A 56,071-nucleotide genomic window follows, 5' to 3' on the forward strand; every position below is an offset into this window, starting at 1 on the left:
CACCATTGGCATTACCAAGGGTCGCTGGAATACCTTGCTGACGGCCTTGCAACAGTTCAAGGATGATTACGACCGCAACCAGCCCATGTGGCGTATTTTGCCGGACTTTTGCAAAACCCAGCCCACCTACGAGCGGATGGGCTTGCGTGACCTGTGTCAGCAGATTCACCAGGCTTACCGCAAGTACGATCTGGCCCGCCTGACCACCGAGGTCTACCTGAGCGACATGATTCCCGCTCTGAAACCCTCGGACGCCTATGCCAAGATGGCGCATGGCGACATTGAGCGTGTTGGTATTGACGAGCTGGAAGGTCGTGTGACGGGTGTTTTATTGACGCCTTACCCACCCGGCATTCCTTTGCTGATTCCTGGCGAACGCTTTAACTCGCGTATTGTGGAATATCTGCAATTTGCGCGCGAGTTCAATGCCCGCTTCCCTGGCTTTGAAACCTATGTGCATGGACTGGCGCAGGATATTGGCCCCGATGGACTGCCGCGCTACTACGTAGATTGCGTGCTTGAGTCTGAAACCAACGAGTAAACCCGCGTGATTCCTTTTTTTGATGTTGCCGTCATCGGCGCAGGTGCGGCCGGTATGATGGCTGCCAGTATCGCAGGCCAGCGTGGTCTGCGAGTGGTATTGATTGATCACGCTGAGAAGCTGGCCGAGAAAATCCGTATTTCAGGTGGAGGGCGTTGCAACTTTACTAATACGGGGACTTCGCCAGAGAACTTCCTGTCCAAGAATCCGCATTTTTGCCGTTCCGCCTTGGCGGGCTATACCCCCCAGGATTTTCTGCAACTGGTGCGAGAGTACCGCATCGGTTTTCATGAAAAGCATAAAGGCCAGTTGTTCTGTGATGATTCCAGCGAGTCCATCATCCAGATGCTGCGTCAGGAGTGTTTGAAAGGGCAGGTATCCTGGCGCATGCCCTGTTCGGTGCAGTCCATTGGCCGCACGCAAGAAGGTTTTGTGCTGCGCACCAGCCAGGGCGATTTGAATGCCTTGCAGGTGGTGATTGCCACAGGCGGCATGGCGATTCCGCAGCTCGGTTCCACGGATTACGCTTTGCGTATGGCACGTCACTTTGGTTTGAAAGTGATTGAACCGCATCCGGCCTTGGTTCCCTTGACCTTTGATGGCCGGGATTGGAAACCCTTTTCGGCCTTGAGCGGTATGGCTTTGGAAGTGGAAGTCAGCACAGGGCAGGGCAAGCAGCGTCAAGCCTTTTTGGAAGATTTGCTGTTCACGCACCGTGGCCTGTCCGGGCCGGGTATCTTGCAGATTTCTAGCTACTGGCAATCGGGTGAAAGTATTAGTGTAGATCTGGCCCCCGGTCAGGATATTGCTCAGCAGTTATTGGATTTGAAGGCGGGTAACCGCCAGCAACTGGTCACGGTCTTGTCCACCTTGTGGCCACGCCGTCTGGTCGAGCAATGGTTGGATACCTCGGACTTGTTGCCTAAAGGCGTGGGGCAACAACGTCTGGCGGATCTGCCCGATCGCGTATTGCGTGCAGTAGGGCAGGTTATTAACGCTTGGCAGTTGAAACCCAGTGGCACCGCAGGCTATAAAAAGGCGGAAGTGATGAGCGGTGGCGTGGATACACGCGAGCTCAATCAGAAAAGCATGGAAGCACGTAAAGTACCTGGCCTGTTCTTTATTGGTGAAGCGGTGGATGTCACCGGTTGGCTGGGTGGGTATAACTTCCAATGGGCCTGGGCGTCTGCAGCAGCGTGTGCACGCGCACTGAAGGTGCAGGCAGGTCAGAGCTAGGAAAGCGAGTGGAAGCGGCAAGACGCAGTCTTTGCGGTCGCTTCTGACATTAACAGGATTGTGGGCTGGTGAGTCTGGGAGGCGATATGCAGTTGCCAGGAGATAGAAAGTACGTAGTAAGCCATGAGTGGGCCAAGGATGAGGACGGTATTGTGCTGGTTGGCATTACCGATTTTGCTCAGGATCAGTTGGGCGATTTGGTATTTGTGGGTGACTTCACTCCAGGTACGCGTTTGGCTGCGGGTGCAACGGCGGGTGTGGTGGAGTCGGTGAAAGCGGCCTCGGATATTTACGCGCCTGTGGCGGGCGAGCTGGTGGAGTTCAACCAAGCCTTATCCGATGCCCCGCATCTGATCAACGAAGCTCCGTTTGATACCTGGATTTTCAAGCTCAAGGCTGACAATCCAGCCGATCTGCAAGGCTTGCTGGATGGCCCCGCCTATGCGGCTGTGGCCGAATAAGTTCAGATATTGATCTGACAGGAAGGCGTGTTGGCCCTGCTTGTTCCAGTCGGGCTGATCGTACAAAAAGGCCTGAATCCGATTTCACGGATTCAGGCCTTTTGTGTGGTTCTAGCCTGCGAGTCTGAGCTTGGGACGGGGCAGATGGCTGCTTGAAACACGTGCCTGGCTTCTGTCAGAGAACCTGAAATTTAGCCACGGGTGGGCTTGAGTTCCCGTGTCCATTGATCTCCAGATTGGTGGGGTTTCGGCGTCGCTCTTGCTCCTAACGACGGCGGCGATAGGTCACATAGTCGTAAGTGAAGCCATTTTCCTCGGGCTGGGGCAGACGTTCTACTTCCTGCCATTGGCCAACGGGTAGCTCTGGAAAGAAGGTGTCGCCGTCCACATCAGCCTTGATCTCGGTTGCGATCAGCTCTTGCGCCATAGGCAGGGCCAGACGGAAGAGCTGCTCGCCACCAATCACGCAAGCGGCGTCGAAGCCAGGGCAGGCGGCCAGCGCGTCGTCTAGATTGCTGAATACCTGTGCGCCTTCTGCCTGGTAATCCGCATTGCGGCTGATCACCAGGTTCGGGCGGCCGGGCAGGGGACGGCCCAGCGACTCCCAGGTCTTGCGACCCATGATGATGGGCAAACCCATAGTCACGCGCTTGAAGTGCTGCAAGTCTGAAGGCAGACGCCAGGGCAGGTCGTTATCCTTGCCTATGCAGCGATTAGCGGCATAGGCAACGACCAGACGAATAATAGGGCTGGAACTCATACGGCAACAGGCGCCTTGATATGGGGATGTGGGTCGTAGTCGGTGATTTCGAAGTCTTCGTACTCGTAATCAAACAGACTGGCAGGTTTGCGTTTGATCGTCAGCTTGGGGTAGGGACGCGGTTCACGTGACAACTGCAGTTCGGCCTGCTCGAAGTGGTTGGAGTACAGGTGGCAGTCGCCGCCTGTCCAGATGAAGTCGCCTACCTCCAGATCGCATTGCTGGGCCATCATGTGGGTCAGCAAGGCGTAGCTGGCAATATTGAAGGGCACACCCAGGAAAATATCTGCACTGCGCTGGTAGAGCTGGCAGGAGAGTTTGCCGTCGGCGACATAGAACTGGAACAGGGCGTGGCAAGGAGGCAGGGCCATCTGGCCGACATCGGCCACGTTCCAGGCCGAGACGATCAGCCGACGCGAATCGGGATTTTTGCGGATCTGTTCCACCAACTGGCTGATCTGGTCGATGTGACGACCATCGGGCGTAGGCCAGGAGCGCCATTGCACGCCATAGACCGGGCCCAGATTGCCGTTCTCGTCGGCCCATTCGTCCCAGATGGATACGCCGCGTTCCTGGAGCCAGCGTACATTGGACTCACCGCGTAAAAACCACAGTAATTCAATAAAGATACTGCGGGTATGCAGCTTCTTGGTGGTGATCAGCGGAAAACCCTGCGACAGATCGAAGCGCATTTGGTGACCAAATACCGAGTTTGTGCCGGTGCCGGTGCGATCCCCTTTTGGGGTACCTTGGGTGTAGACCAGGCGCAGCAGGTCTTCGTAGGGATAAAGGGACATGTGTGTGGCCTCAGGCTTGCTGAATGTCGACGGAGTAGGTGATTTCGGCAGTTTTGCCCAGCATGGCCGAAGCCGAGCAGTATTTGTCGTGCGACAGTTGTACGGCACGTTCCACGGCCGCCTGGGGCAAGTCTTTGCCAGTGACCACAAAGGTGAAATGAATCTTGGTAAAGACTTTGGGATCGGTGTCGGCGCGTTCGGCGGTCAGCTTGACTTGGCAGCCGGTAATGGCGTGACGGCCGCGTTTGAGAATCAGCACCACGTCGTAGGCCGCGCAGCCACCCGCGCCGGTCAGCAACATTTCCATGGGTCGGGGAGCCAGGTTATTGCCGCCGCCTTCGGGTGCACCGTCCATGGCCGTCACATGACCGCTGCCGGTACGGGCAAGGAACAGCATGCCGTCTTTGCCGCCCCAGTCGATTGTGCATTCCATAAGAATTCCTTTGTTTGCAGTGCGAGCCAAGACTCGTCAGTAGATAGATAGCGCTGATTGTACTTTTTGACGCGCTTGCGTGCAGCGTCTGTAGATAGTCTGTGGGGCGATGCCTACGGGCTGGCTCTGTTACAGCTGCTTGCGATTTTGTGGCGTGTGTTCCGTGCCCGTATAAGAAATTCCATATAGACAAATCAGAACAGAACGGTGCTCTTTGTAAGATTTGGACTGGTTTTGTTATTTGTCCTAGGATAAACTGCTGTTCGGTACACGGCATTTTGAAACAGATATGTCACAGGGGTTTACCCTCGCCTATAATGACTGTCGCCCGTATACCAAAAAATGTCGTGCTCGTATTTGTTCTGCCTCAATAAACCCTGCTTTCAATGGGGGCTTTATTCAGACGTAACAGACGGGTGTTTTAACATGACGGCTCTCGCGACCTAGGCAGTCGCAGATTTTTTGCGTCCATGCTCTTTCGATCTGCGACGCGTCAAGTGCCGCCGAGCTGCTTGGCAGCTTCACATTAACCAGGCCTGGATCATTGTGAATACCGTTTCAATACTGCTACTAGCTTTCATATTGTCCGTTACAGGACTCTTTGTTTTCATCTGGTCGTTACGACGTAACTTCTTTGACCACAGTCCCGCTGCCTCGCGTGAGATCTTCTCCAAAGGCGAAATCGGGCAGGTAGATGACCCTTCCGCCACCCCTGAACAACGTCAGGCACTTCAAGAAGAAATGGGTCGCAAGACGATTTCTGCTGAAGACCGTCAGGCGCTCAGTCTTGAGTTGGCAGAACGCGTTGAAGCTGACCGCTCCACCGCTTCGGTCACGTTCATCTTGCTGGCCTGTTCGGTCTTTTGGCTGCTGTTTGCCTCGACGGCAGGTTTGATCAGCTCGATCAAGTTGCACGATCCCGAATTTCTGACGCAGCACGCCTGGATGACTTTCGGGCGCATGCGTACGCTGCACCTGAACGGTGTGGCGTATGGCTGGGCGCCAATGGCCGCTTTTGGCGTTGCCATGTGGATGCTGCCGCGTTTGCTCAAGACTCCTTTGATCGGTGCGCGTTATGCCATCACGGGCGGGATCTTGTGGAATATCGGCCTGGCTATCGGTCTGACATGTATCGCAATGGGTATCACCGACGGTATGGAATGGCTGGAGATGCCCTGGCAGGTTGATATCCTGATGGTTATCGGTGGTGCTCTGGCTGCCTTGCCTTTGGTCTTCACCTTGCAAAACCGTCGTGCTCATCACCTGTATGTGTCGGTGTGGTACATGGGCGCAGCCCTGTTCTGGTTCCCCATCCTGTTCCTGGTCGGTAACCTGCCTGCCGTGCACGTGGGTGTTGAGCAAGCAACCATGAACTGGTGGTTTGGTCACAACGTGCTGGGTCTGTTCTACACGCCGATGGCCCTGGCTACGGTGTATTACTTCCTGCCCAAGATCATTGGCCAGCCTATCAGCTCTTACAACCTGTCTCTGGTGGGTTTCTGGGGCCTGGCATTTTTCTACGGTCAGGTCGGTGGTCACCACCTGGTTGGTGGTCCCGTACCGCAGTGGATGGTTACCCTGTCCATCGTGCAAAGCATGATGATGATCATCCCTGTGCTGGCGTTCTCGATTAACCAGCACTACACCATGAAAGGGCACTTCCGTACCCTGATTCACTCGCCTACTCTGCGCTTTATCGTGCTGGGTGGCATGATGTACACCGTCAGCTCCATTCAAGGTTCTTTTGAAGCGCTGCGCAGCATCAACACGATTACCCACTTCACGCACTTCACGGTTGCCCACGCCCATATCGGCTTGTATGGCTTCTTTACCATCGTGATGTTCGGCGCCATCTACTATGTGATGCCACGTGTGATGTCCTGGGAATGGCCTTACCCCAAACTGATCTCCCTGCACTTCTGGCTGGTCGTGATTGGTTTCTCCATTTACGCCATCGGTTTGAGCATTGGCGGCTGGTTGCAAGGTGTGGCCATGCTTGATCCGGCTAAGTCCTTCATGGAGTCGGTGTTTGTCACGATGCCTTACCTGAAGTCGCGCTCGATTGGTGGCGGTTTGATGACTTTGGGTCACCTTGTGTTTGCCTTCCACTTTGTGGCAATGGCTTTGCGCTATGGCAGCCGTCGTATTGGTCCAGCCCTGTTTCACCAGCGCTCGGCAACTCGCAATGTAGTGGAGGCATGATTTAGTCATGGAAAGCGAATACAAACTATTGGGCGGCGCCATGGTGACGCTGGCCCTGGCCACATCGGCTCTGGTCGTTGTCCCTTATCTGCAGGTGAAAAGGGTGGAGCCCTCTCCAGGGCTCAAGCCTTACACCGAGGTAGAACTGCGCGGCCGTCAGGAATATATCGATATGGGCTGTGTCTACTGTCACTCGCAGCAGCCACGCAGCCAAAACCAGGCTCCCGACTTCCAGCGTGGCTGGGGTCGTGCCTCGGTGGCAGGCGACTACTACTACGACACACCTCACTTGCTCGGCACCATGCGTACCGGTCCTGACCTGCTCAATATTGGTGCTCGTCAGCCTAGCGTGGACTGGCACCTGGGTCACTTGTATCAGCCTCGCGCCTACACCCCTGGCAGCAATATGCCTTCTTACCCCTTCATGTTCGAGCTCAAGGACAAGGCAGAGGAAGGCGATAAAGTTGTCAATCTACCCGGTGAATTTGCGCCTGAGGGTAAGGTGGTTGTGGCCAAGCAAGAGGCCCTGGACCTGGTTCAATACCTGTTGGCGCTGGATCGTACGTATCCCGTATCGCCAGCCAGCGTTATCAAATAAACAGGCATTGCTGAGCTAGCGCGCCCCGCAAGGCGGGGCGCCTCGGAGAATTAGAATGAGCGACAAACGTAAATATGACGCGCAGCTGCGTGAGAATGCTGATCCGGAAGAAAATGCAGCGCCGATTCCTTGGGTAGTTCTGCTGATCATTGCGGGTCTGTTCCTGTGGGGCATCTACTATATTTTCAGCAGCGACTTGAGCCATGACTCAACCGTAGGTGACAACCGTATCGTTGCCGACTTCGAATTGCCTGAAGGCGCGGTTGATGGTCAGCAGTTGTTCGTAGCCCAATGTGCCGCCTGTCACCAGGCAACGGGCGCAGGTGTTCCAGGCGTGTTCCCTCCACTAGTTGGTTCCGAGTGGGTGCTGCGCAAGCCAGAAGTTTTGGTCCAGATCATGCTGCATGGTATTACCGGTGAGCTTACCGTCAAGGGTAATAAGTACAATGGTGCAATGCCTGAGTTCCGCGAGAAGTTCAACGACGAGGAAATGACGGCTGTTGTTAATTACCTGCGTACAGAGTTGGGTGGCAATAGCGCCGATCCTGTAGACGTGGCCTTTGTCAAAGCCGAACGTGAAAAAACAGCTGATAAAACCGATCCTTGGAATGGGGACGCCGACCTGGCTCCCATGGAACAGTAGGACTGAAATGATGGGCCAGCGATGAGACTATTTATAAGTATTCTCCTGGTTTTTGCCCTGGGTATTGGGGCTTTGGCTCATCTGACACAAGGGTTCACTGCCCTGACCGCCGAGACGGCCCGTCGCAATGATGTCGCCGCTTCGCCGCGTCTGATATCCGATGTCGAAGTACTGCTCCCAGCCGGGGGCAGTACCCAGCTAAGTTCTCTGCTGCAAAATGATGGCCGCATCACCATCGTCAATTTCATCTATACCCGCTGCGTCACGCTATGTCTGGCGATGGGCTCGGAGTATCAGCAACTGCAAAAAGCCATTGTGGACGAAGGTTTGCAGGATCGCATACGTCTGCTGAGCATCAGCTTCGATCCCACCGACTCGCCCGATCACTTGCGCCGTTACAGCAAAACCATGAAGGCCAATCCCGACGTCTGGCAGTTTGTCACCATGATGCCGGGGGACCAGCGCCAGCGTGTACTGGATGATTTTGGCATCATCGTGATTCCTGCCCCCTTTGACGAGTACGAGCATAACGCGGCCTACCACGTCGTCAGCCCCGAGCCGCGCCTGGGGCGTATCGTGGATTATGGCGAGCCTATGCTGGCCCTGGCCTACGCCAAACGGGCCTTAGAGAACCTGAACAAGACGGAGGGGCTGTAATGTCGTTGAAACGTGTTGTTGCGCCCTCCACGGTACGTCCCTATTTAGGTAGCGCGCTGGCCTTGCTGGCTGCCGTGCTGTTTGCGTGTGCTGCTTTTTGGGATCGTCCCCTGACGGTATCCATGAGTCTGCACATGCTGGTGCATATTCCGCTGCTGGTGCTCTCGGGCGTTGCCTTGCAACTGGCATTGCGCTATCAGGGGGTAGGCCGTTCGCCTGCCATGCAGGCCTTGCTGCGCCCTTATTACGCCATGAATGAATATGGTTTGCCCGGCCTGATCCTGGTCAGTTTTGCTGCGGCTTACTGGATGGTTCCCAAGGCGCTGGATGATGTTCTGGTATCGCCTTCGATGGCCACTGCCAAATATATTGGTCTAGTGCTGATGGGCATGTTGTTTATGGAGTCCTGGCGACGTGCCCACTTGGTGTTTCGCCTGTTTTTCTTTGGCAACTTCAGTTGGATGATGGCCATTGTGGGTTTGCTGTATTACGACAATCCGGTTCGGCTCTGTAATTTCTACCTACAGTCCGACCAAGAGATTGCCGGCATAGGGCTGGTTATCATGGCTTGTGTGCTGCCATTGCTTTGGCTCTTGTCCGAGAGCAAGGCCGTGATCGCCTTTTTGCGGCAATAATACCCATCCATTTTGTTTTGCAGGTGTCCTCATGAGCCATACCGTTTCCAATAGCGATAATCGCCTGTACCGGCGCAACAGCTTTTTTGACCAGATTCTGAGCGAGACGAATCGGGCTTTGGAAGTATTGGGACGTTCCGCACGTGCTTCGCGCCCGAATCCCGCGGGTAAGGAAGTGTCCGAGATCACGGCGGACGAAGCCCGTCATGCGGCAGGTTTGATGCGTGTGAACCATGTGGGCGAGATTTGTGCCCAAGCCTTGTACCGTAGCCAGGCCATGCTGTGTAAAGATCCGCAGGCGACGGAAGTGCTGTTGCAAGCCGCGCAGGAAGAGGTTGATCATCTGGCCTGGTGCGATGACCGGCTGCGTGAACTGGACAGCCGTCCCAGCGTATTCAACCCTTTGTGGTATGCCGGATCCTTTGCGCTGGGCTTGCTCGCCAGCCGGGCAGGGGTGCCGTATAACCTGGGTTTTATGGCCGAGACCGAACGTCAGGTTGAAGAGCATCTGGAAAGTCATCTGCAGTCCTTGCCTGCCACCGATAATCGTTCACGCCGCATTGTAGAAAAAATGCGCGATGACGAAATTGAACATCGTCGTACCGCCGAGAATCATGGTGCAGCCGGTTTGCCGCCTCCGGTAAAAACCTTGATGCGCATGATGTCCAAGGTGATGACGACCACGGCTTATCGCCTGTAAAAGAAGTTTCCTGGCTAAGTCGCTCATCGTTGAGTACTGGGTTTTCAGAGCGGTAGCGGGTAAAACGGGCCAATAGTTGGCCCGTTTTGATTTATAGCCTCAAGGCTTGATAGACGGCCTAGGGTTAACGACTAGATACCTGACAGGGGATTTGCGCTAGCAAATTGATGTATTAAAGCGACAAGATGGCGATCTAAGGGTTTTCCTCAGCATTTATCTTGCATTGCAGCATTTTTGTAGGTAGACTGCAGTTATTGGATGTTGAAAAGAAAGCGGGAATAAGCAAAAGCACAAGCGTAATAACCCTTAGCTTTCTGGCTCGATATTTTATCTAGTAGCCCAACTTGCCACGATTGTCTCCTCCACCCTCCTCCTTTGGTGGATTTGCCCGAGATCTTTAGATCTCGGGTTTTTTTTGCCTGTGTTTGTCGGAGCGCTTGGTATAGCGTGAAAGCCTGTGCCAGGGCCTCCTTAGGCGGGTGTCGCAGTAAGTGTGGATGTGCAAGCTTGATCTGGGGGCTGAGCCCGGTTATGAAGCGGGAGCCTGAATGTAGAAAACCTTGTCCAACATGTTGATGGACAAGGTTTTTTTTACCTGCTTTGGGTGAGCTTACTTTTGTGGAACGGTAGCCACATGTAGCAAGTTTGTGCGACCACTGGTGCCAAAGGGAACACCGGCAATCATTACGATGGTGTCGCCAGCCTGAGCGAACTCATGCTGCGCTGCCATATCGGTCGCGTGATCAATCATTTCGCCCAGATCGCTGACGTCTTCGCAAGGCACGGCATGTACACCCCAGGCCAAGGTCAGACGGCGTGCGGTTTCCACACGGGGTGTCAGTGCCAGGATAGGAGCGATGGGCCGTTCACGGCTGGCGCGCAAGGCGCTAAAGCCGGTCGTGGTGTAGGCCACGTTTGTTGCTGGTTCCAGAATGCTGGCCACACGACGCAGGGCGCAGCAGATCGCGTCTGCGGTGCTGGCTTCGGCGGTGCTGTGGTTGGCTTCCAGAATGGTGCGCCAGCTAGGATCGTTTTCGATCTCTTTGATGATGCTGTCCATGATGGACACAGCCTCCAGTGGAAACTGGCCTGCGGCCGACTCGGCAGACAGCATGACGGCGTCGGCGCCCGAGTAAATGGCGGTGGCCACGTCGGAGGCTTCAGCACGAGTAGGGACAGGCGAGGAGATCATGGATTCCAGCATCTGTGTGGCAACGACCACCGGTCGCCCTGCCGCACGGGCAGTACGCACGATTTGACGCTGCAACACAGGCACGCGCTGGGGTGGGACTTCCACGCCCAGGTCGCCACGTGCCACCATCACGCCGTCGCACAACTGGACGATTTCTTCCAGGTGCTCCAACGCTTGTGGTTTTTCCAGCTTGGCCATGATCCAGGCCTTGTCACCGATCAGCTCGCGGGCTTCACGAATGTCGCCAGGACGCTGCACAAAGGACAGCGCAACCCAATCCACGCCTAATTCCAGTCCAAACTTCAGATCGACCAGGTCTTTCTCGGTCAAGGGCGAGATAGGCAGTACCACGCCGGGTACATTCACGCCTTTGCGATCGGACAGGGGGCCGCCAACCATGACGGTGGTTTCTGCAAAATCCGGACCAAAGCTGTCCACACGCAGACGCAGCTTGCCGTCATCGAGCAGCAGGTCTGTCCCGTCTTCCAGAGCGGCGAAGATTTCGGGGTGGGGCAGGTAGGCACGCTGGCTGGTTCCCTGGGCAGGGTCCAGATCCAGACGAAATTTCTGGCCGGTTTCCAATGTCACGCGGCCATCTTTCATTGTGCCAACGCGCAGCTTGGGGCCTTGCAGGTCCAATAGAATACCGATACTGCGACCGGTTTCCTTTTCAATCTGACGAATGGTGTGATAGCGCGCGGCATGGTCCTCGTGGCTGCCGTGGCTAAAGTTCAGGCGGAATACATCAGCTCCGGCCTCGAACAATTCACGAATGCGCTCTGGCGTGGAGCTGGCAGGACCCAGCGTAGCCAGAATGCGGGAATGACGTTGACGTTTCATGGGTTGTTGTCCTTAGGGGGATCGATAGCTCAAAGAGCAGCGATACCGGCGCGGGCGATCTGAGCGTCTTCAGGTGCTTTCACGCCGGACACGCCGACGGCACCAATGACTTGACCGTCCACCACAATCGGCTCGCCGCCTTCCAGTGGCGTAATGGGCATGGACAGAGCGGCAAAGCGACCATTGTTGACCATGTCTTCAAATACCTTGCTGGGCTTGCCACCACCAAGTACGCAGGTGTGTGCTTTTGCGGGGGCAACCTGGGCGCTCATCAAGGGAGCGCCGTCCATACGCTGCATCCAGAGCGCGTGACCGCCTGCATCGCAAATGGCGATGCTGACAGCCCAGTTGTTCTTGAGCGCTTCTTGCTCGGCAGCGGCAGCTATTTTTTTAACATCGGCCAGGGTCAGTACTTTTGTGTCTCTCATGTCCAGTCCTTTATGAAAAGCGTTAATCGCTAGGGGATAAAACCAAAATGGCACGGAAATCGTTGACGTTGGTCAGGGTCGGGCCCGTGACCAAGGCGTCATCCAAGGCTTCAAAGAAGCCATGACCATCATTATTGTCCAGACTGGCCCTGGGGCGTATACCTTGTTGCCAGGCACGCTCCAACGTGTCCGGACCGCAGAAGGCTCCGGCAATTTCTTCCTGGCCATCCACACCGTCGGTATCGCCTGCCAAGCCGTAGATACCGGGTGCCCCGTTCAAGGCGATGGCGGTGGACAGCAGAAACTCCACATTGCGACCGCCTCGGCCCTGGCCGCGTAAGGTTACGGTGGTTTCTCCGCCCGAGAGCAGCACGCAGGGAGCTTGGGCAGGCTGCTCATGTTGGGCAACGCTCAAGGCGATACCGGCCATGACTTTGCCGACATCGCGGGCTTCGCCCTCAATACTGTCGCCCAGCAAGACGGGACGCACGCCCCGGGCCTCAGCGACACGAGCGGCAGCCAGCAGGGCCAGTTGTGGTGTGGCGACCAAATGGGTGGTGACATGAGTCAGGCGTGGATCGTCGGGTTTGATGGTTTCGCCATTACCGCTCTCTAGCAGGGCACGGGCTGCGGCGGGAATGTCGATGCCGTAGCGGGTGATGATTTCCAGCGCTTGCTCGCACGTGGTGGGATCGGCCACCGTGGGGCCAGAAGCGATGTCCATGGGCTTGTCGCCGGGAACATCGGAAATCAGCAGGTTCAGAACACGGGCAGGAGCACAAGCCGCAGCCAGACGCCCCCCTTTGATGGCAGACAGGTGACGACGGACGGTGTTCATCTCGCCAATCGAGGCGCCCGATTTCAGCAGCGCCTTATTGATGGCTTGTTTGTCGGCCAGGGTGATGCCTTCTGCGGCCAGAGGCAGCAGAGACGAGCCACCTCCGGAAATCAGGCAAATCACCAGATCGTCCTCGTTCAGATTGCTGACCGTGCGCAAAATTTCGCGGGCTGCGTCTTCGCCGGCCTGGTCGGGCACAGGGTGGGACGCTTCCAGAATCTTGATGTGATCACACGGCACGCTGTAGCCGTACCGGGTCACGACCACGCCGCTGATAGGACCTTTGTCCCAGTGACGCTCCAGGGCCTGGGCCATTGCTGCTGATGCCTTACCCGCGCCGATCACAATGGTGCGCCCTTTAGGAGCATCGGGCAGGTAGGGCGGGATGCAGTGTTCGGGTTGAGCCGCGTTGATGGCAGCCTGAAACATTTTGCTGAGTAAGTCTTGTGGCTCGATCTTCATGGGGCAATCCTAAAGCAGAGCGATGGCAACAGGCCATCTTACTGCGCGACAACACGCCTTCACATCCCCGCTTCGACTTGCTGCTCCGAAGATGGGGGTACCTGGCGGTAAAAAAGCGGGCAGCAGCCCGCTTGCCGGACGTCCCAGCCGTGCTGGTTGAATGGAGAGAAAAACCAGCCCGGACGGGAGCATCCTTGAACCGGTCTTATTGACCAATCTCGTAATTGGCCATGATTTCCAGAGCGCGGACCATGGCGGAGTGGTCTTGTGCAGCGCCACCGTGGGCGGCGCAGGTGTTGAACAGTTCCTGGGCCGTTGCGGTGTTGGGCAAAGCCACGCCCAACTGACGCGCGGTGGTCAGGGCCAGGTTCAAGTCTTTCTGGTGCAGTTCAATGCGAAAGCCCGGATCAAAAGTGCGTTTGACCATGCGCTCGCCGTGTACTTCCAGAATGCGCGAGTTGGCAAAACCGCCCATCAGCGCTTCACGAACCTTGCCTGCATCGGCACCGGCCTTGGAGGCCAGCAACAGGGCTTCGCCCACGGCCTCAATGGTCAAGGCCACAATGATCTGGTTGGCCACTTTGGTGATCTGACCGTCGCCGTAGCCGCCGACCAGGGTGATGTTCTTGCCCATCAGTTCAAACAGCGGCTTGACCTTGTCGAAGGCTTCTTGCTTGCCGCCCACCATGATGGTCAACGAGCCGGCTTTGGCGCCGACCTCGCCACCGGATACCGGAGCGTCCAGGTATTCGCAGCCCAGCTTGACGATGCGCTCGGCAAAGCCTTTGGTGGCCACGGGGGAGATGGAGCTCATGTCCACCACGATCTTGCCAGCGGTCAGGCCGGCGGCAACGCCGTCTTCGCCAAACAGTGCGTCTTCTACGTGAGGGGTATCAGGCACCATCGTGATGATGATGTCAGCCTGACGGGTGACTTCGGTGCCGTTGGAGCAAACCGTTGCACCAGCTTCTTTCACGCTTTTGGGGAAGTCGCCACGGGTGTAGGCAAACAGCTCATGACCACCCTTGATCAGGTTGACGGCCATGGGTGCGCCCATGATGCCCAAACCAATAAAACCGATTTTAGCCATTGTGTAATCTCCTAATAATTATTTGCAGGTATCTGACGATCAGGCGGTGACTTCAGTCAGTTCAGTCATCCAGCCCAGGCCATCCTTGGTCACGCCAGCGGGCTTGTACTCGCCGCCGATCCAGCCCTGGTAGCCAATGCTGTCGATGTACTTGAACAGCCAGGCGTAGTTGATCTCGCCTGTGCCCGGTTCGTTGCGACCTGGGTTATCCGCGATCTGGATGTGTGCAATCTTGTCCAGGTGCTTTTTCATGGTGGCGGCCAGCTCGCCTTCCATGCGCTGGGCGTGGTAGACGTCGTATTGGATGAACAGATTGTCCGAACCCACGTCCTGCAACAGAGCCGCAGCCTGTTCGGTGCGATTCAGGTAGAAACCGGGGATGTCGAAGGTGTTGATGGGTTCAACCAGCAGACGCAGACCAGCGTCTTTCAGCTTGGCGGCTGCAAACTGCAGATTGCTGACCAGCGTTTTGTGGGTCAGTTCGCGATCAGCGCCCTCGGCCAGTTTGCCGGCCAGGCAGTTCACCTGTTTGCAGCCCAGCGTTGTGGCGTATTCGATGGCACGGCCAACGCCGTCCTGGAATTCGCCCACACGCTCGGGCAGGATTGCAATGCCGCGCTCGCCGCCGTCCCAGTCGCCCGCAGGCAGGTTGTGCAACACTTGGGTCAAACCGTGTTGTTGCAGTTTGTCAGCCAGTTGCTGTTTGTCGTAGGCGTAGGGAAACAGGTACTCCACTCCCTTGAAACCGGCTTGGGCCGCTGCCTGGAAGCGATCCAGGAAGTCGTGCTCGTTAAACAGCATAGTCAGGTTGGCGGCAAATTTTGGCATAGTGCTACTCCGTTTTTTAAATCAGCAATCAGTCCATCAGCGAGATGGCGGTGGGGGCGTCAATACCCGCTTCGGCCAGGGACTCGAATTCCGTCACATTGTGCAGTTCGGTGCCCATGGCAATGTTGGTGACGCGCTCCAGAATCAGTTCGACCACAACCGGCACGCTGAACTCTTTCATCCATGCACGAGCCTGTTCAATGGCAGGCTGGATGTCTTCGGGTTTGTGTACACGGATGGCTTTGCAACCCAGACCTTCCACCACAGTGATGTGATCCACACCATAACCTTCGGTTTCAGGGGCGTTGATGTTGTCAAAGGCCAGTTGTACACAATAGTCCATCTCGAAGCCACGCTGTGCCTGACGAATCAGACCCAGGTAGGCGTTGTTGACCAGAATATGGATGTAAGGCAGCTTGAATTGCGCACCCACGGCCAACTCTTCAATCATGAACTGGAAGTCGTAGTCGCCCGAAATGGCCACTACTTCACGGCCGGGGTCAGCCGCAACCACACCCAGAGCGGCGGGAATAGTCCAGCCCAATGGGCCTGCCTGACCGCAGTTGATCCAGTGACGTGGCTTGTACACGTGCAGAAACTGGGCGGCCGCAATCTGCGACAGACCAATAGTGCTGACGTAGGTGGTCGAAGGGCCAAAGGCGCGGTTCATTTCTTCGTATACGCGCTGAGGCTTCAAGGGCACGTTGTCGAAGTTGGTTTTGCGCTGCAAGGTGGCTTTGCGCTTCTGGCAATCGGCAACCCAGGCGGCACGGTCGCGCAGCTTGCCGGCAGCCTTGTATTCTTTGGCCACTTCAATGAACAGCTTCAGTGCCGCGCCAGCGTCCGAGGCAATGCCCAGATCAGGGCCGAATACGCGACCGATCTGTGTGGGTTCGATATCTACGTGCACGAATTTTCGGCCTTCGGTGTACACATCCACGGAGCCGGTGTGGCGGTTGGCCCAGCGGTTACCGATACCGAATACGAAGTCCGAAGCCAGCAAAGTCTGGTTGCCGTAGCGGTGCGAGGTCTGCAGACCCACCATGCCGGCCATCAGCGGGTGATCGTCGGCAACCGTGCCCCAGCCCATCAGGGTTGGAATAACAGGGACGTTGACCAGCTCGGCAAACTCTTGCAGCAGCTCGGATGCGTTGGCGTTGATCACGCCACCACCGGAGACGATCAGCGGACGCTCGGAAGCGTTCAGCAGTTCTATGGCTTTTTCAGCCTGGGCGCGGGTGGCGGTTGGCTTGTAGGCTTCCAGTGGTGAGTAGGTGTCCAGATCGAATTCGATCTCGGCCATCTGCACGTCGATAGGCATATCAATCAGCACAGGACCGGGGCGGCCCGAGCGCATGATGTGAAAGGCTTGCTGGAACACACGCGGGATCAGATCGGGTTCGCGAACTGTTACAGCCCATTTGGTCACAGGCTTGGCAATGGATTCAATGTCCACCGCCTGGAAGTCTTCTTTGTACAGGCGGGCACGAGGGGCCTGACCGGTAATGCACAGAATTGGGATCGAGTCAGCCGATGCGGAGTACAGGCCGGTGATCATGTCGGTGCCAGCGGGGCCGGAAGTACCGATACATACGCCGATATTGCCGGGATTGGCACGGGTAAAACCTTCGGCCATGTGGGAAGCGCCTTCCACGTGACGGGCGAGAATGTGATCAAAGCCACCTTCTTTGCGCAGGGCGGAGTAGAAGGGGTTGATGGCGGCGCCGGGCACGCCAAATACGGTGCTCACGCCTTCTTTACGTAAAATTGCGGCGGCGGCGTCCACTGCTCTCATTCGAGCCATTGATATCTCCTAGATCATCGTTTGACGAAATTCACAACTCGATAATAAGGAGTGATGGACCTGCCTAGAAATGGTGGTACGATTGTTTCTATCGATACTTGGAGTATTGAATGAGCCGTTACACCGAAATTAGAAGTTTTGCATTGGTCGCTGAAAAAGGCAGTTTTGCGGCCGCTTCCGTGGTCGAAGGAGTCACCCCCGTGGTCATGGGTCGCCGCCTGGATGCGTTGGAGCAGCGTCTGGGGGTGCGCTTGATGCACCGATCCACTCGCGGGCTGACATTGACCGATCTGGGCGAGCAGTTTCTGGAGCAGTGCAAACAAATTCTGAAGGACTTTGAAGAGGCCGAAGCCAGTATCAGCGCCCAGCGTAAAGTGGTGCGCGGACACCTGGTGGTATCGGCTCCGGCGGCCTTTGGGCGCCGTCATGTAGCGCCCCATGCCTTGTCCTTCAAAAAGCGTTATCCCGAGCTGAAGCTGTCTTTTAACTTCACCGACAGCGTGGTGGATCTGGTGCGTGAGGGCTATGACATGGCCTTGCGGATTGGTGAAGTGACTGACCCCAACTATGTGGCCGTTCGCCTGTATCCGAACCGGCGTGTGGTATGCGGCACGCCTGAATACTTTGAGCGCTATGGTGTACCGCGCGTGCCTGAAGATCTGGCGCGTCACAACTGCTTGGCCTTTAACTTGCAAGGCGGTCAGCAACGCGGCTGGACCTTCCTGCGTGATGGCCGGCCTTTGGCGGTACGAGTCGATGGGGACCTGGATTGCAATGACGGTGAACTGCTTTTTAATTGGGTCAAGCAAGGTTGGGGCATAGGCTGGCGATCTACCTGGGAAATTCAGCCAGAACTCAAGCGGGGCGAGCTGGTAACGGTGCTGAATGAGTTCGAGATTCCCAGCTACGATATCCAGGCGGTGTATCAGCAGCAGCGCTATTTACCGGCCAAGGTGCGGCGTTTTATTGACTATTTGCGCGCCATCTATAACACGCCGGGCTACTGGGATGGCGAGGTGAGGTTCTAGCGTTTTTGCGTATTTCAACTGTAAAAAACCGCTTCGAAAAGCGGTTTTTTGCTGCGTACGACTTAGAAATGCCATTCCAACTGTACGGTCGGGGCGCTGGTTTTGATACCGGGTTTCAGGCTGCCGTCTGCCTTGTAGCGGTTGCCGAACTTGTTGTACCAGTACTCGTAGCCAATTCCCACCCACAAGGTGTTCTTCTTGTCGAAAGCCACTTTACCCACGTCAGCCATCAAAGACGTGCGAACCAGCACTTCAGACTTGGTACTGATACCGGCGTAGTCGTCACCTTTGGGGCCGGCATAGTTGGCAAAGCCCTGGAACTTCAAAGGCACTGAACCCACATCAAATGGCAGATTCCAGTTCAGGCTGGCCAGAAACTGGGTGTCGAAAGAGCGGCGGCTGTCCGGGCAGGCGGGAGCGCCCAGACCGCAGTGGTTCCACTCTTTCCCAACCATCAGGCTCAGATCTACAAAGCCTCGGGGCACATCGAATTTAAAGGTAGGGCCCAGCACCAGTAGGCGTTTGCGCGGTGCAAAGGCGGTGTTTTTGGTATTCAGGTCAAAACCCGCTGTGACGGCTACATCTTTCACGGGGCCAAAGCTGATGTTCTTGTCGAATACCTTGCTCATGGAGAGCTGGTGGCGATAGGTGGCGTAGAACTCGGTGGCGCCATTGCTGCCGTTGCCATTGGAGGGGTCGTAGCGGTCCGATTGCAGGATGTCGAGGTTAAAGAAGTTCTGCCCCAAGCTGTAGCCATTGACGTGGGTCAGGCTCAGGATGTGCTTCTGGATAGTCCGGTCGTTCATCGGCTCGGTGTACTGCGTGCTGAATCGGTAGCCTAAAAAGGTGTCGCTCCAGTCGGCTGCGAAAGCGGGGCTGGACAGCAGGGGGGCGGCTAGCAGGGCGCATGCCCAGCGAGCAGGGTGTCGGTGTTTCATGGTGTCTCCTCTTTGAATGGGCGCAAACAGGTCCCTGGGATCTGGTGTCCCTTGTGGCCTGCTGCTGTAGTTTTTTTGCGTGGGTGCTACTGACCTTGCTTAGATTAATTATGGACAGTCGATACTTTTATGAAGGTATTGCAGAAATTTGAATAGCCGCCCGGTTTCACGCGTGGGCGGCTATTCAAAAGGGGGGCTTAGCCGTTTTGTGAGGCTAGTTGATTGCTGGTTTCTTCAGCCGCTTTTTGGGCGTTGGCCTGTTTGCGAGCCTGGGTGGCTGCGGTGGACTCAACAGCGTGGCCTTGGTCGGCGTACTTTTCCATGCCGTTGAAAAACAGGTTCAGCAAGATGGCAGAGACGGCAGCCAGCAAGATTCCGCTATGCAGCAAGGGAGCCAGCGCGGGTGGCATTTTGTCCAGCAGGTGCTCGGCAACCAGGGGGATCATGCCAAAGCCCAGGCTGATGGCCACGATGTAGGGGTTGTAAGGGTTGCGGTTCAGGTTGGCCGACATCAGGATCTTGATGCCAGTCGCAGCCACCATCCCAAACATCACGATGCCAGCACCACCCAGAACATAGTTGGGAATGGAGGCCACGATGAACGCCATTTTGGGAAACAGGCCCAGCATGATCAGGAAGGCACCGCCCATGACACATACCCAGCGGCTGCGCACACCGGTCACGCTGACCAACCCTACGTTCTGCGAGAAAGAGCTGTGCGGGAAAGTGTTCATGATGCCGCCCACCAGGGTGCCCAGGCCGTCGGTGCGCAGACCACGCACCAGCGCTTCACGGTCGGTAGGACGGCCGCAGATGGAACCCAGTGCCAGGAACATGCCCAGCGATTCAACCATGATCACCACCATGATCAGCGACAGGACCGCCGCTGCGCCCAGCAGGGCCCAGCTGAAAGTCGGTACGCCAAAGTGAAATGGAGTCACCACAGCAAACCAACTGGTCTGATCCAGACCTTCAAAGGTGATGCGACCCATGGCCAAGGAAACGAAGAAACCGACCAGCAGGCCAATCAGCACCGCCACGTTTGCCAGGAAACCGCGCGCAAACTTGGTGATCAGCAAGATGACGGTCAGCACCATCAGGGCAATGCCCAGGTTTTCCAACGAACCGTAGTCGGGATTGGGGATGGACATGCCGGTGGCCGGATCTGTAATGGTGGGGGCGCCGCCACCAATCCAGTTCAGACCCACGCGCATCAGCGTTACACCAATGACGGTAATGATGATGCCGGTCACAACAGGGGGGAACAGGCCCATCAGACGGCTAAATACCGGAGCGATCAGAATACTGAAGATACCGGCCAGGATCGTGGCGCCAAAAATACCGGGCAGACCCAGTTGTGGGTCCAGGCCGATGGCGATCATGGGGCTGACCGCTGCAAACGACACACCCATCATGACGGGCAGCTTGATGCCGAACATGCCCAGACCGCGAGCCTGAATGATGGTAATCAGGCCACAACACAGCAGGTCGGCATTGATCAGGAATGCGATCTGTTCTTTGGACAGGCCCAAAGCCGCGCCAATGATCAGGGGGACAGCAACTGCGCCCGCGTACATCACCATGACGTGTTGCAAACCAAGGGTTGCCAGGCGCCCCGTTGGTAGGCGTTCATCTACACCGTCACAAGCAACAGGTGTGGACACTTCTGGGTTGGCGGACATCCGGGTCTCCTTTATTAATACGTTATGCGCAGCCGATGCCTGGGCGCGTAAGCATAAAGTTATCGGATGGGCTGTATCACTGGAAGGCAGTACGGCTTGATAAGTAGAATACGTAAAAGCGTATGGCAGGCTGATTGGTGTAATGGTGAAAGGAGATAAGCCCGGTAGACGGGGCGCTGTGTTCAAGCCAGGGACGAGCCAATTCCTGCTTTTTTCATGTGTTTTACGCCGCTAGGGGTATTGCCCACCTAGTCCAGTCTCAAAAACTGTGTTAGAAGCCGCCAAACTACGGGTTGGTGCATGGTTTTAGCGGGGGCGGCGAAACTGATAGGGATAAAAAAAGCGGCTTGTCAGCCGCTTTGGGAAATCTGCTTATTTGTCCGACCACAGAACACCGGCCGTGGCCCAGTTCTCGCGTTTGACGTCGGTAAAGACAATATCAACCGCCTCTGGTGTACAGCCAAGCACGCGACAGGCTTCTTTGGTCAGGGCCTGGGCAAGTTCACGTTTGATTTCCACAGGACGGCCGTCGAATAGTTGTACGTTAATAGAAGGCATAGAGACTCCGTAAGGGGGATGGGATTAGCGGCAAAAATTCGGCTCGCTCTGGTAGAGCTTGCGCAGCAAGGCTGGCCATTCTAACAAGCCCTCTGGCTCGTTCCCCGGCAAAAGTTGGCGGTGTGTCAAAGCCAGTACATCCTGGGTAGGAAGGTGCAATTGGGGGCTTGCTGCCATGGCAGACAGTTGAATGCGGCAGGCGCGCTCTAGCGCGTCCATCAGGACATAGGCTTCGGCCACCGTACGCCCGCAGGTCAGCGCCCCGTGATTGCGTAAAAGCAGGGCGGGGTGTTTGCCTAAGTGCTGGAGCAGAGCTTGTTGCTCGTCGGGCGCAAAGGCCAGGCCGGCGTAAGGGTGGTAGCCAATATCCTGCCAGAAACGCATGGCGTGTTGCGACAGGGGCAGCAATCCACAGGACAGGGCCGAGACCGCAATCGAGGCATCTGTATGTAAATGAATGACACAGTGTGCATCGGCACGAGCGCGGTGGACGGCACCATGAATGGCAAAACCGCTGGGGTTGGCACGGCGGCCTGTGCCGTCCACAACTTGGCCCTGGGTATCAATCAAGAGCAGATTGGAGGCGCAGATTTCATCAAAGCGCAGACCAAAGGGATTGATCAGGAAAATGTCGTCGTGGCCGGGCAGGCGCAGGGAAAGGTGGGTGTAGATGATATCGTCCCAGCCCTGGCGGGCCGCCAGCCGGTAAGCGGCGGCCAGATTGACGCGGGCGCGCCAGTGCTCGGGATCAATATCCGCCGGACGATGGGCATAAATGGCCTCGATGTCCGGCGTGATAGGACAGGACTGGCTCACGCTGTCGTGGTTTCCAGTTCAGCGATGGTGGCTTTTTCTTCCAACTGAATCACATCGCAGTTGTCACCAGGGCCTTTGCGGTCAATCACAATGAAGTCGGCTACTTGATTCAGGGCCATCAAGGGGTGATGCCATACGCCGGTTGCGTAGTTCACGCCCTGATCGCCACGAGCCAGGAACAGGCGCAGATCGCTTGCCTTGGGAGTGGGGCCGGCGGGGGCCACAATCACCAGATATGGCTGGCCGGACTGGGGAATGAAGGCCTGGCTCCCCTTGGGGTGGCGCTCCATCATTTCCACGGTAAAGGGCAGGGTGCGTGGCTGGCCACGAAAAATGGACACAATCGCGTGACCCTCTGGGCCCGGTTCAATCTTGGCCAGATCGTGGTAGCGCTCGGTATTGCCGTCGTTGATGGTGAAGTGCTGAACCGTGTCGCAGGCCTCGATGACATCACCAAAAGGGGCGAAGGCTTCGGCTGTCAGGGTTTCCAACTTCAATGTGATTGTCATGGCAGAGGTCCTTGATAAGACAGACTCGCGTGGGGCGGTAGGCAGCCGCGCCACGAAAACTCAGAGCAAACAAGGGGGAGCGTACCCGAAGGCTGGTGCAACCCCGTGAACGGGATGGATCTTCTGGACGAGCCAGCAGGCGGGAAAATCAGGCCAGCAGCGCATCCAGACGGAAACGGGCAATCTTGCCGATTTCGGTCAGACAAGTTTGAAACTCAAGCTCAGCATCGTTGTTCAGGCGGGCTTCTACTGTATCCATGATTTGGTAACGGCTCAAACCCTTGACGGCAATCACGAAGGGAAAGCCGAAACGCTCACGGTACTGGGCGTTCAGGCCACGTAGGCGGGCCAATTCTTCGGCCGAGCATTGGTCCAGGCCGGCGCCACGTTGTTCTCCGGTTGACGCGCTGGTCAGTGTCCCTTGCTCGGCTTCTTTGCCAGCCAGTTCGGGGTGAGCACAGATCAGGTTCTTTTGTTCTTCGTACGAGGCGTCCTGGACCACCTGCACCATGCAGGCATGCAGTTGATCCACGCTGTCAAACGGACGCTGGTTCCAACTACGCTCAGGGACCCAAGGGGAGTGTTCGAAAATACCTTCGAGTCTATCCACAAATTGCCTCTGATCCAGGCTGGAGAGTTCAGCTAGCGCATGTGTGGTGGTAAGGGTTTGAGTGGTCATGTGTCAGTCCGATTGTCTAAGCGTAAAGAGTGCGAGCCCAGGCGGCTCCAGGATCAGGCCTGGGGACCGTTTTATCAAGGGTGGTGGGTGGACGTTTATACAGTCTGTTTGATGTATTCAAACCCTTATAAACCACCGCCTGTGGGCTATGATTTTCTTATATGGGACCAGTTTAAGTTTTCTGTTTATAAATAAAATAGAATTAGGCGTATAAATGATATACGCCATCTCGTATTGTGCATGTATGTCATTATCATGCTGGAAAAAAGCATAAGAAGGAGAGAATAAGATGGCCGCCCGACGTGGGGATAACCCGCTTGATACCTATCTCTTGAGGGTATTTTGCTTACTCGTTACCGAGCGCAGCGTCTCGCGTACCGCGTTCAAAATGAACCAGTCGCAGCCTGCTATCAGTGCGGCCTTACGACGCTTGCGTGACATTATTGGCGATCCTTTGCTGGTGCGCGAAAAAGGGGGCATGGTGCCCACCGAGCGTGCCATGGGTCTGCTGGCTCATGCCAAAGGAGCCTTGGCCGAGATCGACTGCATGGTCAACGCGCCAGACAGTTTTGATCCTCAGGTCAGCCGCAGTGAGTTTCATATCGGAGCGCCGGACTATCTGGCCCCTGTTTTTATCGGTGGTGTGGTCGAGCGCATGCGTCGTGAGGCACCGGGCGCGCGTTTGAATCTGCACTCTCTGGATGCCAGTTTTGATTTCGAGCGTTCTTTGGCTGAAGGCGATCTGGATATGGTTATTGGCAACTGGCCCGAACCGCCGGATCGCATGCACTTGTCCGTGTTGCTGGAAGATCAGATCGTCTGCCTGGTTGCCGCGACGCATCCTTTGGCGCGCAAGGGCTTGACCATGGACGATTACGTGCGGGCGCGTCACGTGGTGCCCATGCCGTACTCCATCAACCAACGCGGTGTGATCGACACGACCTTGGCGAGCTTGCGTATTCAGCGAGATGAAAGCGTAGCGGTGCAGTCCTTCTCGGCAGCGCCGTATTTGCTACAGAATACAGACCTGATTTTTACGACTTCACGTCATTTTGCCGAGTTCTATTGCCGTTTATTGCCCCTGGCTATTTTGGAGGCACCGCTGGAGTTTCCTCCCATGCGTTTTTATCAGCTCTGGCATGAACGTAATCGGCATTCGCCCAGCCATCGCTGGTTACGGCGGCTCCTGACCGAGTGCGGGAATCAGTTGGCCTCGACAGAACCGTTGTCGCAACCCGATTCCTGAGCCCTAAACCCCTAAAATACTTGCTTTCAGGCCCGTGCTCGGGCAAATTAGCGAGCTACTCCTGCCGACACAAAAGTGATACGGAACTTGACGGAAATTGTTGCATTTAAAGCGACTGGTCACGGACACAAGCCGGAAGGCAGGTTGATAATGATGTAGTTCCTAACCTTGCAGGGTGTTTTGCGGTGTCTTTACCTCAGATGGGGGAGTCCCTAACTTGGTTGTATATCTGTGTCGTGGCTTTTATGGTCGGCGGGCTTATTGTGGCCTCCGAGCGTTGGCATGGCCGTCTGACTGGGGACAGCGACCTTAGTAAACCTCAAGCGTCCCACTCCCGCCCGACCCCTCGCGTGGGTGGGCTGGCCGTGGTTGCAGGCAGTTTGGCCGGTTTGCTGGTTCTGGGTCCCAGCAATATGACACTGACCTGGCTGTGGCCGGTCTTGTTTTTGGCAGCCATGCCGGTCTTTGTGGCGGGTCTGGTCGAGGACATTACCAAGGACGTCGGCTCCTTGAAGCGTTTGCTGGCTGCCTTCCTGTCGGCGGCGATTGCCTGGTGGTTGCTGGGCGGCGTGTCGCGCGTTGGAGTCAGCTGGGCCGATTGGGTTCTGGGCTTCTGGCCCATTTCGCTGCTCTTTACCATGATTGCCGTGGGCGGCTGTACACATGCCCTCAATATTATTGACGGGATGAACGGCCTGGCGGGCATGATCGCCACCTTGATGGCTCTGTCGCTGGCGTTGGTGGCTTTGCAGGTGCAGGACATTCCTATTTTTCTGATTGCGGCCTCACTGGCCTCGGCCACCTTGGGCTTTCTGGTGTGGAATTTTCCATTCGGACGAGTTTTCCTGGGGGATGGCGGCGCGTATTTCCTGGGATTCATGCTGGCTGAACTGGCTGTGCAACTGGTGGTGCGTAACCCCAGTGTGTCGCCGTTTTACGCCTTGGCCGTGCTGTTTTATCCTGTTTTCGAAACGATGTTTTCGATCTGGCGGCGCCGCTTCAAGCGTGGTGTGCCCGTGGACCAGCCCGATGCACTGCATCTGCACCAACTGGTGTTTCGTCGTCTGGTGCGTGCCACGTTCAGTCGTGACAGCGGTGGGGCCTTGCCCACGTTTTGTAATGCCATGACTTCGCCTTACCTATGGGTTTTGGCCTTGATCGGTTTGGTTCCGGCCACGATCTGGTGGGACAATACCTGGGCGTTGTGTGCCAGCATGCTGGCCTTCTCATTGGTTTATATCTGGCTCTATTCCCGTCTGGTTTCGTGGCGTCGCCCTTCCTGGCTGCTGTTGCCCTCGGTACGGCGGCGAGTAGATCGGGACTGATACTGTCAGGCGTTCAAGATTATTCCTTGCGCATAGCGCTAACTGGAGAATGAAGTTGCAACTTGAGAATGTGAAACTGGCCGTCATTGGCTTGGGATATGTCGGTTTGCCTTTGGCGGTAGAGTTTGGCAAAAAGCGTTCCGTTATTGGTTTTGACATTAACGCGCGTCGTGTCGCCGAACTCAAGGAAGGGGTAGACCGTACTTTGGAGGTCGAGAGCGCAGAGCTGGCCCAGGCCAGTGGTCTGAGCTATTCCTGCGAGGCTGATGAGCTGGCTCAGGCCAATGTGTTCATCGTGACCGTGCCGACACCCATTGATCAATTCAAGCAGCCCGATCTGACCCCGCTGGTCCGTGCTTCCGAGACGATCGGTAAAGTGCTCAAGCGTGGCGATATCGTCATATACGAATCCACGGTTTACCCTGGCGCTACCGAAGAAGTGTGTGTGCCCGTGCTGGAACAAGTGTCGGGTCTGCGCTTCAACGAAGATTTCTACGCCGGTTACAGCCCGGAGCGTATCAATCCGGGCGACAAGGAACACCGCGTTTCCACCATCAAGAAAGTCACTTCCGGCTCGACGCCTGAAGTGGCTGAGCTGGTGGATGCCTTGTATCGCGAAATCATTGTGGTGGGCACCTTCAAGGCCAGCTCCATTCGTGTGGCCGAGGCTGCCAAGGTGATCGAGAACACCCAGCGTGACGTGAATATCGCTCTGATCAACGAATTGGCCCTGATTTTCAACCGTCTGGGCATCGATACCCTGGACGTGCTGGAAGCGGCGGGCACCAAGTGGAACTTCCTGCCTTTCCGTCCCGGTCTGGTGGGCGGTCACTGCATTGGCGTAGACCCCTACTACCTGACCCACAAGGCGCAAGCCATCGGTTACCACCCCGAGATTATTCTGGCTGGTCGTCGTCTGAACGACTCGATGGGCGGCTACGTGGCTTCACAACTGGTTAAAGCCATGACCAAGCGCCGCATCCAGGTGCAAGGTGCGCGCGTCCTGTTGTTGGGTCTGGCCTTTAAGGAAAACTGCCCGGATCTGCGTAATACCCGAATTGTCGATATCGTGCATGAACTCAAGCAATACGATGTCCATGTAGACGTGTATGACCCCTGGGTTGACCCCAAAGAAGCCCAGCACGAATACGGTATTACGCCTGTCGAGACTCCCCAAGCAGGTGAGTACGACGGCGTGATCGTGGCTGTTGCCCACAAGCAGTTCAAAGAGATGGGTGTGGAAGGCGTGCGCCAATGGGGCAAGCCCGAGCATGTACTCTATGACTTGAAGTATGTGTTCGATCGCGAACAGTCTGATCTGCGCCTTTAATTTCGGAAAGCATTATGAGCTCTACATTTGAACAGGCGAACCAGCAATTGCGTAACCAGCCCAAAACCTGGCTGGTTACGGGCTGTGCCGGCTTTATCGGGTCCAACCTGCTGGAAGCTCTGCTGAAAATGGATCAGCAGGTGGTGGGTCTGGACAACTTTGCAACCGGCCACCAATACAATCTGGATGAAGTGCGTGATCAGGTCGGTGCCGAGCGCTGGGCCCGTTTTCGCTTTATTGAAGGCGATATTCGCAGCCTGGATACCTGTCGCGAAGCCGTCAAGGGCGTGGACTATGTGCTGCACCAGGCGGCTCTGGGTTCGGTACCACGTTCCTTGAACGATCCGCTCACGTCCAACGAGGTCAATGTGAGCGGTGCCCTGAATATGATGGTGGCAGCGCGTGACGAACAGGTTAAAGCCTTTGTGTATGCGGCTTCCAGCTCTACGTATGGTGATCACCCCGGCTTGCCCAAGGTGGAAGATACGATTGGTCGCCCTTTGTCCCCTTACGCGGTCACCAAATTCGTGAACGAGCTGTATGCGGATGTGTTTGCCCGTGCCTATGGCTTTTCCAGCGTGGGCCTGCGTTACTTCAACGTGTTTGGTAAACGTCAGGACCCTAACGGTGCATACGCCGCAGTGATTCCCAAATGGGTCTCGGCCATGATCCAGAACCAGGATGTGCAAATCAATGGGGATGGCCAAACCAGCCGCGATTTCTGCTTTATCGACAACGTCATTCAAATGAATATCCTGGCCGCCGTGCAGCAAAAGCCGGCTGTGGCTGAGGTGTATAACGTCGCTGTCAATGCCCGCACCAGCCTGAACGAGTTGTTCGAGCACTTGAAGCAGACCTTGAGCAGCAATGGTGTGAATTACACCAAGCAGCCCATCTATGCCGATTTTCGCGCCGGTGATGTACTGCACTCCCAAGCGGATATCACCAAGGCTCGTACACAATTGGGTTACGAGCCGACTCACACGATGTTGCAGGGCTTGAATACAGCCATGCCCTGGTACGTGGCGTTCCTGAGTTGATTTGGGCCGGCCTGAAAGCACGTCTGTCTAGTCTGCATGACGACCACCGCCGCATCGCCCTGGGGGCGATGCGGGTGGCGTTTTTTCTATTGCTGGGCAAGGCAGCGGGCGCTTTCAAAGAAATGGCGGTGGCCTATCGCTACGGTGTAAGCGATGTCGTCGATGCCTACCAGTTCACAATGGTCATGGCCAACTGGTTGCCAGTGACGATTGTCGGCTCTATGTCTGTGGTGTTGATTCCCGTGCTGGTGCGCTTGCATCGTCTGGAACCGGCTGCGCGCAGCCGTTTTCTGGGTGAGCTCAAAGCCTGGTGCATTGTGCTGGGCTGCGTATTGGGAGTCTTGATCTGGATTAGCTGGCCCTGGGTGCTGCAATGGACCGGACAAGGGCTAAGCCCTGCCGTTCATGAAATGAGCCGGGAGTTGTTGTTTGCCTTTGCGCCTGCGGCGGTTCTAACGCTGATGATTGGCCTGAGTGCCGCCCGCTTGCGGGCACATGAGCGGCATATCAATACCTTGCTGGAAAGTGTCCCAGCCTTTGTCATTCTGATCTGGGTGCTGGCAGCGGGCGGGAATGCCGGTATTGGTCCCTTGCTTTGGGGCACCTTACTGGGCATGACCATTCAGGCGGTGTGGCTGATGATTCTGGCCTCACGGGCCGATCAGATATGGGCTCGCCCCACAATCAGCCTGCGTGCCGAGCAGTGGCCGGATTTGCTCAAGGCCGCCACCATCATGCTGGTGGGGCAGGTTGCCATGAGCTTTGTCGGCCCTATCGACCAATATACGGCGGCCAATTTGGGGGCTAATGCCAACGCGACGTTGGGCTACGCCACTCGTTTGCTGGCTCTGGTGCTGGGGGTGGGTGCTGCCTCCGTAGGCCGTGCTGCCTTGCCTGTACTGGCTGATATTCAAAGTCGGGGTGATAACGCCCGTGCTCGCTCCATGGCCTTGAAGTGGTCGGTCATGATGTTGCTGGCCGGTGGGGTGGCTGCCGCTATTGGCGTTCTGTTGGCTCCTTGGGGGGTGGCACTGCTGTTTGAGCGTGGTGCGTTCACGGCGCAGGATACGGCCACTGTCGCCCAGGTGTTTAGCTGGGGGTTGGTGCAACTGCCCTTTTATTTTGGGGTGCTGATTCTGGTGCAGTTGCTGGCCAGTCAGAACCGTTATAAATCCATGGCAATCATTGCCGTGATCAATTTTTTGGTGAAAGCGGCCCTGAACCCGATTCTGGCGGCGCGCATGGGCCCGTCGGGCATCATGCTGGCGACCAGTCTGATGTATGCGGCTTCTTTCACTTGTTATTTCATCTTGGCCTTGAGGCCAGCCAGTGCCTTCGCGTCTGGTTCGCAGGAATAGGAAAACGTGCACAGTAGTCATTCGGTCGTTCGCCCTCATATCATGCTGCTTATCCACTCTTTGGGTGGAGGCGGGGCAGAACGTGTTGCCGTCGATTTAAGCGCAGCCTGGGTGGCGCGTGGCTATCGAGTGTCTTTGGTGACTCAGGCTGGCCGTGATAAAGATGCGTATACCGTGGCAGAAGGCGTGGAGCGCCATGTGCTCGGGACGGCAGGTAGCAGTCGTGGGCGTCTGGATGCCTTGTGGAAGAACTGGCGCCGAGTACGCCGAGTACGCTCGCTGATACGCAAAACCAAGCCCGATGTGGTGCTGGGTATGATGACAACCTCCTCGGTTCTGGCCATTTCTGCCGCCAAAGGCTTGCCCTGCAAGGTGATTGCGACCGAGCATACACATCCTCCCTCCCAGTCCATGTCCTCTTTCTGGCAAAAGGCCCGTTTGCGTACTTATCCTCAAGCCCATGCGGTGATTGCCCTGACTGCCGGTACGGCAGACTGGCTGCGCGAGCATGTGCCCGGCAGTCAGGTGCAGGTGATCCCCAATGCCGTGCGTTGGCCTATGGACAGCACCGAACCTGTTGTGCCCGTGCCCGAGCTGCCAAAAGGGCGTAAACGCTTATTGGCCGTAGGGCGACTGCACCCGGTCAAGGGGTTTGACACCCTGATTGAATCGTTTGCCATGCTGTCCAACTATTTCCCCGATTGGGATTTGGTGATTCTGGGCGAAGGCGAGCAGCGCGCTCCTTTGGAAGCACGTATTGAAGAGCTGGAGCTGCAAGAGCGGATTGCGCTGCCCGGTCGGGTCGGCAATATGGCGGACTGGTACGAGCAGTCTGATCTGTATGTGCTCAGTTCCCGAATGGAAGGCTTGTCCAACAGTTTGTTGGAAGCGATGGCCAGTGGTTTGACGGCGGTAGCCTTTGATTGCGACACCGGCCCGCGTGAGATCATTCGCGCCAATATCGACGGTGTCTTGGTACGTCCGGTCGAAGATGTGGAAGCGCTGGCCGCCCATTTATCCGATCTGATGTCCAACGAGGACAAACGCCAGAGGTTGGCGCGTCGTGCCATAGATGTGCGCGACCGCTTTTCCTCGGCCCGCGTTCTGGCGCTGTGGCAGCAAGTGTTGGAACAGTGTTGGCGTCGGCCTTAAAATGGCGCTTTTCTTAGTGCCAGCAGGCTCAAACTACCCGGTCGATGAGCCCATGGAGGCCCAGTGAATATTCTGTTTTTCGTCAGCTCCCTGAACGCAGGCGGTGCCGAGCGTGTCGCTTCTACCTTGGCCAATGCCTGGGGGCTGCGAGGCGATCAGGTCACCCTGGTGCCGACCTACAGCGGTGGGGGCAGTGCCTTTTACCCTATCGACTCCAAGGTGGAGCTGGTGTGGTTGGCCCACCGCATGCGTGGCAGTTGGCTGCCTAAACCTTTGACCAAGCTGCGCGCCATGCGCAAGTTGGTGCGTGAAAAACAGCCCGATGTCATCGTGTCGTTTCTGACCAATGTGAATATCAATGTTTTGCTGGGACTGGGCGGCATGGGCGTCCCTATTGTGGTGGGCGAGCGTACCAACCCGGCCTTTAGCAGCAGTGCGGGCAAGCTGTTGCAAAGTCTGCGCCGTCGTCTGTATCCCAAGGCTCAGGTGGTCACCGTTCAGACCCGAGCCAGTGTCGCGGCGTTTCAGGCCATGGTGCCGGGCATGAAACAGGTCATGGTCGTGCCCAACCCTTTGCCGCAGGCTTTGGATGCCGTGCAACGCGAGGTACGGGTAGAAGAGAACCGACACTGCACCTTGATGGCGATGGGGCGTCTGGTGCCTTCCAAGCGCTTTGATGTTTTGATCCGCGTGTTTGCAGGACTGGCTGCCGAGTACCCGGAATGGAAATTGAAAATCTGGGGCGATGGTCCGCAGCGGGCCCAATTGGTGCAGCAGATTGCCATGTCCGGTGCTGCTGACCGTATCGAGTTGGCTGGAAAAACGGCCCAGCCCTGGCAGGAAATGGCGCGCTCCCACGCTTTTGTTATGACTTCGGAAGTGGAAGGTTTCCCGAACGTGCTGCTGGAGGCCATGGCGATGGGTTTGCCCACCGTGACGGTTGATTGCCCCAGCGGCCCGCGCGAGATCAGCTCCGATGGCAAAGACGCCTTGTTGGTTCCGGTAGGGGACGAAGGCGCCTTGACCGCTGCCCTGGCCGAATTGATGGGTGATGGCGTGTTTCGGGGTGTATTGGGCCGACGTGCCGCTGCAGCGGTGCGCCAGCGTTATGAACTAGAGCAGGTTTTGCGTAACTGGGACCAGGTCTTTCAGGCCGCCCGTGGCGGTATAGAAGAAGGAGCCAAAGCATGAGTGCATTGCAGCCAAGGTCGTTGAATCAGGAAACAAACGCCGTGGATGGCGCGCTGGAGAAAACAACGCCGCCTTTGCGTGTCGTGCACATTATTGCGGGACTGGGGCAGGGCGGGGCAGAGACGGTCTTGTTCCGTCTGGTGACGGCCCCTGGCCAAGATACCGAACATATTGTGATTTCTCTGGGCGAGGAGGATGTTTTTGGACCGCAATTGCGTGCTGCTGACATTCCTTTGTACTGCCTGCATATGCACTCGCCGCTGGGCTTTTTGAAGGGCTTGCGATCCTTGACACGCGTGTTGCGTGAGGTGCAGCCCGATGTGGTGCAGACCTGGATGTATCACTCCGACCTGATTGGTGGCGCCGCCGCCCGACTGGTTGGCATTCCCGCAGTGTCCTGGGGTATTCGCAACTCCGGCGCGAATCTGTATCAAGGCAGCCCGAAGGCCCGTATGGTGGCCTGGTTGTGTGCCCGTTTGTCACGCTTTATCCCTAACCTGATTGTGTCCTGCGCAGAAAACGCTGCCCGACGCCATAAGCAATGGGGTTATCGCGCCGACATCATGAAGGTAATCCCCAATGGCTACGACCTGAGCCGTTGGCACCCCGATCAGCAAGCACGCGAGGAAGTACGTGATGAATTGGGGTTGTCACTGGATACGCCTGTTATCGGTAGTGTGGCCCGCTGGAATCCACTGAAAGACCATCCTAATTTGCTGGCCGCTTTAGCCCGTAGTCTGCATCGTCATCCTGGCTTGCGTTGCCTGCTGATTGGTGACGGTATGGACAGCGATAACGACACCTTGATGCGCTTGCTGGATCAGCATCAACTTCGCGAGAGCGTCATCTTGATGGGGCGACGCACCGACGTACCCCGCTTGATGAATGCGCTGGACGTGCATGTACTGTCAAGCTCGGCGGAGGGCTTTCCGAACGTGGTATGTGAAGCCATGGCTGCCGGTGTGTCCAATGTCGTTACCGATGTGGGCGATGCTGCCTTGATCGTGGGCAATGAGGGCTGGATTGTGCCTCCCAGTAATGCCGAAGCCTTGGCTGGTGCCATCAATAGTGCGGTTGATGAGCTGGGTGCGCCTTCCTGGCAGGCTCGCCATGAGCATGCCCGTGAACGGGTTGCCCGTCTGTTTTCTCTGGAAGGCATGGTCAAGAACTACACACAGGCCTGGAAGACACTGACAGCGCAGTATCCGCCCAAACGCAAGCGTAGTCGGCAAGCCTTGAATGTGTTGACGGACGATTCCAGCAAGAAAACACGCATGCTGATGTTCGTGGTCAATAATCCCGCTTTTTTCCTGTCACACCGTTTGCCTTTGGCGCAAGCCGCGCAGCGTGAAGGCTATGACGTGCATGTGGCCACCATGGATGGCCCGGCAGTCGCCCAGATCGAGCGTCACGGCTTGCACCACCATGCTTTGCCCATGACGCGTAGCGGAACCAATCCCTTGCAAGAATTGCAAACCATCTGGGCCTTGTGGCGTCTGTTTCGTCGGGAGCGCCCCGAACTGGTACACGCGGTCACCATCAAACCTGTTTTGTACGGCGGTATTGCTGCGCGACTGGCCGGTGTGCCGGGTTTTCTGGCTGCCGTATCTGGCTTGGGTTATGTATTTACCAAGCGCGACAAATCATTTGATCCCGTGCGCTGGATTGCTCTGCAGCTTTATCGCATTGCTCTGGGACATCCCAATAGCCGAGTGATTTTCCAGAACAGCAATGACCGTGATGTCTTGCTGGAGGATCGTGTGGTCAAACGCGATCAGTGTGTCCTGATTCGTGGTTCCGGCGTAGATCTGAACGAGTTTCAGGCGGTGCCAGAGCCAGAAGGCCCCCCCGTCGCTTTGATGGTGTCGCGCCTATTGGTGGACAAAGGGGTTCGAGAGTTCGTTGAAGCAGCACGTATCAGTGCTGCTCAAGGCAGCCCGGTGAAATGGGTATTGGCGGGCAGCCCGGATCCCGGCAACCCCGCCAGTATCAGCGAGCAGGAGTGGCAGAGCTGGCAAAAGCAGGGTGTGGTGCAGTGCCTGGGTGAACGTAGCGATATTGCGCAGTTGTACGCTCAATCGCACATTGCCGTGCTGCCGTCCTATCGTGAAGGTTTGCCTAAATCCTTGGTAGAAGCTGCGGCTTGCGGGCGGGCGGTGGTGACGACTGATGTGCCCGGTTGTCGGGATGCCATTGAGCCTGGAGTAACGGGTGTGCTGGTACCAGTGCGTAATGCACAGGCCTTGGCGGCAGCCGTGATGGAACTGGGCGAGGATACGGCCAAGCGACAAGCCATGGGGGCGGAAAGCCGCCGCCTGGCGCAAGAGGCTTTTGATATTGACCGCATCAGTGCGGCTCATCTGAATCTGTATCAGTACTTGAGTCGTTAAGACTTGGACTGCCTTGGTCCTGGGCCAAGGCATAAAAAACGGGCTGAACTGTTTGCTGTGACTTGGGGTTGAATCCACGGTTTCAGAGACAGTTCAGTTCTTTTCTTACCGCCGGGTCGCGCCAAGGCTAGTCGCCCCTGGTAAAAAGTGCCCCCTTGGGGGGCAGCAAGCTTAGAAAGGCAAAGCAGCATCCGGCTTCAAGGCCAGCAGTGCCGCGCGGAATTCACCCTGAATTCGATCCAGCGCCTCTTGGGACTGCGCTTCAAAGCGCAGCACAATGACCGGTGTGGTGTTGGAGGCACGAGCCAGGCCGAAGCCATCCGGGTACTCGGCACGTACACCATCAATCGTATTGAGTTGATTGGAACTGGGGAAACGGCCTTCTTTTTGCAGGCGGGCAATCAAGGCATGCGGCTCGCCCTCGGCCAGAGGCAGCTTCAGTTCCGGTGTAGACAGGTCTTGTGGCAAGGCTTCCAGCTCTGCCGTCGGGTTGTCGCCGCGTGAAAGAATCGCTAGAAGGCGTGCGCCGGTATACAGGCCATCATCAAAGCCGTACCAGCCTTCCTTGAAGAACACGTGGCCGCTCATCTCGCCAGCTAAAGGAGCGCCTGTCTCGGCCAGTTTGGCCTTGATCAGCGAATGGCCGGTTTGCCACATCAAAGGTTCACCACCGGCCTTGGCAATTTCCAGGGCAACGTGGCGGCTGCATTTCACATCAAAAATAATGGTGGAGCCGGGTTCACGCTGCAAAATGTCGCGTGCGTACAGAATCAATTGACGGTCGGGCCAGATGATCTGACCGGAGCGTGTCACCACACCCAGGCGGTCGGCATCGCCGTCAAAGGCCAGGCCCACTTCGCAGTCCGTGTTTTGAACATGGGCGATCAGGTCTTGCAGATTGTGCGGCTCGGCCGGGTCAGGGTGGTGGTTGGGGAAGCTGCCATCGACCTCTTCAAACAGCATATCCACGTCGCAGCCCAGAGCTTTGAACAGGCGGGCGGCCACAACGCCACCCACGCCGTTGCCGCAGTCCAGGGCAATTTTCATGGGACGGGCCAGTTTGACACGTTCAGCGATCGTGTTGACATACTGGCCCAGCAAGTCCTTTTTCTCGCCCGTGCCTGCCTGAGCCGCTGGTTCAATACCGGCTTGCATGCGCTTCATCAGGCTCTGGATGTCCTGGCCGTGCAAGGTTTTGCCAGCCATCATCATCTTGAAGCCGTTGTAGTTGGACGGATTATGGCTGCCCGTGATGGCCACGCCCGAGCCGGTTTCCAGCACATTGGCCGCAAAATAGACGACGGGAGTAGGAACCATGCCCAGATCTACGGTATTGACCCCACCGGCCTGAATGCCTTTTTGCAGGGCTTGAGACAAGGCCGGGCTGCTGTGACGGCCGTCATAGCCCACGACTAAGGTTTGGACGGCTTGCTCGCGGGCAGAGGCGGCCAACGCCAGGCCGAGCTGGTAGGCAAAGTCAGGATTCAGTTGTTCGGGGACCGTGCCTCGAATATCGTAGGCTTTGAATACGGCAGTCGGTAGGGCAGGAAGTTGGGTCACGTCGCGTCCTGAAGGGGATAAACAAAGAAAGCAGTTTAGCGCGAATGTCCCCGGCTTTCGTGAGTTACCATTAAGAGCTGTAGCGCGACAGCAAGAGCGCCTGATTGTTTTTCTTGAGTGGCTTGGGTCATGACTTTTCTGAACGAACTTGAACAGCGTATTGGTCAGCAGCACGTGCTGACGGGACAATCCATGCAGCAGTACCTGGAAGATTGGCGTGGACGCTATATCGGTACTGCTTTGGCGGTGGCCCGGCCTGCAACGACGCAAGAAGTGGCCCAGGTCGTGCGTCTATGCGCCGAGCATCGTGTGCCCATCGTCCCTCAAGGCGGCAATACCGGCTTGTGTGGGGGGGCGACGCCGGACAATAGCGCGACAGCACTAGTGCTGTCTTTGGAGCGCTTGAACAAGATTCGCAGTGTGGATACGGAAAACGACACCATGGTGGTGGAAGCAGGCTGCATTTTGCAAAACGTGCAGCAAGCTGCTCGCGACCATCAGCGCCTGTTTCCCTTAAGTCTGGCCGCAGAAGGCAGTTGCACCATTGGTGGCAATCTGGCCACCAATGCGGGTGGTACACAGGTTCTGCGTTACGGTAATGCTCGTGACCTGACTTTGGGGCTGGAGGTCGTGACGGCCCAGGGCGAGATCCTGCATGGTCTGCTTGGCTTGCGTAAAGACAATACCGGCTACGACCTGCGCAACCTGTTCATTGGTAGCGAAGGTACCCTGGGCATCATCACCGCCGCCACCATCAAGCTCTATCCCCAGCCAGTAGCGGCATGTACCGCCTTGCTGGCGCTGAACACCATTGAAGATGCCATACAAGTGTTGGCGCTGGCCCGTCAGGGTCTGGCCGCTTCCTTGACCGGCTTTGAGCTGATTGCAGGCAATTGCCTGCAAGCCGTGCTGCATTGCTACCCTGATCAACGCATGCCTTTCCAGGGCCCGGCAGAAAAAGCGGCCTGGTATGCCTTGCTGGAGCTGTCCGACAGCGAGAGCCTGGAGCATGCCCGCGAGCGCTTTGAAAGCGTGATCGGTCAGGCCCTGGAGCAAGACTTGGTGCAAGACGCCGTCATTGCCGAGACCATTGCACAAAGCAAAGCGCTCTGGCACTTGCGTGAAAGCATTCCGCTGGCTGAAAAAACCTATGGCAAAAGCATCAAGCATGATGTTTCCCTTCCCGTGTCTGTGATGTCCCAATTTGTGCATGAGACGGACAAGGCCTTGCAGGAAGCCTTCCCCGGTCTGGAAAACGTAACGTTCGGGCATTTGGGCGACGGCAACTTGCACTACAACGTGGCGCGTGGGACGGCTTTCACGGAACAAGAGCTGTTAAAGCGCCAGGACGAGATTTACGCCCTGGTACATGACAGCGTGCACCGCTTCAATGGTTCGATCAGTGCCGAGCATGGTGTGGGTCAACTCAAGCGCCAACTGCTGCCACGTTATAAAGATCCCGTTTCCCTGGCCTTGATGAAGCAAATCAAGACGGCGCTGGATCCTTTGGGAATCATGAACCCCGGTAAGGTATTGCCCGACTGACCGAAGTTACTTGGTGTGTAGATGTTTTTTCGTCCTTATATCGTTGCCAGTGCCGTCTTGTTTACGGTTTTGGGAATCGTCGCGGCAGTGACGATGGGTTCGGCAACGGATCTGTCACTCAGCGCCTATTTCTATGATTCGCAAGTCCAGGACTTCTCCTGGCGTCTGCAGCCTTTTGTGGATTTGTTCGGGCGCAGACTGGTGTGGTTCGTCCCTTTTGGCGGTGCAGTCATATGGACGATGGTGGCTTGGCGCCAGCCCAAGGGCTCGTGCCGCCAATTGGCTTGGGCGGGGGCGGCTTTCTTCATGGGCAGTGGCCCCTTGTTAGTGGGTGTGCTGAAACATCTGACCGCTATGCCGCGTCCCTTTAATTTGGCCATGTTTGGTGGTACAGAATCCATGCCTGACTATTTTTGGGCGCACTCTTGGGCGCAGGCGGGCAATGCCTTGCCCAGTGCCCATGCCGCATCTGGCTTTGTGCTCTTGTCCCTGTTTTTTGTAGGCCTCATGATAGGGTGCCGCAAGTTGGCCATCGGGGGCTTTGTGCTGGGTATCAGCGCAGGTTTGCTGTTTGGTTTTTTGCGCATTATGCAGGGCTACCATTTCATTAGCCAAGTGCTGGCCTCCGGTGCTGTTTTAGGGTTGTACGGCTGTGGGCTGTTTTATATCCTGTGGTCTTGGGCCAGACGCAAGCAATTGCCTGCTTAGTGGTTTTTAATCTGCAAAAGGGGACGTCAAGTCCCCTTTGTCATTTTAACGAGTCCTGTTTTTGAGAGCTGGTACGTAAAAACACCCCGAAGCCAGATGCGGGCTTCGGGGTGTCGTTCACAAGCAAGCGTCTCTTGCCAATCAGACCTTGGCAGGCATGGACCGCCTGTGCTTAAGGTATGGCAGGCAATACGCGTCCGGCGCACTCACCGAAAGACAGGGTCGGGTAGCCCTCTTGACGGCACTGGCCCTTCAAGATGATCTCGTCCTGATCTTCCAGGAACTTGCGTTGTTCGCCCCAAGGCAGATCAATGGGGTTTTTACCGCCCTGGTTAATCTCCAGTAAAGAGCCTTCCTGACCTTTGGCTGGGCCGGACAAGGTGCCGGTACCCAGCAGGTCGCCGGTTTGCAGATTGCAGCCGTTGACGCTGTGGTGGGCGACCAGTTGGGCCACGGTCCAATAGGCTTCCTTGAAGTTGCTGCGCGAGAGTAAGGCCGGATCTTTCTTTTGCTGACGAGACTGCTCGGTGCTCAGGTACACCTCCAGTTCCACGTCCAGAACGCCACTTTCTTGGTTGGCCTGATCCTGCAAATAGGGCAGAGGCTGAGGATCGGACTCGGGGCGGTTGAATGGGCGACGGAAGGGAGCCAGGGCTTCCAGCGTCACCACCCAAGGGGAGATCGTCGAGGCAAAGTTCTTGGCCAGGAAAGGGCCCAAAGGTTGGTATTCCCAAGCCTGCAGATCGCGGGCCGACCAGTCATTGAACAGGCACAGACCAAAAACGTGCTCGTCTGCCTGAGCGATAGGGATACGGTGACCCGCTTCGTTGCCTTTGCCAATCAGAATGCCCATTTCCAGCTCGAAGTCCAGGCGTTGGCAAGGACCAAAGTTGGGCTGCTCCTGCCCCTCGGGTGGGCGGGTCTGGCCGACAGGACGTGGGAACTGCTGGCCGGATACGCCGATGCTGGAGGCGCGACCGTGGTAGCCAATCGGGACCCACTTGTAGTTGGGCAGCAAGGGCGCATCGGGGCGGAACTGTTTTCCTATCGCCGTTGCGTGGTGCACGGAAATGTAGAAATCGGTGTAGTCGCCAATTTGGGCGGGCAGGGCGTATTCCAGCTTGCTGCGCTCGATCAGCATGGGGCGCAGGCGCGACTCGGCCGAAGCACCCTGGCGCAGGTCATGCGACAAGGCCGCACGTAGCGCGCTCCAGTATTCCTGGCCCAAGGCCATCAGCTCATTGAGTGCAGGTTTGACGCAAGCGGCCAAGGCGTCGGCGGCTTGGCCGTGCCAGGGAGTATCGCTGGCCAACAGCCCCAGGTCCAGCGCGTAAGGGCCAATGGCCACCATGACGCGAAAGTCCTCCTGACTGTCACGGCGACGGGCCACGGCAAAGGGCAGGTTCTGGATGGGGAAACCGTTATCGGCCTCGTTCGCGCCGGGCACCCAGCTTTGCAGCTTGGGGTCGTGAGTGTCATTCAGATAAGGTCGGGTCATGCCTTTTGTTCCGTAGAGAAGTGTTTTTCCAGTCCGTCCCAGACGGCATCGTAATTGGCTTGCAGACTGCCGCTTTGCAAGGCCTGTGGCGAGGGGCGGATAACTTTGCGTGTCTCGAACATAAAGGCCATGGTACCGCGCAGATAGTCCGCCTTGCTCAGGTCCGCAGAGCTGGCCTTGTCAAAGGTGTTGGCGTCGGGGCCATGCGGGCTCATGCAATTGTGCAGGCTGGAGCCGCCCGGTGCAAAGCCGTCGGCCTTGGCATCGTACACACCGTGTATCAGTCCCATGAATTCGCTGGCGAAGTTACGGTGGAACCACGGTGGGCGGAAGGTGTTTTCCATGGCCAGAATGCGTGGCGGGAAAATGGCGAAGTCCAGGTTGGCCGTGCCGGGGGTGTCGGAGGGCGAGGTCAGTACGCTGAAAATGCACGGGTCGGGGTGATCATAGCTGATCGAGCCGATCACGTTAAAGTCGCGTAAATCGTATTTGTAGGGGGCGTGCGTGCCATGCCAGGCCACCACATCCAACGGTGAGTGCGTCAGTTGGGCAACCCAGAAGCCGCCTGTGAATTTGGTGACCAGCTCATGAGGCTCGTTCACGTCCTCATACCAGGCCACGGGTGTCTTGAAGTCACGGGCATTGGCCAGGCCGTTAGAGCCGATCGGGCCCAGTTCAGGTAAACGCAGGGGAGCACCGAAGTTTTCCAGCAGATAACCGCGTGCCACGTCGTCCAGCAACTCGACCTTGAAGCGTACGCCACGCGGCATGACGGCAATCTCGCAAGGCTCGATTTCCATGATGCCCAGTTCGCTGACCAGACGCAGGCGACCCTGCTCAGGCACGAACATCATTTCGGCGTCGGCGTTATAGAACACGCGCCGTCCCATGGACTGGTTGATGGCGTACAGATGGATGGCAATGCCGCTTTGCGAATCACTGCTGCCATTGCCTGCCCAGGTATGGACGCCGGCCAGAAAATCGGTTGGCTTGCCGGGTAGATTCAGCGGGTTCCAGCGCAAACGGTTGGGGTTGGCCGGGCCTTGTCCGAAGTCTTCATTCCAATAAGGAGCGCCTTCAAAGGCCGTAAATGCCCCTTGCTTGGCGCTGGGGCGAATGCGGTACAGCCAGGAGCGGCGGTTGTCGGCACGCGGCGCGGTAAAGGCTGTGCCGGACAACTGCTCGGCATACAAGCCATACGGACACTTTTGGGGCGAATTGCGTCCAATGGGCAGCGCACCGGGCAGCGCCTCGGTGGCAAAAGCGTTACCAAAACCAATCTGATAGTTCAACGAGCTCATTAGGGGTCTCCAGATTCAGGCAGCCTGCTCCAGGCAGGTCTGGCGGGCGGCATCCAAGGCTTGCTTGATCACATCCAGCGAGCCGACATGATTGCACAGCAAAAGTACCAAAGCGGCATTCATGGCATGACTTTGTGCCGTGCTCAGGCCTTGGTGGGCATCGATCAACATTTGGTAGAAATCGTCAGCCCGTTCCAGGGGGGTATCGGTATTCAGTGTAGACATGAAGCACTCTCCAGGAAATGGCCACAGGCTTTGTGTATGGCAGTCTGGACAGCTTGCCCGTCCAGATGACGCCAGCGGGCGCACAGGTGTTGATCAGGGCGGATCAGATAGCAGGAACCGGGCTGAGCGTCGTAACGCTGGCGCAGCATATCCTGGCTGTCGATGATGCCGCCTTGGGCCAGGGCTGCGCTAGTGCCTGCGGGCCAGACGCGCAGGCGGGTCAACAGCCCTTGGGCGACCAGTTCCTCGATTGCTTCAGGTTGTTTGACCTGGCCTTCGCCAAACTCCAGCAGGGTGAAACCGGCTCCTAATTGAGCGAGCCACCAGTCGTCCTGACCGTTCTTTTGAACAGGTGCATCGGGCACGCAGGCGCCTAGCGCGGTGGCACTTGCAGAAAACTCGTGTGTGTCAGCCGTATTCAAGGGGCTGTCCGGATAGGCGCTGGGCAAAGACAGGCGGCCGCTATTGACCAGTACACGGGCAAAGGCGTGGCGACGTGCCAGGATCAGGGCCGCATCACGGAACAGGCGGCTGACTTCGCTTTTAGGAGTAATGAAATCGGTTGAACGGCTGGAGTGGCGGATGTTCTCGTCCGCGGCCAGTTCACGTTCATGGCTATAGCTGTCCAGCAGGCTGTCGGGAGCCTGGGCATTCAGAACCAGATTCAGCTTCCAGGCTAGATTGTCGGCGTCCTGGATACCGCTATTGGCGCCGCGTGCACCAAAAGGCGAGACACGGTGGGCCGAGTCCCCGGCAAACAGAATACGGCCATGGCGGAAGCGTTCCATGCGCTCGCAGGCAAAGGTGTAAATGCTGACCCATTCCAGCTCAAAGGGAGCGTCGGCCCCCAGGAGAGCGCGAATGCGGGGCAGCACGTTTTCGGGTTTGACGGCCTCAACCGGGTCGGCATCCCAGCCCAATTGGAAGTCGATGCGCCAGACATTGTCCGGCTGGCTGTGCAGCAGAACAGATTGATTGGGATGGAAAGGCGGGTCAAACCAGAACCAGCGTTCAGCGGGGAAGTCGGCCTGCATGCGCACATCTGCAATCAGGAAACGGTCCTTGAACACGCGTCCGCTGCTGCTTTCACCCAAGGCACGGCGAATGGCCGAGCGCGAGCCGTCGCAGGCCAGTAGCCATTCTGCTTCCAGGGTGTAATTGCCTTGCTGGGTTTCTACGTCCAGATGCACGCCTTCTGCCTGGTTCACCACGTTCAGCACTTTATGGCCGGAACGCAGCTCGATCAGGGGCTGGGCGCAGACGGCCTCGTATAGATAGCCTTCGCAGTAGTACTGCTGCAAATTGATAAAGGCAGGGCGCTGGTGGCCTTCTTCGGGCCGCAGATTAAAGCTCCAGACTTCCTGGTTGCGGAAAAAAACCTTGCCCACATTCCAGGACACGCCTTTGTCCATCATGCGTGAGCCCACGCCCAATCGGTCCCAGATATCCAGAGTGCGTTTGGCAAAGCAAATGGCCCGTGATCCCTTGGACAGACTGGTGTCGTCGTCCAGAATCACGACCTGGTGGCCTTTGGCCGCCAGATCCAGAGCCATGGTCAGCCCCACCGGGCCAGCACCCACCACCACCACCGGGTGGCGGGCATGGGTAGCCGGTGGGGGCGCTTGCGTCAGCTCCAGGGTCTGGTAATTAATGTCTCCCATTTTCTTTCTCCCTGGCCTTGCGTCTTACTGACCTTCGAGCTGTTTCCACATTTCCAGATCGCGCTCGGCAGTCCAGATGCGTGGGTCTTCGTGACCGTTGACTTCGTCGTAGGCACGGGACACGTCAAAGGGCATGCAGTGATCAAAAATGACCCAGTCTGCGTAGCGAGGCTTCATGAAATCGTAGGTTTCGCGGTAAATGGTCTTTAGATCTTTACCGGCTGCTGCGCCTTGCTGCACGCTGGCGTACAGGTCTGTCAAAAATGCGCGCGTGCCGGCCAGAGCCTGACGCACCTCGGTGGCATTTTTCAGTGCCGGGCCACGGCCTGGCACCATTTGTTCAGCGTTGAACTCGCCCAGGCGATCCAGTGTGCGGGGCCATTCGCGGAAGTAGCAGTCGCCGGCGTAAGGGGTGGATTGGTATTCAACCAGGTCACCGGCGAACAGGATTTTCTGCTTGGGCAGCCAGGCAATGGTGTCGCCCTTGGTGTGGCCACGGCCCACTTGCATCAGGTGTACTTCCAGATTGCCCAGGTCTACCGTCATGTGACCTTCAAAGGTCATGGTGGGCCAGGTCAGGCCGGGGGGAATGGACTCGGCATTGCGGAACAAGCGGGGGAAGCGGCCAATTTCGCTGGCCTTGTCTTGCTCGCCGCGCTCCACAATCAAGTCGTAGGTGTCGCGGCTGGCCAGGATTTCCTGGGCGTCGTAGGCCGAGGCGCCCAACACACGTACGGCGTGGTAGTGCGACAGCAAGACATACTTGATGGGCTTGTCGCTGACTTCACGGATGCGGCGAATCACGTCTTCAGCCATGACAGGCGTGGCCTGGGTGTCGATCACCATAATGGCCTCGTCACCGATGATGATGCCCGTATTCGGATCACCCTCAGCCGTGTAGGCGTAGGCGTTGTCGGACAGTTTTTCAAAGGCAACGACTTTGTCTTCCAGGTCGTTATGCGAGGCGAAGGACTTGCTCATGAAAATGACTCCACAGTCGATAGGGATGGCGTCAGATTAGTTTATGGTGAATCAGTTAGATATAGGTGAATACCTGAATAGGGCAGGCTTAATGGGAAACAGGCAGACGAGCGCCTGCCTGCCTTATTGGGCATCAGGTGTTTTAGAGAGGGGGGAGAGGAGGCTTAGCGGCGCTGGCAGCGAGAGCAGTAATACGTTGCGCGTTGGCCTTGGACTATCCGTTTGATAGGCTGTTGGCAGCGATTGCAGGGTTTGCCCACACGCTCATACACATTGGCGTGAATATCGAAGTAGGCACCCGGTTCGCCACTGGCGTTGACGTAATCGCGCAAGGTGCTGCCGCCTGAGTCCAGGGCAGATTGCAAGGTGCTCAAGATGGCCGAATGCAGTTTTTCGCAGCGATGCAAGGAGACCTCACCGGCAGGCAGCTCGGGGTGAATACCGGCCAGGAACAGGGACTCGGACGCATAAATATTGCCTACCCCCACCACAATCTTGCCGCCCAGTAGAGCTTGCTTGATGGCGATGCGTCGTCCTTGCAAGTAGCGGTGCAGGTATTGCGGGGTGAACAAGGGATCAAACGGTTCGATCCCTAAAGTACGTAGTAAAGGGTGGTTTTCCAGAGGGCCGTCCCTATGGGCGTGCCATAATATCGCACCAAACCGTCGTGGGTCGTGCAGCAGGAAGCGGGCCTGATCAAAAATCCATTCCGCATGATCATGTTTGCGGCGTTCTTCGTTCTGATCCACACGACGCAAGGAGCCGGACATGCCTAAATGGATGATCTGGACGCCTTGTTCAAAATGCAACAACAAGTATTTGCCTCGACGCGTGCAATTGTTGACGGCCTGGCCTTCAATCCATTGCGGTAAACAGGCAGGCACGGGCCAGCGCAGACGAGGCTCGTGAACCAGGAATTGTCGGACATTTTTTCCCTGGATAAGCGTCGCAATTCCGCGACGAGTTGTTTCAACTTCTGGCAGTTCAGGCATGGGGGGGTGATACCATCAACAAATCTGATTCCTTTATTGTGCCATCGGGCGTTTTCTCGCGCGTATCAGGGCACGGGTTTTTCTGGATGAATGCTCTGACCTTAGCACTAAAGCTGGGCCTGATGTCGTTGCTTGCAGCGGTTTCGGCGCAAGCACAAACCTCTCTTCCCATCCTCAAGGCGGAGCCGCCAGCAGACACCATCCGTTTGCGTAGTGGGCAATTGCCCCTGGTCGGTTTGACCCCGGATATTCTGTATCGCATTTTGGTTGCTGAGATCGCCGCGACGCGCGGTGAATATGATATTGCCAGCCAGACGTTTCTTGCTTTGGCAAGAGATACCAGCGATCCGCGCCTGGCTCAAAGTGCCTTTCAGTACGCCATGGCCGATCGTGATTTAGGCCGTGCGCTGCGTGCGGCCAAAGAATGGGCCTTGCTGGCCCCCAACGATCCCGAAGCCAAAGCGACGGCCCTGGCGCTGGAAGCTTCCAGCGGTCAGACTGAAGGTTTGGCCGATGCCTTGTGGCTGCGTATCTCCCGTGCCCAGGATAAAGAGCAAGCCGTGGTGCAGGCCATGAGCATGGTCAGCAAAATGGTGGATCGTCGTCTAGCGCTGGAAGTGCTGGACAAGGCCTTGCAGCAGCCCGTACGTTCCTTGCCTATCGCTCGTCTGGCTTTGGCAGACACCGCCTGGAGTGCCGGTGATGTGAACCGTGCGGAACGTGAAGCGCGTGAAGCCCTGAAACTGGACCCACATTCTGAAGCGGCCGCGCAGCGCGTGCTGGAATACGGTATCAAAGTTGATCCTTCGGCTGCTTTGCAAAGTGCCCGCGTTTTTGTGCGAGACAACCCGGACAGTCGCAAGCTGCAACTATTGCTGGCCAACCGTCTGGTTGAGCGCCAGCAGTTTGGCGAAGCCCAGGCTATTGTGGGGGCCTTGCAGCGTGCCAATCCCGAAGATTTTGATCTGTTGTATACCCAGGCTGAAATTCATATTCGTGCCAAAGAGTATGATCAAGCCCGTAAATTGCTGGAGCAATATATTGCGGTTCAGCAGCAGCGACGCCAGTCCTTGAACGATGCCGTTAACACCGCCTTGGCCAGTATTTCCGAAGCGCGTTTGTCGTTGGTGCAAATCGCCGAAGCCCAAGGCGATATGAACGAGGCGATTCGTCAATTGGATTTGATAGAAGAACCGGCGCTGCGTTTTCAGGCCCAGATTCATAAAGCCGTCCTGCAAGCCCGCCAAGGGAATCTGCCGCAAGCACGTCTTACCTTGGAAAACTCTCGTCCACGCGATATGAGTGAACAGGTCGTCGTGGCTTTGACGTATTCCTCTATTTACCAAGAGAGCGGTCGTACCGATCAGGCGCTGGAAGTGCTGGAGCGCGCCGATCGTGAGTTGCCCGATAGCGCTGAGATCAAATACAACCTGGCCATGCTGTACGAGCAGCGTGCCAAGCACGACAAGTTTGAAGCCTTGATGCGTCGTGTCATTGAACTGCGCCCGGACCATGCCAATGCGTATAACGCCTTGGGCTACACCTATGCGGATCAGAATCGTCGCATGGACGAGGCTCAGGACTTGCTGGAACGCGCGATGGAGCTGGAGCCGGACAATCCCTATATTCTGGATAGCGTAGGTTGGTACCTGTTCCGTATGGGTGATCTGCAAGCGGCACTGGAGTATTTGCAGCGCTCCTACGAACGCCTGCCTGAAGCTGACGTTGCCGCCCATCTGGGTGAAGTGCTGTGGGTAAAAGGCCGTCGTGATGATGCCATGCTGGTATTTCGGGCTGCTCTGAGCAAGGACCCCGAAAACCGAACGTTGAAAGAAACCATTAAGCGTCTGGGAGTACCGCTGCCGTGAGTATCTTGAAACAGCGAGTCTGGAGCTGGGCAGGGGCCTTGGTCCTGTTTGCCTTGCTAAGCGCATGTGCGACACCGCCCAAACCCGATGTTGGCAATGCTGCAGATGCGTCCCAAGCGGCAAGCGCTTTGTCTCGTTCCGGTCGCTTTGCGCTGAGCGTGACTCACTCCAGTTCCCAGGTGGAGGCTGTGCAGGGGGGCTTTTCCTGGCGCGATGATGGTCGCAAGCTGATGTTGGACCTGAGCAATCCTTTGGGTAATACCTTGGCGCGTGTCTGGGTGTTGCCAGGTCAGGCCCTGCTGGAGCGCACGGATGGCAGTCAGGAAGTTGCCTCCCATCCCGATGCCCTGGTTGAACAGGTCTTGGGCAGTCCCGTTCCTGTGGCAGGCTTGCGTGACTGGCTGCATGGCCGCACGGGCAGTGCCCCTGTTCAAAGCGAGCGTAGAGACGATCAACAAAAGCTGAGCAGTTTCGAGCAGTCCGGCTGGCGTGTGACGCTGTCGCGTTACGACGAACAAGGCCCGCGTTTGCTGCAATTGAATCGACACGAAGCCAACCGCTCCATCAGCGTGCGTTTGGTTGTGGATCAGTAAAGCCCGAGCAGGTTTGTGTAATGGCGCTCTACAACGTCCCGGCTCCGGCCAAGATCAATCTGTTTTTGCACGTTACCGGGCGTCGTGAAGACGGCTATCACTTTTTGCAAACCGCCTTTCGTTTCGTCGATCTGAATGATTACCTAAGCTTTGTGCCACGCAGCGACGGGCAGATCCATCGGACACACAGCACCTTGAGTGATGTAGAGCCTGAACAGGATCTGGTGATCAAAGCCGCTCGCGCCCTGCAACAAGCGACAGGCACCCGGCAAGGCGTAGACATCTCTTGTATCAAGAACATTCCTTCAGGAGCAGGGATGGGCGGTGGCTCCAGCGATGCGGCCACGACCTTGATTGCCTTGAACCGTTTATGGAACCTGGGCCTGAGCCGTCAGGCCTTGATGGATATTGGTTTGCCCCTGGGTGCTGATGTGCCGGTTTTTGTCTTTGGACAGGCTGCTTTTGCGCAAGGGGTGGGCGAGCAACTGCAAGCCATTCAGATGCCGCCCCGGGATTACATCATTATCCGTCCACCGCAATTTATATCCACGGGGAAAATATTTAGCTCCGAATGCTTGACACGTGATGAAAAACCCATCACAATGACGTTCTTTACTGATTGGCAAGAAAAATTCTGGCAAGCCAAGGATAATAATCCTTATTTTGGTAGAAATAATCTGGAGTCAGTGGCATTCAGTCTTTACCCTGATTTAAAAAATTTAAAGCAGGGTTTGCAAAGTTTAAAATTGAATGCTAGAATGACGGGCTCAGGTTCTTGTTTGTTTGTTGAATGCAGAGACAAGCAAAGCGCCAAGATCGGTCAGGTTGAAATTGATCGAAATAGCAGTAAAATAGATTTTTCTGGTAGCGCAGAAACAAGTGGTGGTAAATTGCTGGTCGAACAAACTTGGGTTTGTTCAGGATTGCAAGATCATCCGCTACGCTACTGGATTAAGTAAGCATTTGGGGAATCGCCAAGCTGGTTAAGGCACTGGATTTTGATTCCAGCATGCGAAGGTTCGAATCCTTCTTCCCCAGCCACCTTTCAGGCCTAGCCTGCGATAATGTAAAGCTGTTGAGTCGTTTCCTTGTAGGGGTCTCGATCAACAGCTTTGCTTTTCCTGCATCAAAATCTATCTCCCATCATGGCACAAGACCGATTCATGATCTTCACCGGCACGGCTAATCCTCGCCTTGCTGTCGATGTCGTCAACCACCTTGATATGTCGCTGGGGAAAATGACGGTGGGTCGCTTCTCTGACGGGGAAGCCATGGTTGAAATCAACGAGAACGTGCGCGGTCGCGATGTTTTTGTTCTGCAACCCACCTGTGCTCCCACCAACGACAATCTGATGGAAATCATGGTGATGGTCGATGCCTTGCGCCGCGCTTCGGCCGGTCGCATCACCGCTGCCATCCCTTACTTTGGTTATGCCCGCCAGGATCGACGCCCCCGTTCGGCGCGTGTGTCGATCTCTGCCAAGGTCGTAGCCAATATGTTGCAAGTGGTCGGTGTTGATCGTGTCATGATGATGGATCTGCACGCTGACCAAATCCAGGGTTTCTTCGATATCCCTGTCGACAATATCTACGCTTCCCCCATTTTGCTGGGCGATATCTGGCGTTGTAACTACCAAGACATGGTGGTTGTCTCGCCTGACATCGGTGGTGTGGTGCGCGCACGAGCACTGGCCAAGCAACTGGAAGTGGATCTGGCCATTATCGACAAGCGCCGCCCACGTGCCAACGTATCCGAAGTCATGAACATCATTGGTGACGTCAACGGACGCACCTGCATTTTGATGGACGACATGGTGGATACAGCCGGTACGCTGTGCAAAGCGGCTGAAGCCCTGAAAGAGCGCGGTGCCAAGGCGGTTTACGCCTACTGTACGCACCCTGTGCTCTCGGGCGAGGCCATCGAACGTATTACGCATTCCCAGTTGAACGAGCTGGTGGTGACGGACACCATTCCTTTGTCCGCCAAGGCTCGCGAGTGCAGCAAGATTCGCCAGCTGTCCTGTGCAGCTCTGTTGGGCGAGACCATCTTGCGCATCTCGAACGCCGAGTCCGTCAGCTCCTTGTTCTCTGACTAAGTTTTTTAGCGTGCGCTGGTCGCGGCGTACGTCAACTAGGTAGGCAACTACCGTTTTTTCGCAGTGATCTTATGATCCTGCAAATTGGAGTTTTCCATGAAATTCACCGCTACGTCGCGTGATGTACAAGGTACGAGTGCGAGCCGCCGCCTGCGTCACGCTGGCCAAGTTCCTGCTATTGTTTACGGTGGCGAAGAACAGCCCGTCGTGATCTCTTTGGATCATAACGAGATTTACCACAACCTGCGCAAAGAAGCCTTCCACGCTTCCATCCTGACCATGGAATTGGACGGCAAAGCTGAGAAAGTGCTGTTGCGCTCGGTTCAGTGGCACCCCTACAAACAGCAAGTTCTGCACGTTGATTTCCAACGCGTTCTGGCTTCGCAAGCTATTACCACCAAAGTTCCTCTGAACTTTGAAGGTGGCGATGTGTGCCCAGCCGTCAAGCTGAGCGGCCAAGTCATCAGCCACATCCTGACCGAGCTGGAAATCACCTGCTTGCCAGCTAACCTGCCTGCGTCCATCACTGTGGACCTGAGCGGCATGACTGCCAACGCCAACCTGCACCTGGACAGCATCAAGCTGCCTCGTGGCGTGACTTACGCTGGCAATGACACCAACCCTCTGCTGGCTGCTGCTTTGCCAGTTGGCGGTGGTGCTGCTGCTTCGGAAGAAACAGAAGAAAGCGCCGAGTAATCAAGATTGCCAGCCGGCTTCGGTCGGCTTGCAGCTTGGCGAATCAACCCCTGTCAGCGTATGCTGGCGGGGGTTTGTTATTTGTGCCTGCGCCCTTGCTGGCGTAGGCGCTTTCTGCGAAAACATTCATGTCTGAGCCTATCCGTTTGATTGTTGGCCTGGGTAATCCTGGCCCCGAGTATGAAACCACCCGTCACAATGCGGGGTTTTGGTTGGCAGACCAGTTGGCCGATGATCTGCATGCGACGTTCAACCTGGAAAAGTCCTTTTTCGCCTGGGTGGCTAAAGCGCGTTTTGAAGGTGAGAACGTCATCATCGCCAAACCTATTACCTTCATGAACAAGTCCGGACAAGCCGCCGGTGCTTTGATGCGTTTTTACAAACTCAAGCCCGAACAAGTGCTGGTTCTGCATGATGAGCTGGATTTATTGCCGGGTCAGGTCAAGATAAAAAAAGGCGGTGGACACGCCGGACATAATGGTCTGCGTGACATCCAGTCTGCCTTTGGTACACCAGATTTCTGGCGCTTGCGCTTAGGCATTGGTCACCCCCGCACCTTGGGCTTGGCTCAGCAAGTGGTGAATTTTGTTCTGCATACCCCCCGCAATGAAGAGCTGCGTGAGATTGAAGACGGTATGAATCGTTGCCGAGTCATGATGCCTGCTTTGCTGCGTGGCGACTTTGAGCAGGCGACCCGCCAGCTTTATGCACCCCAGAAGGCTTGACGCATGAAGCCAGCGCCAAGCAGCCAGATGCGTTTCCGGGACGAGCTTAAAGATTTCTTTTACTTTCTGCGTCACCCACGCAGCGCCAGGCGCTTGCCAGGCAGAGTGCAGGGCGATGGCTGGTATCTGGACTGGTTTGCCCCCTTGCCCTGGAAGCGTCTGCTGCAATGGGCGGGCATGCTTTGGTTGATTAATGCGCTGGTACTGGGGCCAATTGCTGTCTCGGTAGCGGGTGTGGGCGGCGCGCAGCATCGGCTGGACCCGACGCGTATTCCCTGGGTGCAAGCCATTATCTGGGCACCTATTGTGGAAGAACTGGTTTTTCGTTTTGTGCTTAGACGGCCATCACAATGGCTGACGGTTGTTCCGCTGGCGGTGTTTCTGATGTTTCAGGGAGCAGGCTGGTGGTTGATACAAGGTTTGCTGGTCTTGTGCCTGGCGGTCTGGATTAGCCGTTATACCGGCATGCCACGCCAGGCTTTGCCCGCCGGCAGCCGTTGGTGGCGCAAACTGGTGGGTGCCTTGCAGGGAAGGGCGTGGCGCTTTTCGTCTATGCGACGCTATTGGCGTTTCTTTCCCTGGGTGTTTTATGGTGCAACACTGGCCTTTGGCGCGCTGCATTTGTATAACTTTCAGCTCAACAGCATGAGCTGGTATTTGCTGCCTTTGCTGGTGTTGCCCCAATGCCTGACAGGGCTGGTACTGGCCTGGCTGCGAGTGCGTCGCGGCATTGGTGCCTCGATCGTACTTCATGCCATCTTTAATGGTGGCCCGGTCTTGCTGATTATTGGCCTGCTCAAGCTGTTTGACGGCATTCCTGTCTAAGCAAGCCCGCGTTTCAAGGCGCTATCCTGTGTCCCCGGCACGACTGTTCTGATCCGTCTGCAGGCTCTGTAGCGCCCAAGGGCGCTACAATAGCGCATCGTTTATATAACTCTTTGATTTTCAGGATACTCATGGCACTGCAATGCGGCATCGTTGGCTTGCCCAACGTTGGTAAATCCACTCTGTTCAACGCTCTGACCAAAGCCGGCATTGCGGCTGAAAACTACCCTTTCTGCACCATCGAACCGAACGTCGGCGTGGTCGAGGTTCCAGATCAGCGTTTGCAAGATCTGGCCAAGATTGTGAACCCCGAGCGCATTTTGCCTGCCGTGGTGGAATTTGTAGACATCGCTGGTCTGGTTGCTGGTGCTTCCAAGGGCGAAGGTTTGGGTAATCAGTTCCTGGCCAACATCCGCGAAACCGACGCTACCGTGCATGTAGTGCGCTGTTTTGCCGATGAGAACGTCATTCACGTAGCCGGTAAAGTGGACCCCCTGGCTGATATCGAAATCATCAACACCGAATTGGCGCTGGCTGACCTGGGTGTGGTTGAAAAAGCCTTACACCGTAATCAGAAGCTGGCTCGCTCAGGCGATAAAGACGCTGCCAAGCTGGTAGCCTTGCTCGAACGTATCGAGAAAGCGCTGGGCGAAGGCAAGTCCGTGCGTTCGCTGAAGTTGGACGAAGACGAGTTGCACCAGATTAAATCCTACGGCTTCATCACCGCCAAGCCCACTATGTACGTGGCTAACGTGAAAGAAGATGGCTTTACCAACAACCCGCACCTGGAAGCCGTGCAGAACTACGCTGCCGCTGATGGTGCCCCAGTTGTGGCCGTGTGTGCTGCCGTAGAAGCCGAAATCGCTGAGCTGGATGACGCCGACAAGATCGAATTCCTGTCCGATCTGGGCATGGAAGAGCCCGGCCTGAACCGCGTTATCCGCGCCGCCTACAGCCTGCTGGGTCTGCAAACCTACTTCACCGCAGGCGTCAAAGAAGTTCGCGCCTGGACGATCCGCGTGGGCGATACGGCCCCTCAAGCCGCTGGCGTGATCCACACCGATTTCGAGCGTGGCTTCATCCGTGCACAGACTATCGCCTTTGAGGACTTTGTCGCTTGCAAGGGTGAGCAAGGCGCCAAGGAAGCCGGCAAGATGCGTGCTGAAGGCAAGGAATATGTCGTCAAAGATGGCGACGTGCTGAACTTCCTGTTCAACGTCTAAGGATTTTTCAGAAGTCAGGAACGCTTGGTAGTGCCGTGTGTATGGTTAGACCTTTTGAAATCAAGGGCTTGCCATACATATTGGCCTTCCAAGCGTTTTTTTGTTCATTGATGTCTGAAAACAGCACTTTGCATCACCACCAATATGATCAGTGGCCAACATGATGCCCGGCATCTGCCCATAAAGAATCGAAGGCGTTTTCCCCTAGGGAAAACGCAAAGCCCAAAGTGTATCTTTTTGTTATAGTGTCGGCTCGCTTGTTCTAATGCATAGCGTTGGTATGTGCTATGACCTACGTACTTGGAGATACGATGCTGAATGGTTTGATCAAGGTGGGCGTGGTGCTCAGCCTGTCTGCTGTAATCGCAGGATGCGCTACCGAGCGCTCACAAAGTGTAGTTGTTCCAACAACGGCAGCCGCAGCCACTCGTGCTACCTACCAAGGTGAGCGTAGCCCGATTTCCATTGGTAAGTTTGATAACCGTACCAACTACTTGCGTGGTGTGTTTTCCGACGGCGTGGATCGTTTGGGAGGACAAGCCAAAACAATCCTGACTAGCCATTTGCAGCAAACAGGCCGTTTCCAGGTGCTGGATCGTGACAACCTGTCCGAGATTGCTCAAGAGGCGGGTTTCAATAAACAAGCCAGTCAGATCAAGGGAGCGCGTTACGTTGTGACGGGCGACGTGACGGCGTTTGGCCGCAAAGTGACTGGGGACCAGCAGTTGTTCGGGATTCTCGGGCGCGGCAAGGAACAGACGGCCTATGCCAAGGTTGATCTGAATGTGGTCGATGTCAGCACATCGGAAGTGGTTTTCTCTGCTTCGGGTGCGGGTGAATACGTTTTGTCGAACCGGGAAGTCATTGGCTTTGGTGGCACTGCCGGCTACGACTCCACCCTGAACGGGAAAGTCCTGGATCTGGCTATTCGTGAAGCGGTTGATCACTTGATCGAAGGCATTGAACGAGGCGCCTGGAAGCCTGCTGGCAAATAAGAGGCGGCCATGAGTTCACTTATGTTTTCCAACAAGGCCCCACGGTGTCCGCGCCTGTGGCGTGGTCTGCGCTGGGCGGGTATCTGCCTGTCAGTCGGTGTGCTGACGGCCTGCGCACAACCCAAAAGCCTGTATAGCTGGGACTCTTACCAGCCTATGGTGTATGCGTATCTGCAAGAAGAGGGTGAGGACTATGCAGCACAAGTCCAAACTCTTGAAGAGAATGTAGAGTCGGCGCGTGCGACTGACCAGGCCTTGCCGCCCGGTTTTCGAGCACATTTGGGCTTGCTCTATTTGAAGCTGGGTGATGGAGCGAAGGCCGTGGAGCAATGGGAAGGCGAAAAGAATGCTTTCCCGGAGTCGTCGCCATTCATGAACTTCTTGTTGCGCCACACCACGGCGCAAGCAGATTTACCCGCCCAAGCTCAATAAAAGGTTATTCCATGATCAATAATTTGATGCGGGTAGCAATGCTATCCCTGGCGATGACTTTGGTAGGGTGTGCTGCTCCACAGGCCGAAGTTGACTACTCGGCATTTCGTGAAAGCAAACCTGCTTCTATTCTGGTGCTTCCGCCGCTTAACGATTCTGTGGATGTGGCTGCCACTTCGGCGGTGCTGTCGCAAGCGACCATGCCATTGGCAGAGTCCGGTTACTACGTCCTGCCTGTCGCGGTGATGGAAGAAACGTTTAGGCAGAACGGGTTGGTCACACCAACAGATATCCACGATGTGCCAGCACCCAAATTGCGCGAGATATTTGGCGCAGACTCGGCACTATATATGACGGTGAAAGAGTACGGTGCGCAGTACGTCGTGCTGGCCAGTACGGTCACAGTTAGTATTGAGGCCGACTTGGTAGATCTGCGCACGGGTACCAAGCTGTGGAGCGGACAGAAGTTGGTCAGCTATGCGGGTGGTAGTGGTGGTGGGATTCTGGGCATGTTGATTCAGGCTGTGGTCGATCAGGTGATCAACACCTTGTCGGATCGTGGCTATCAGGTGGCCGGGATGACAAACCAGGCGCTGCTTAGCGCAGGCCAGCCTGGCGGCATACTTTATGGCCCCCGTTCGCCGCATTACGAAACACAGTAATGTGAGCCCTGCCCACTGGGCAGTATTCGTCAGCACCTTATGGACTGAACACCCGATGAAACTCATCGGGTGTTTTGCTTTCAAGCAATCGCCTGATCATCTTCCTGCTGCTTGCTCAAGCAACACATCCGCTCAATAAACCGGCGTTTCCCTGCTCGTCGCCAGATACTGACTGGGCGGCTGCCCTAATGTACGACGAAAAATAGTAGAAAACGCGCTGGGGCTGCTAAAGCCCAGATCCGAGGCCACTCGGGTTATCGGCTCCCCATTCCCCAAACGAGTAATTGACACCAGCAGGCACATTTGCTGCCGCCAGGCCAGGTAGGTCATGCCCATATGCTCCTTGAAGCGGCGGGTGAAGGTGCGGCGGCTTAGCATGGCCCAGGCGGCCATTTCGTCTGTAGAGATGTTCTGGGTCGGATTATCCAGAAAGCGCTGGCATGCGGCCCCTAATCTGCTGTCAGAGGGCAGGGGAGCACTCAGGCCCAGTCTGGGCATCAGCCGGATTTCTTCCACCAGCAACCCAATGACGTGATGAGTACGTCCGCAGTCAGTCCGTTCAGCCGGTAGCTCCATGGCCGCGCTGAACAGGTGCCGCAGCAGGGGGGAGACGCCGAACACCTGGCAATTATCCGGCAGTTGCGCCTGCTCGATGGCTTGGGGTGTCAGATAAGTGTTCACCATGGTGACATCACCGCGCATGTGCATTTCATGCGCCACACCCGGAGGTACCCACAGCGCCCGTTTGCTGGGCACTACCCAATTTCCTTTCTCCGTGAACATCGACAGGACCCCCGACGCCGCATAAGCCAGTTGCCCGCACTGGTGCACGTGGTTGGGAAAAATCGATCCTGATGTGAAGGCGCGCAGGCTGACTTCCACATCCCAGTTCGAGTTTTCCAGAGGGTAGTCATTCAGAGAAATACTCATGGCCCAATTTTGCCAAAAACTGACCCGCTTTTAAAGGTGTGAATTTGGTAGTCCCCATAAGATCAGCAAACATCAATTACTTGGGGATAAGAGGGAATGGAGGATTTTGAGTATTTAACGGTGCAACGGGAAGGCGCGGTGCTGCTGGTGGGCTTGAACCGACCAGAA

General features: G+C 56.4%; 55 protein-coding genes, 1 tRNA gene and 1 pseudogene (2 of these 57 cut by a window edge). 34 read left to right on the forward strand and 23 right to left on the reverse strand.

All coding sequences use genetic code 11. The annotated features are described in order from the left end of the window. The 3 genes from OKX01_RS02595 to gcvH all read left to right on the forward strand — a co-directional run. A protein-coding gene (locus OKX01_RS02595; protein WP_264672411.1) for an arginine/lysine/ornithine decarboxylase crosses the window boundary here: on the forward strand, window positions 1–541 show its 3' end. The gene continues 1,733 nt to the left of window position 1, outside the view; 541 of the gene's 2,274 nt are visible here — the last part of the coding sequence; its start codon lies off the left edge, out of view; the stop codon is at window positions 539–541. 6 nt (window positions 542–547) lie between these two features. Beyond that, window positions 548–1,777, forward strand: a complete 1,230-nt coding sequence (locus OKX01_RS02600) for an NAD(P)/FAD-dependent oxidoreductase (protein WP_264672412.1) — start codon at window positions 548–550, stop codon at window positions 1,775–1,777. An 86-nt stretch (window positions 1,778–1,863) separates the two neighbouring features. After that, a complete protein-coding gene (gene gcvH, locus OKX01_RS02605; RefSeq protein WP_086060363.1) occupies window positions 1,864–2,238 on the forward strand; it encodes a glycine cleavage system protein GcvH in 375 nt (124 codons plus the stop codon). 265 nt (window positions 2,239–2,503) lie between these two features. On the opposite strand, the gene OKX01_RS02610 is transcribed toward gcvH, so the two are convergent. The 3 genes from OKX01_RS02610 to OKX01_RS02620 are packed head-to-tail and all read right to left on the reverse strand — an operon-like array spanning window position 2,504 to window position 4,228. Further along, window positions 2,504–2,998, reverse strand: a complete 495-nt coding sequence (locus OKX01_RS02610; protein WP_108728142.1) for a dihydrofolate reductase — start codon at window positions 2,996–2,998, stop codon at window positions 2,504–2,506. Continuing rightward, window positions 2,995–3,795 (reverse strand): thymidylate synthase, encoded by an 801-nt coding sequence (locus OKX01_RS02615; RefSeq protein ID WP_094195574.1) that lies wholly within the window; start codon window positions 3,793–3,795, stop codon window positions 2,995–2,997. The genes OKX01_RS02610 and OKX01_RS02615 overlap by 4 nt, the downstream gene beginning before the upstream one ends. Window positions 3,796–3,805: 10 nt before the next feature. Further along, window positions 3,806–4,228 carry an OsmC family protein gene (locus tag OKX01_RS02620; RefSeq protein WP_162496913.1) on the reverse strand — a complete coding sequence of 141 codons (423 nt, stop codon included), beginning with the start codon at window positions 4,226–4,228 and terminating at the stop codon, window positions 3,806–3,808. Window positions 4,229–4,774: 546 nt separating this feature from the next. Here OKX01_RS02620 and OKX01_RS02625 point away from each other — a divergent pair. From OKX01_RS02625 to coq7, 6 genes are read left to right on the forward strand one after another with little or no spacing between them, the layout of a single operon-like run. Beyond that, a complete protein-coding gene (locus tag OKX01_RS02625; RefSeq protein WP_264672413.1) occupies window positions 4,775–6,430 on the forward strand; it encodes a cbb3-type cytochrome c oxidase subunit I in 1,656 nt (551 codons plus the stop codon). Between the two features lie 7 nt (window positions 6,431–6,437). Further along, entirely contained in the window at window positions 6,438–7,028 is a 591-nt protein-coding gene (locus tag OKX01_RS02630) for a cbb3-type cytochrome c oxidase subunit II (protein ID WP_094195575.1), read from the forward strand. Window positions 7,029–7,083: 55 nt separating this feature from the next. Next, window positions 7,084–7,671, forward strand: a complete 588-nt coding sequence (locus OKX01_RS02635; protein WP_108728141.1) for a c-type cytochrome — start codon at window positions 7,084–7,086, stop codon at window positions 7,669–7,671. Window positions 7,672–7,692: 21 nt separating this feature from the next. Continuing rightward, complete coding sequence (locus OKX01_RS02640; protein WP_094195577.1) at window positions 7,693–8,328, forward strand: SCO family protein; 636 nt, start codon at window positions 7,693–7,695, stop codon at window positions 8,326–8,328. Continuing rightward, entirely contained in the window at window positions 8,328–8,963 is a 636-nt protein-coding gene (locus OKX01_RS02645) for a hypothetical protein (protein ID WP_108728140.1), read from the forward strand. Before OKX01_RS02640 ends, OKX01_RS02645 begins: the two co-directional genes overlap by 1 nt. A 31-nt stretch (window positions 8,964–8,994) precedes the next feature. Next, the gene (gene coq7, locus OKX01_RS02650) at window positions 8,995–9,663 is read left to right on the forward strand and encodes a 2-polyprenyl-3-methyl-6-methoxy-1,4-benzoquinone monooxygenase (protein ID WP_094195579.1); all 669 of its coding nucleotides are present in this window, start codon (window positions 8,995–8,997) and stop codon (window positions 9,661–9,663) included. Between the two features lie 610 nt (window positions 9,664–10,273). On the opposite strand, the gene pyk is transcribed toward coq7, so the two are convergent. The 6 genes from pyk to gcl all read right to left on the reverse strand — a co-directional run bounded on the left by pyk (window position 10,274) and on the right by gcl (window position 17,145). After that, window positions 10,274–11,695, reverse strand: a complete 1,422-nt coding sequence (pyk, locus tag OKX01_RS02655) for a pyruvate kinase (protein WP_094195580.1) — start codon at window positions 11,693–11,695, stop codon at window positions 10,274–10,276. A gap of 29 nt (window positions 11,696–11,724) precedes the next feature. Then, window positions 11,725–12,123 (reverse strand): GlcG/HbpS family heme-binding protein, encoded by a 399-nt coding sequence (locus OKX01_RS02660; protein WP_009461115.1) that lies wholly within the window; start codon window positions 12,121–12,123, stop codon window positions 11,725–11,727. 22 nt (window positions 12,124–12,145) lie between these two features. Next, complete coding sequence (locus OKX01_RS02665; protein ID WP_264672414.1) at window positions 12,146–13,423, reverse strand: glycerate kinase; 1,278 nt, start codon at window positions 13,421–13,423, stop codon at window positions 12,146–12,148. 205 nt (window positions 13,424–13,628) lie between these two features. Continuing rightward, window positions 13,629–14,513: a 2-hydroxy-3-oxopropionate reductase gene (locus OKX01_RS02670; protein WP_264672415.1), complete on the reverse strand. Its 885-nt coding sequence runs from the start codon at window positions 14,511–14,513 to the stop codon at window positions 13,629–13,631. A gap of 39 nt (window positions 14,514–14,552) precedes the next feature. Further along, window positions 14,553–15,341 (reverse strand): hydroxypyruvate isomerase, encoded by a 789-nt coding sequence (gene hyi, locus OKX01_RS02675; RefSeq protein WP_264672416.1) that lies wholly within the window; start codon window positions 15,339–15,341, stop codon window positions 14,553–14,555. Window positions 15,342–15,369: 28 nt separating this feature from the next. Continuing rightward, window positions 15,370–17,145, reverse strand: a complete 1,776-nt coding sequence (gene gcl / locus OKX01_RS02680; RefSeq protein ID WP_108728136.1) for a glyoxylate carboligase — start codon at window positions 17,143–17,145, stop codon at window positions 15,370–15,372. Window positions 17,146–17,255: 110 nt separating this feature from the next. Between gcl and OKX01_RS02685 the strand changes: the two genes are divergently transcribed. Further along, window positions 17,256–18,173 (forward strand): LysR family transcriptional regulator, encoded by a 918-nt coding sequence (locus OKX01_RS02685; RefSeq protein ID WP_108728135.1) that lies wholly within the window; start codon window positions 17,256–17,258, stop codon window positions 18,171–18,173. 62 nt (window positions 18,174–18,235) lie between these two features. Here the strand turns inward: OKX01_RS02685 and OKX01_RS02690 are convergent, their stop codons facing one another. The 6 genes from OKX01_RS02690 to uraD form a co-directional block, all read right to left on the reverse strand. After that, window positions 18,236–19,111, reverse strand: a complete 876-nt coding sequence (locus OKX01_RS02690; RefSeq protein ID WP_094195586.1) for a hypothetical protein — start codon at window positions 19,109–19,111, stop codon at window positions 18,236–18,238. 197 nt (window positions 19,112–19,308) lie between these two features. Next, window positions 19,309–20,793 carry a nucleobase:cation symporter-2 family protein gene (locus OKX01_RS02695; protein WP_094195587.1) on the reverse strand — a complete coding sequence of 495 codons (1,485 nt, stop codon included), beginning with the start codon at window positions 20,791–20,793 and terminating at the stop codon, window positions 19,309–19,311. A 372-nt stretch (window positions 20,794–21,165) separates the two neighbouring features. Continuing rightward, window positions 21,166–21,351, reverse strand: a complete 186-nt coding sequence (locus OKX01_RS02700) for a 4-oxalocrotonate tautomerase (protein WP_094195588.1) — start codon at window positions 21,349–21,351, stop codon at window positions 21,166–21,168. 24 nt (window positions 21,352–21,375) lie between these two features. Further along, window positions 21,376–22,167, reverse strand: a complete 792-nt coding sequence (locus tag OKX01_RS02705; protein WP_094195589.1) for a class II aldolase/adducin family protein — start codon at window positions 22,165–22,167, stop codon at window positions 21,376–21,378. Next, the gene (locus OKX01_RS02710) at window positions 22,164–22,676 is read right to left on the reverse strand and encodes an ureidoglycolate lyase (protein WP_094195590.1); all 513 of its coding nucleotides are present in this window, start codon (window positions 22,674–22,676) and stop codon (window positions 22,164–22,166) included. Before OKX01_RS02710 ends, OKX01_RS02705 begins: the two co-directional genes overlap by 4 nt. Before the next feature lie 148 nt (window positions 22,677–22,824). Then, on the reverse strand, window positions 22,825–23,355 hold the full coding sequence (uraD, locus tag OKX01_RS02715) for a 2-oxo-4-hydroxy-4-carboxy-5-ureidoimidazoline decarboxylase (RefSeq protein ID WP_094195591.1): 531 nt from the start codon (window positions 23,353–23,355) through the stop codon (window positions 22,825–22,827). A 289-nt stretch (window positions 23,356–23,644) separates the two neighbouring features. Here uraD and OKX01_RS02720 point away from each other — a divergent pair, with 289 nt between their 5' ends. From OKX01_RS02720 to OKX01_RS18870, 9 genes and pseudogenes are all read left to right on the forward strand, one after another. Next, entirely contained in the window at window positions 23,645–24,601 is a 957-nt protein-coding gene (locus OKX01_RS02720; RefSeq protein ID WP_094195592.1) for a LysR family transcriptional regulator, read from the forward strand. 200 nt (window positions 24,602–24,801) lie between these two features. Beyond that, window positions 24,802–25,926 (forward strand): MraY family glycosyltransferase, encoded by a 1,125-nt coding sequence (locus OKX01_RS02725; protein ID WP_108728131.1) that lies wholly within the window; start codon window positions 24,802–24,804, stop codon window positions 25,924–25,926. Between the two features lie 49 nt (window positions 25,927–25,975). Continuing rightward, a complete protein-coding gene (gene tviB, locus OKX01_RS02730) occupies window positions 25,976–27,256 on the forward strand; it encodes a Vi polysaccharide biosynthesis UDP-N-acetylglucosamine C-6 dehydrogenase TviB (protein ID WP_108728130.1) in 1,281 nt (426 codons plus the stop codon). A gap of 14 nt (window positions 27,257–27,270) precedes the next feature. Further along, a complete protein-coding gene (locus OKX01_RS02735) occupies window positions 27,271–28,296 on the forward strand; it encodes an SDR family oxidoreductase (RefSeq protein WP_264672417.1) in 1,026 nt (341 codons plus the stop codon). Next, window positions 28,293–29,654, forward strand: a complete 1,362-nt coding sequence (murJ, locus tag OKX01_RS02740; RefSeq protein ID WP_094195596.1) for a murein biosynthesis integral membrane protein MurJ — start codon at window positions 28,293–28,295, stop codon at window positions 29,652–29,654. The genes OKX01_RS02735 and murJ overlap by 4 nt, the downstream gene beginning before the upstream one ends. A 42-nt stretch (window positions 29,655–29,696) precedes the next feature. Next, window positions 29,697–30,806: a glycosyltransferase family 4 protein gene (locus OKX01_RS02745; protein WP_108728761.1), complete on the forward strand. Its 1,110-nt coding sequence runs from the start codon at window positions 29,697–29,699 to the stop codon at window positions 30,804–30,806. A gap of 63 nt (window positions 30,807–30,869) precedes the next feature. Further along, window positions 30,870–31,997, forward strand: a complete 1,128-nt coding sequence (locus OKX01_RS02750; RefSeq protein WP_094195598.1) for a glycosyltransferase family 4 protein — start codon at window positions 30,870–30,872, stop codon at window positions 31,995–31,997. Beyond that, window positions 31,994–33,064 (forward strand): annotated as a pseudogene (locus OKX01_RS18865) (glycosyltransferase); the annotation flags it as partial. The gene OKX01_RS02750 and the pseudogene OKX01_RS18865, both read left to right, overlap by 4 nt. A gap of 207 nt (window positions 33,065–33,271) precedes the next feature. After that, window positions 33,272–34,387 (forward strand): glycosyltransferase family 4 protein, encoded by a 1,116-nt coding sequence (locus tag OKX01_RS18870; RefSeq protein WP_319802202.1) that lies wholly within the window; start codon window positions 33,272–33,274, stop codon window positions 34,385–34,387. A 171-nt stretch (window positions 34,388–34,558) separates the two neighbouring features. Here OKX01_RS18870 and OKX01_RS02760 read toward each other — a convergent pair whose 3' ends face one another. Continuing rightward, window positions 34,559–35,947: a phosphomannomutase/phosphoglucomutase gene (locus tag OKX01_RS02760; RefSeq protein ID WP_264672418.1), complete on the reverse strand. Its 1,389-nt coding sequence runs from the start codon at window positions 35,945–35,947 to the stop codon at window positions 34,559–34,561. A gap of 129 nt (window positions 35,948–36,076) precedes the next feature. On the opposite strand from OKX01_RS02760, the gene OKX01_RS02765 reads away from it, so the two are divergent. Beyond that, on the forward strand, window positions 36,077–37,492 hold the full coding sequence (locus tag OKX01_RS02765; protein ID WP_108728126.1) for an FAD-binding oxidoreductase: 1,416 nt from the start codon (window positions 36,077–36,079) through the stop codon (window positions 37,490–37,492). A 21-nt stretch (window positions 37,493–37,513) separates the two neighbouring features. Further along, a complete protein-coding gene (locus OKX01_RS02770) occupies window positions 37,514–38,200 on the forward strand; it encodes a phosphatase PAP2 family protein (RefSeq protein ID WP_108728125.1) in 687 nt (228 codons plus the stop codon). Between the two features lie 172 nt (window positions 38,201–38,372). Here the strand turns inward: OKX01_RS02770 and fahA are convergent, their stop codons facing one another. From fahA to mutM, 6 genes are all read right to left on the reverse strand, one after another. Beyond that, entirely contained in the window at window positions 38,373–39,698 is a 1,326-nt protein-coding gene (gene fahA, locus OKX01_RS02775) for a fumarylacetoacetase (RefSeq protein ID WP_264672419.1), read from the reverse strand. Continuing rightward, the gene (gene hmgA, locus OKX01_RS02780) at window positions 39,695–40,999 is read right to left on the reverse strand and encodes a homogentisate 1,2-dioxygenase (RefSeq protein WP_094195604.1); all 1,305 of its coding nucleotides are present in this window, start codon (window positions 40,997–40,999) and stop codon (window positions 39,695–39,697) included. Before hmgA ends, fahA begins: the two co-directional genes overlap by 4 nt. A 15-nt stretch (window positions 41,000–41,014) precedes the next feature. Further along, window positions 41,015–41,224, reverse strand: coding sequence for a DUF2783 domain-containing protein (locus OKX01_RS02785; protein WP_009461092.1), 210 nt, complete (start codon window positions 41,222–41,224; stop codon window positions 41,015–41,017). Next, window positions 41,212–42,885, reverse strand: a complete 1,674-nt coding sequence (locus tag OKX01_RS02790) for an FAD-dependent oxidoreductase (RefSeq protein WP_094195605.1) — start codon at window positions 42,883–42,885, stop codon at window positions 41,212–41,214. The genes OKX01_RS02785 and OKX01_RS02790 overlap by 13 nt, the downstream gene beginning before the upstream one ends. Before the next feature lie 24 nt (window positions 42,886–42,909). Continuing rightward, window positions 42,910–43,866: an MBL fold metallo-hydrolase gene (locus OKX01_RS02795; protein ID WP_094195606.1), complete on the reverse strand. Its 957-nt coding sequence runs from the start codon at window positions 43,864–43,866 to the stop codon at window positions 42,910–42,912. Between the two features lie 164 nt (window positions 43,867–44,030). Continuing rightward, window positions 44,031–44,858 carry a bifunctional DNA-formamidopyrimidine glycosylase/DNA-(apurinic or apyrimidinic site) lyase gene (gene mutM / locus OKX01_RS02800; RefSeq protein ID WP_264672420.1) on the reverse strand — a complete coding sequence of 276 codons (828 nt, stop codon included), beginning with the start codon at window positions 44,856–44,858 and terminating at the stop codon, window positions 44,031–44,033. 122 nt (window positions 44,859–44,980) lie between these two features. Between mutM and OKX01_RS02805 the strand changes: the two genes are divergently transcribed. The 12 genes from OKX01_RS02805 (at window position 44,981) to OKX01_RS02860 (ending at window position 54,973) form a co-directional block, all read left to right on the forward strand. Next, the gene (locus OKX01_RS02805) at window positions 44,981–46,726 is read left to right on the forward strand and encodes a tetratricopeptide repeat protein (RefSeq protein ID WP_264672421.1); all 1,746 of its coding nucleotides are present in this window, start codon (window positions 44,981–44,983) and stop codon (window positions 46,724–46,726) included. Further along, window positions 46,723–47,319: an outer membrane lipoprotein LolB gene (locus OKX01_RS02810; protein ID WP_264672422.1), complete on the forward strand. Its 597-nt coding sequence runs from the start codon at window positions 46,723–46,725 to the stop codon at window positions 47,317–47,319. Before OKX01_RS02805 ends, OKX01_RS02810 begins: the two co-directional genes overlap by 4 nt. A gap of 20 nt (window positions 47,320–47,339) precedes the next feature. Continuing rightward, window positions 47,340–48,278, forward strand: coding sequence for a 4-(cytidine 5'-diphospho)-2-C-methyl-D-erythritol kinase (ispE, locus tag OKX01_RS02815; protein WP_094195610.1), 939 nt, complete (start codon window positions 47,340–47,342; stop codon window positions 48,276–48,278). A 5-nt stretch (window positions 48,279–48,283) separates the two neighbouring features. Further along, window positions 48,284–48,360: transfer RNA gene (locus OKX01_RS02820), tRNA-Gln, on the forward strand. 104 nt (window positions 48,361–48,464) lie between these two features. Next, window positions 48,465–49,415: a ribose-phosphate pyrophosphokinase gene (locus OKX01_RS02825; RefSeq protein WP_162496912.1), complete on the forward strand. Its 951-nt coding sequence runs from the start codon at window positions 48,465–48,467 to the stop codon at window positions 49,413–49,415. A gap of 96 nt (window positions 49,416–49,511) precedes the next feature. Further along, on the forward strand, window positions 49,512–50,111 hold the full coding sequence (locus tag OKX01_RS02830) for a 50S ribosomal protein L25/general stress protein Ctc (RefSeq protein ID WP_094195612.1): 600 nt from the start codon (window positions 49,512–49,514) through the stop codon (window positions 50,109–50,111). 128 nt (window positions 50,112–50,239) lie between these two features. Further along, the gene (gene pth, locus OKX01_RS02835) at window positions 50,240–50,836 is read left to right on the forward strand and encodes an aminoacyl-tRNA hydrolase (protein WP_094195613.1); all 597 of its coding nucleotides are present in this window, start codon (window positions 50,240–50,242) and stop codon (window positions 50,834–50,836) included. Window positions 50,837–50,839: 3 nt separating this feature from the next. Next, window positions 50,840–51,661 (forward strand): type II CAAX prenyl endopeptidase Rce1 family protein, encoded by an 822-nt coding sequence (locus OKX01_RS02840; RefSeq protein WP_264672423.1) that lies wholly within the window; start codon window positions 50,840–50,842, stop codon window positions 51,659–51,661. 131 nt (window positions 51,662–51,792) lie between these two features. Then, the gene (ychF, locus tag OKX01_RS02845; protein WP_123051074.1) at window positions 51,793–52,884 is read left to right on the forward strand and encodes a redox-regulated ATPase YchF; all 1,092 of its coding nucleotides are present in this window, start codon (window positions 51,793–51,795) and stop codon (window positions 52,882–52,884) included. A gap of 311 nt (window positions 52,885–53,195) precedes the next feature. Further along, the gene (locus OKX01_RS02850) at window positions 53,196–53,879 is read left to right on the forward strand and encodes a CsgG/HfaB family protein (protein ID WP_094195616.1); all 684 of its coding nucleotides are present in this window, start codon (window positions 53,196–53,198) and stop codon (window positions 53,877–53,879) included. A 9-nt stretch (window positions 53,880–53,888) separates the two neighbouring features. Further along, a complete protein-coding gene (locus OKX01_RS02855; RefSeq protein WP_264672424.1) occupies window positions 53,889–54,311 on the forward strand; it encodes a DUF4810 domain-containing protein in 423 nt (140 codons plus the stop codon). Between the two features lie 11 nt (window positions 54,312–54,322). Further along, window positions 54,323–54,973, forward strand: a complete 651-nt coding sequence (locus OKX01_RS02860; RefSeq protein ID WP_094195618.1) for a DUF799 domain-containing protein — start codon at window positions 54,323–54,325, stop codon at window positions 54,971–54,973. Window positions 54,974–55,105: 132 nt separating this feature from the next. On the opposite strand, the gene OKX01_RS02865 is transcribed toward OKX01_RS02860, so the two are convergent. Beyond that, complete coding sequence (locus OKX01_RS02865; protein WP_264672425.1) at window positions 55,106–55,903, reverse strand: AraC family transcriptional regulator; 798 nt, start codon at window positions 55,901–55,903, stop codon at window positions 55,106–55,108. 96 nt (window positions 55,904–55,999) lie between these two features. On the opposite strand from OKX01_RS02865, the gene OKX01_RS02870 reads away from it, so the two are divergent. Further along, window positions 56,000–56,071, forward strand: partial view of a crotonase/enoyl-CoA hydratase family protein gene (locus tag OKX01_RS02870; protein WP_125277088.1) — the 5' end (the start) only. It continues 699 nt past the right edge of the window; the window shows 72 of its 771 coding nt (coding positions 1–72); it begins with the start codon at window positions 56,000–56,002; the stop codon falls past the right edge of the window.

Origin of the sequence: Alcaligenes sp. SMD-FA, from assembly GCF_025960365.1 — a bacterium.
GTDB lineage: Bacteria > Pseudomonadota > Gammaproteobacteria > Burkholderiales > Burkholderiaceae_B > Alcaligenes > Alcaligenes aquatilis.

What these genes read in the sequence shown, in the direction of transcription:
- gcvH (WP_086060363.1), top strand. Translation starts at nt 1,864, where the DNA reads ATGCAGTTGCCAGGAGATAGAAAGTACGTAGTAAGCCATGAGTGGGCC.
- OKX01_RS02610 (WP_108728142.1), bottom strand. Translation starts at nt 2,998, where the DNA reads ATGAGTTCCAGCCCTATTATTCGTCTGGTCGTTGCCTATGCCGCTAAT.
- OKX01_RS02615 (WP_094195574.1), bottom strand. Translation starts at nt 3,795, where the DNA reads ATGTCCCTTTATCCCTACGAAGACCTGCTGCGCCTGGTCTACACCCAA.
- OKX01_RS02620 (WP_162496913.1), bottom strand. Translation starts at nt 4,228, where the DNA reads ATGGAATGCACAATCGACTGGGGCGGCAAAGACGGCATGCTGTTCCTT.
- OKX01_RS02630 (WP_094195575.1), top strand. Translation starts at nt 6,438, where the DNA reads ATGGAAAGCGAATACAAACTATTGGGCGGCGCCATGGTGACGCTGGCC.
- OKX01_RS02635 (WP_108728141.1), top strand. Translation starts at nt 7,084, where the DNA reads ATGAGCGACAAACGTAAATATGACGCGCAGCTGCGTGAGAATGCTGAT.
- OKX01_RS02640 (WP_094195577.1), top strand. Translation starts at nt 7,693, where the DNA reads ATGAGACTATTTATAAGTATTCTCCTGGTTTTTGCCCTGGGTATTGGG.
- OKX01_RS02645 (WP_108728140.1), top strand. Translation starts at nt 8,328, where the DNA reads ATGTCGTTGAAACGTGTTGTTGCGCCCTCCACGGTACGTCCCTATTTA.
- coq7 (WP_094195579.1), top strand. Translation starts at nt 8,995, where the DNA reads ATGAGCCATACCGTTTCCAATAGCGATAATCGCCTGTACCGGCGCAAC.
- pyk (WP_094195580.1), bottom strand. Translation starts at nt 11,695, where the DNA reads ATGAAACGTCAACGTCATTCCCGCATTCTGGCTACGCTGGGTCCTGCC.
- OKX01_RS02660 (WP_009461115.1), bottom strand. Translation starts at nt 12,123, where the DNA reads ATGAGAGACACAAAAGTACTGACCCTGGCCGATGTTAAAAAAATAGCT.
- OKX01_RS02665 (WP_264672414.1), bottom strand. Translation starts at nt 13,423, where the DNA reads ATGAAGATCGAGCCACAAGACTTACTCAGCAAAATGTTTCAGGCTGCC.
- OKX01_RS02670 (WP_264672415.1), bottom strand. Translation starts at nt 14,513, where the DNA reads ATGGCTAAAATCGGTTTTATTGGTTTGGGCATCATGGGCGCACCCATG.
- hyi (WP_264672416.1), bottom strand. Translation starts at nt 15,341, where the DNA reads ATGCCAAAATTTGCCGCCAACCTGACTATGCTGTTTAACGAGCACGAC.
- gcl (WP_108728136.1), bottom strand. Translation starts at nt 17,145, where the DNA reads ATGGCTCGAATGAGAGCAGTGGACGCCGCCGCCGCAATTTTACGTAAA.
- OKX01_RS02685 (WP_108728135.1), top strand. Translation starts at nt 17,256, where the DNA reads ATGAGCCGTTACACCGAAATTAGAAGTTTTGCATTGGTCGCTGAAAAA.
- OKX01_RS02690 (WP_094195586.1), bottom strand. Translation starts at nt 19,111, where the DNA reads ATGAAACACCGACACCCTGCTCGCTGGGCATGCGCCCTGCTAGCCGCC.
- OKX01_RS02695 (WP_094195587.1), bottom strand. Translation starts at nt 20,793, where the DNA reads ATGTCCGCCAACCCAGAAGTGTCCACACCTGTTGCTTGTGACGGTGTA.
- OKX01_RS02700 (WP_094195588.1), bottom strand. Translation starts at nt 21,351, where the DNA reads ATGCCTTCTATTAACGTACAACTATTCGACGGCCGTCCTGTGGAAATC.
- OKX01_RS02710 (WP_094195590.1), bottom strand. Translation starts at nt 22,676, where the DNA reads ATGACAATCACATTGAAGTTGGAAACCCTGACAGCCGAAGCCTTCGCC.
- uraD (WP_094195591.1), bottom strand. Translation starts at nt 23,355, where the DNA reads ATGACCACTCAAACCCTTACCACCACACATGCGCTAGCTGAACTCTCC.
- OKX01_RS02720 (WP_094195592.1), top strand. Translation starts at nt 23,645, where the DNA reads ATGGCCGCCCGACGTGGGGATAACCCGCTTGATACCTATCTCTTGAGG.
- OKX01_RS02725 (WP_108728131.1), top strand. Translation starts at nt 24,802, where the DNA reads ATGGGGGAGTCCCTAACTTGGTTGTATATCTGTGTCGTGGCTTTTATG.
- tviB (WP_108728130.1), top strand. Translation starts at nt 25,976, where the DNA reads ATGAAGTTGCAACTTGAGAATGTGAAACTGGCCGTCATTGGCTTGGGA.
- OKX01_RS02735 (WP_264672417.1), top strand. Translation starts at nt 27,271, where the DNA reads ATGAGCTCTACATTTGAACAGGCGAACCAGCAATTGCGTAACCAGCCC.
- OKX01_RS02745 (WP_108728761.1), top strand. Translation starts at nt 29,697, where the DNA reads ATGCTGCTTATCCACTCTTTGGGTGGAGGCGGGGCAGAACGTGTTGCC.
- OKX01_RS18870 (WP_319802202.1), top strand. Translation starts at nt 33,272, where the DNA reads ATGCTGATGTTCGTGGTCAATAATCCCGCTTTTTTCCTGTCACACCGT.
- OKX01_RS02765 (WP_108728126.1), top strand. Translation starts at nt 36,077, where the DNA reads ATGACTTTTCTGAACGAACTTGAACAGCGTATTGGTCAGCAGCACGTG.
- OKX01_RS02770 (WP_108728125.1), top strand. Translation starts at nt 37,514, where the DNA reads ATGTTTTTTCGTCCTTATATCGTTGCCAGTGCCGTCTTGTTTACGGTT.
- fahA (WP_264672419.1), bottom strand. Translation starts at nt 39,698, where the DNA reads ATGACCCGACCTTATCTGAATGACACTCACGACCCCAAGCTGCAAAGC.
- hmgA (WP_094195604.1), bottom strand. Translation starts at nt 40,999, where the DNA reads ATGAGCTCGTTGAACTATCAGATTGGTTTTGGTAACGCTTTTGCCACC.
- OKX01_RS02785 (WP_009461092.1), bottom strand. Translation starts at nt 41,224, where the DNA reads ATGTCTACACTGAATACCGATACCCCCCTGGAACGGGCTGACGATTTC.
- OKX01_RS02790 (WP_094195605.1), bottom strand. Translation starts at nt 42,885, where the DNA reads ATGGGAGACATTAATTACCAGACCCTGGAGCTGACGCAAGCGCCCCCA.
- OKX01_RS02795 (WP_094195606.1), bottom strand. Translation starts at nt 43,866, where the DNA reads ATGAGCAAGTCCTTCGCCTCGCATAACGACCTGGAAGACAAAGTCGTT.
- mutM (WP_264672420.1), bottom strand. Translation starts at nt 44,858, where the DNA reads ATGCCTGAACTGCCAGAAGTTGAAACAACTCGTCGCGGAATTGCGACG.
- OKX01_RS02805 (WP_264672421.1), top strand. Translation starts at nt 44,981, where the DNA reads ATGTCGTTGCTTGCAGCGGTTTCGGCGCAAGCACAAACCTCTCTTCCC.
- ispE (WP_094195610.1), top strand. Translation starts at nt 47,340, where the DNA reads ATGGCGCTCTACAACGTCCCGGCTCCGGCCAAGATCAATCTGTTTTTG.
- OKX01_RS02825 (WP_162496912.1), top strand. Translation starts at nt 48,465, where the DNA reads ATGGCACAAGACCGATTCATGATCTTCACCGGCACGGCTAATCCTCGC.
- OKX01_RS02830 (WP_094195612.1), top strand. Translation starts at nt 49,512, where the DNA reads ATGAAATTCACCGCTACGTCGCGTGATGTACAAGGTACGAGTGCGAGC.
- pth (WP_094195613.1), top strand. Translation starts at nt 50,240, where the DNA reads ATGTCTGAGCCTATCCGTTTGATTGTTGGCCTGGGTAATCCTGGCCCC.
- OKX01_RS02840 (WP_264672423.1), top strand. Translation starts at nt 50,840, where the DNA reads ATGAAGCCAGCGCCAAGCAGCCAGATGCGTTTCCGGGACGAGCTTAAA.
- ychF (WP_123051074.1), top strand. Translation starts at nt 51,793, where the DNA reads ATGGCACTGCAATGCGGCATCGTTGGCTTGCCCAACGTTGGTAAATCC.
- OKX01_RS02850 (WP_094195616.1), top strand. Translation starts at nt 53,196, where the DNA reads ATGCTGAATGGTTTGATCAAGGTGGGCGTGGTGCTCAGCCTGTCTGCT.
- OKX01_RS02855 (WP_264672424.1), top strand. Translation starts at nt 53,889, where the DNA reads ATGAGTTCACTTATGTTTTCCAACAAGGCCCCACGGTGTCCGCGCCTG.
- OKX01_RS02860 (WP_094195618.1), top strand. Translation starts at nt 54,323, where the DNA reads ATGATCAATAATTTGATGCGGGTAGCAATGCTATCCCTGGCGATGACT.
- OKX01_RS02865 (WP_264672425.1), bottom strand. Translation starts at nt 55,903, where the DNA reads ATGAGTATTTCTCTGAATGACTACCCTCTGGAAAACTCGAACTGGGAT.